Here is a 55,235-nt window from a genome sequence, read left to right on the forward strand (position 1 = left end):
CAGGCCGACGGCCGGGTAGTAGCGCGAGCTGGCGTGCATCAGCTCCGGCCGCCAGCCCACCCAGGCCGGCACCGGCACGCGCGTCATGAATTGCAGCGCGACGAAGAACAGCCTCAGCTCATGCAGCACTGCTGACCTGCGCCGATTCGAAGCTCGCCATCTCGGCCAGGATCAGCTCGGCCGACTTGATCAGCGGCCAGGCCAGCGCCGCGCCCGAGCCTTCACCCAGGCGCAGGCCCAGGTCGACCAGCGGGCGCGCGCCCAGCAGTTGCAGCCAGCGGCCGTGGCCGTTCTCGGCCGAGCCGTGCGAGAACACGCAGGCGCCGAGGATGCGCGGCTCGATCGCCGCGGCCACCGCCACCGCCGAGGTGGTGATGAAGCCGTCGACGACGATCAGGCGGCGCAGCGCCGCGGCCTGCAGCACGGCGCCGACCATGGTCGCGATCTCCGGGCCGCCGAGCGCCGCCAGCGCGGCCATCGGCGTCGTCGCGTCGGGGTGGCGGTCCAGCGCCCGCTGCAGCACCGCCAGCTTGTGGGCGACGCCGGCCGGGTCCAGTCCGGTGCCGCGGCCGGCGCACTGCTCGATCGACAGCCCGGTCAGGCGCGCCATCAGCAGCGCCGCCGGCGAGGTGTTGGCGATGCCCATCTCGCCGAGCAGCAGCACGTTGCCGGGCAGGTCGCGCACGAAGGCCGCGCCGTTGGCGATCGCGGCCTCGCACTGGGCCTCGGTCAGCGCCGGGGCGACGGTGCTGTCGGCGCTGCCGTGGCAGCACTTGGACGCCACGAGGCCGGGCGCCGGCGCGAAGTCCTCCTTCACGCCGCAGTCCAGCACCGTCAGCGCCAGGCCGTGCTGGCGCGCCAGCACCGAGATCGCGGCGCCGCCGGCCAGCATGTTGTGCACCATCTGCACCGTCACTTCCTGCGGGAAGGCAGACACGCCCTGCGCGGCGATGCCGTGGTCACCGGCGAAGATGACCAGCTGCGGCGCGTCCAGGCGCGGGTTCTCGCGGCCCTGCACCAGCGCCATCTGCAGCGCGACGGTCTCGATGCGGCCGAGCGAGCCCTGCGGCTTGGTTTTCTGGTCGAGCCGGTGCTGCACGCGCGCGGCGAGTTCGGAGTCTTGGAAGTCGGGGACGGAGAAGTTCATGGAGCACAGGCCGCCGAGGCGGCACGACGATGGAAGCAGAGGCCGGCGGACATCGGGCCGCCGCCGCGCATGACACAGGACAGGTGGACACGACGCCGGCCGTCCTGCGAGGCCACGGCGCCGCCGATCTCAAGCCAGCAGCAGCCTTTCGAGTGTGCCGGGCGTGAACGCCGCCTCGACGTGGTCGGCCAGGCCTTCGAAGACGCTCTGCAGCGTCGGCACGGTGTCGCCGTACAGCGCCCGCAGCACGTTCGGCGACTCGAACAGGCCATGCGCGTAGACGCCCAGCACGTTGCCGCGCTGCCAGCCGATCGGCTGGCCCGCCGGGTCGTGCAGCACCGGCCGCGCGGCGTCGGACAGCGCCACCGTGCGGCCGCAGTGGATCTCGTAGCCGGCGGCATCGACGCCAGCCAGCGCGCCCCAGGCACCGTCGGCGGCACCGAAACGCACCCGCGCCGGCTGCACGTGCTTGTCGGCGACGAAGCCGGTGGCCAGCGGCAGCAGGCCCAGCCCCGGCGCGGAGAAACCGACGTCGCCGTCGTGGCCCTCGGGGTCGGCCAGCGTCTGGCCCAGCATCTGCAGCCCGCCGCAGACGCCCAGCACCGGCCCGCCGGCGGCGGCGTGGCGGGCGATCGCCGCGTCGAGGCCGTGCCGGCGCAGCCAGGCCAGGTCGCCGCTGACCTGCTTGGAGCCCGGCAGGATGATGCAGTCCACGCCCTCCAGCGCCGCGGCGTCGCGCGCCCACAGCAGGCGCAGACCGTCGATGCGCGCCAGCGGCTGGAACTCGTCGAGGTTGCTGATGTGCGGGTAGGCGACGATGGCGACGCGCCGGCGCGCCGCGCCGCGGCCCTGCGGCGCGTCGTGCAGCATGCCGTCCTCCTCGGGCAGGCCGTGGTCGCGCCACATCGGCACGACGGCCAGCGTCGGCACGCCGGTGCGGTCCTCCAGCTGCTGCGGCGCCGGCGCCAGCAGCGACGGGTCGCCACGGAAGCGGTTGAGCACGAAGCCGGCGAGCTGAGGCTTCAGGTCCTCGGGCAGCAGTGCCCAGGTGCCGAACAGGTGCGCGAAGGCGCCGCCGCGGTCGATGTCGGTGACCAGCAGCGCCTGCGCCTCGGCCCAGCGCGCGGTCTGCAGGTTGACGTAGTCGTGCGGCGCCAGGTTGGTCTCGGCCGGCGAGCCGGCGCCTTCGATGATCAGCAGCTCGTGGCGGCGCTGCAGCCGCTCCAGGCTGTCGCGCGCGGTCGCGGCCAGCAGCTCGCTGCGTTCGCGCCAGCCGGCGCGCGACAGCCCCGGCTCGACACGGCCGTGCAGCAGCACCTGGCTGGCGGTGTCGCGCTCGGGCTTGAGCAGCACCGGGTTGTGCTCGACCGACGGCGCCAGCCCGGCGGCCAGCGCCTGGAAGTACTGCGCCGCGCCGATCTCGCCCCAGCCGCCGTCCAGCGCCGGCACGACACGCGCGTTGTTGCTCATGTTCTGCGCCTTGAACGGCGCGACGTCGACACCGCGGCGGGCGGCCCAGCGGCACAAGGCGGTGGCCAACCAGCTTTTCCCGGCACCGCTGGTCGTGCCCCAGACGATCAGCGCCCTAGCCTTCTTTTCCATCACGAATCGCTTATCCCAGGTCTGGCAGCGCCATGGCCCGGGCGCCGCTGCGGTCGATGCGCACCGCGCCGCCGAAGGCGTCGACGAGTGCAGCGTGCACGACCGGGTCGTCATGGCTGCCGTGGGCGAGCACGCGTCCGCCGCACAGCACCAGCAGCCGATCGGCGTGCAGCGCCAGCGGCAGATCATGCAGCACGCTGACCACCGTGTGGGTGCTTCCGAGCCGGCGGAACAGCTTTGCGAGCGCCACCTGGTGCGGCGCGTCGAGGTGCGTGGTCGGTTCGTCGAGCAGCAGCACCGGCGCCTCGGTGGCCAGCGCACGCGCCAGCAGCACGCGCTGGCGCTCGCCGCCGGAGAGCTGCTGCAGCCGCCGGAACTGCCAGTCGCGGCACTCGGTGGCATCCATCGCCGCGTCGACGGCGGCCTCGTCGCGAGGGCCGGCGGTGCCGAGCAGGCCGAGGTGCGGCAGCCGGCCGAGCATCACGGTGTCGCGCACCGTCAGGTCGCCGCTGGCCTCGCCGGCCTGCGCCAGCCAGGCCAGGCGCAGCGCGCGTTCACGCGGCGCCCAGTCGCCCAGCGGCCGGCCGTCGAGCTCGACGGTGCCACGCTGGTACGGCAGCAGCCCGGCGAGCACGCGCAGCAGCGTCGACTTGCCGGCGCCGTTGGGGCCGACGATCGTCGTCCAGCCGGGCTGCAGCACGCAGCTGACACCGGACAGCACCTCGCGCGCGCCCAGCCGCGCGCCGACGTCGGCCGCGATCAGGTTCACCGCACGCCCCGCTTGTGCAGCAGCCACAGCAGGTAGCCGCCGCCGAGCACCGCGGTCAGCACGCCGACCGGCAGCTCCTGCGGCGCGATCAGCCCGCGGGCGAGCACGTCGGCGCCGAGCATCAGCACGCCGCCGGCCGCGGCGCTGGCCGGCAGCATGAAACGCTGCGGCGCCGGCGCGAAACGGCGCACCAGGTGCGGCGAGACCAGGCCGACGAAACCGACCAGCCCGGCCTGCGACACCGCCAGCGCGGTGCACAGCGCCAGCAGCACGACCAGCAGCAGGCGCAGCCGCGGCAGCGCCAGCCCCAGGCTGGCGGCGCTCTCCTCGCCCAGGCCCAGCGCGTCGAGCGCGCGCGCCAGGCGCCAGGCCGGCGGCAGCGCCAGCGCCAGGCCGACGGCCAGCAGCGCCACGCTCTGCCAGCCGAGGAAGCCGGTCGAGCCGAGCATGAAACTCTGCTTGCCGCGCAGCGCGTCGGGCACCCAGGTCGTGACCAGATCGCTGGCGGCGCCGAGCACGACGCCGACGACGACGCCCGACAGCAGCAGCCGCATCGGCTCCTGTGCGCCGCGCGCGAGCATCAGCGTCAGCGTCACGCCGCCGAGCGCGCCGACGAAGGCGGCACCGACGAGGCCGATGCGCGCCAGCCACTCGACGCTGCCCAGCGCCAGCGCATGGCCGCCGATGGCGCTGGCGGCGAGCACCGCGACCACCGCCAGCGAGGCTCCCGAGCCGGTGCCCAGCAGGTAGGGATCGGCCAGCGGGTTGCGGAACAGCCCTTGCGCGATCGCGCCGGCCAGCCCCAGCAGCGCGCCGACCAGCAGCGCACCGATGGTGCGCGGGGCGCGGATCTGGCCGACGATCAGCTCCATCGGCACCGCCGAGTCGGCGTCGCTCCAGTGCCAGCTCCAGCCTTCGCTGCCGACCGCCAGGCCGAGCAGCGACAGCGCCAGCGCGGCCAGCGCCAGCCCCGCCACCAGCCGGCGGCGGCGCGACAGGTCCAGGGCCAGCGCGGGGTTCATTTCTCGGGCAGGCCGGCCAGGCAGTCGGCGATGGCGAGCGCGGCCTCGCCCATGCGCGGGCCGGGACGGATCAGCAGCAGGTAGCGCTCGCGCTCGAAGCCGCAGGCCTGGCCGTCCTTCAGCGCGCGCAGCGTGTGCCAGCCCGGGCGCTCGGCCATCGTCGCGAGCGCACGATCCTCCGCCATCACGAGGTCCGGCGACTTGCGCACGAGGAACTCGGGGTTCAGGCGCGGGAAGGCGCCGTACTCGGCCGGCACGACGTTGCGCAACCCCAGGCGCTGCAGCGTCTCGCCGATGAACGAGCCGGGGCCGGCGGCGTACGGCGTCGAGTCGACCTCGAAATAGACGCTGCGCCCGCGCAGCCGCGGCGGGATGCGCGCCGCGGCCGCCGCCTCGTCGCGGTGGATCGAGGCCCAGAGCTGCGCCGCGCGCTGCGGCTGGCCGAGCACACGCGCCAGCGCATCGGTCGAGTGGCGCACCTGGGCGTGGGAGTCCGAGTCGAAGACCATCACCTTCAGCCCCAGCGCCTCCAGGCGTTCGGCAACCCGCGCCGAACGCGCGGCGAGCACGAGTTCGGGGCGCAGCGCGACGATGCGCTCGACGCTGGCGTCGTCCAGCCCGCCCAGGCGGGGCAGCGCGTTCACCTGCGCCGGCCAGTCGGAATAGCGGTCGACGCCGACCAGGCGCGCGCAGGCGCCGAGCGCGCAGACGGTCTCGGTCAGCGAAGGCAGCAGGCTGACGATGCGCTGCGGCGGCCCGCCCTGCCAGGCCACGCCGCGGTCGTCGCGCGGCGGCTCGGCGGCCGTCGCGGCGCCGGCGCACAGCGCCAGCAGCAGGAGCAGACGGTGCACCGGCTTCATCGCGGCCCCTTCAGCGGCAGTTCCAGCCCGGCGACCATCAGCGTCACGCGGGTGCTGGCCGCGGCCACGCGCTGGTGCAGCCGGCCGAGTTCGTCGACGAAGCGCCGCGCCTGGCGCGACATCGGCGTCACGCCCAGGCCGATCTCGTTGGACACGAGCACCACCGGGCCGCGCGCGGCGGCCAGCGCGTCGACGAGCGCGTCGACCTCGGCCGCCGGGTCGTCGACCGGCGCGCCGTCCAGCGGCATCAGCAGGCCGGTGAGCCACAGCGTCAGGCAGTCGACGACGACCATGCGCCCGGGCTGCGACTCCTCGCGCAGCACGGCGGCCAGCGCACGCGGCTCCTCGCGCGTGGCCAGCCCCGGCACGCGGGCGGCACGGTCGGCGCGGTGACGCTCGATGCGCGCGCGCATCTCGTCGTCGCCGGCCATCGCGGTGGCGACGAGCACGGCGCCGTGCCCCGGCAGCGCGAGCCAGTGCGCCGCGCGTGTTTCGGCGCAGCGCGACTTGCCGCTCTTGGCGCCGCCGAGGATCAGCTCGTGCATCGTCCGCCCCGGGCGTGCGGCGTCAGACGCCGCCTTCGTAGCGCAGGCCGAGCCAGAACTGCCGGGCCGGGCCGCGGTAGTAGGCCGAGGGCTCGAGGTCCTCGTCGGTCGCGTTCAGCAGCCGGCTCTCCAGCGTCCAGCCCTTGGCGAAGCGCCAGCCGGCCTTCAGGTCCAGCGTGGTCTCGGCGCCGAGTTCGCGGCTGTCGGGCCGGGCGCCGACGTGCAGCACGCTGGCCCCGGCGTTCCAAACGCCGTGGCGCCAGTCGAGGCCCAGCGTCTCCTGGTGCGCCGCACGGCGCGTCAGGCGGGCGCCGGTGTCCTCGTTCTTGGCGTCGAGGAAGTCGACCTGGGCGCGCAGCGACCAGTCGCCCAGCGCCTTGGCGCCCGACAGCGTCGCGCCCTGCAGACGGGCGCGGGAAGTGTTGGCGACGCAGCCCAAAGCGTAGAGGGGGTCGTCAGGACACAGGCTGCCCTTGGCCGGCCCGATCAGGTTCTTCAGCCGGTTGCGGAAGACCGTCAGGGCGGCGCGGTCGCCATCGGCGGCCCACTCGACGCCGAACTCGACGCTGCGCCCGCGTTCCGGCTTGATGCCCGGCACGCCGTAGCCGGGGTACAGCAGGTCGTTGAACGACGGCGCGCGGAAGCTGTTGCCGGCCAGCGCACGCAAGCGCCAGGCGGGCGTCAGCGCGAAGCTGCCGCCCAGGCGGCCGGTGGTTTGGGCGCCATAGTCTGAGCTGTCGTCACGGCGCAGGTCGGCCTGCCACGAGTAACGGCCGGCGCTGCCCGTCCAGGACAGCACGGCACTGTCGGTGTCGCGATCACCGCGGTAGCTGTCGGTCTTGGCGTCTTCTTCCAGACGCTCGACGGCGGCGACGATCTGGCCGGCGACGCCGGTCTCCCAAGCCAACTGCGCGAGCGCGTGGTCACGCGTGGTGCGGTAACGGTAGACCACCGCCTCGCCGCTGCGCGACTCGTCGACCGCGCGGTCGACCCGCAGTGTCGCAACCAGGCCCGGCGCGAGCGTGCCGCGCCAGTCGAGCGCGGTGGCGTCGACGTCGAGCTGGTCGCGGAAGTCCGGCGTGTTGTCGGGGGCGTAGTTCGGCGGCGCGTACTCGGTGCTGTCGATCTGGGTTTCCAGCCGGCTGCGCAGCAGCGACAGGCCGATGCGGTGGCCCGGCGCCGGCGTGAAGCCGATGCGTGCCTGGCCGCTGTCGCGCGTGTAGCCGTCGTCGTCGGCGTTGTAGTTGCCGTACGGATCGCCGGGGCGCAGCGCGCTGTCGCCGTCGTCGTGCTGCCGGGCCAGCGACGCGGCGAAATCCCAGGCGCCGAAGCTGCCGCTGGCACCGGCCGACAGCTCGCGTGCGCCGCGGCCGCCGAACGCGGCGGCGGCGTCGAAACGCAGGCCGGCGTCGGCGCGGCGCGTGACGATGTTGATGACCCCCCCGACGGCGTCGGCGCCGTAGAGGCTGGAGCCGGGGCCGCGCAGCACTTCGACACGCTCGATCTGCGCCAGCGGCAGCGCCTGCACCGACGGGTCGGCCAGCGTCGCCGAGCCGATGCGCACGCCATCGACCAGCACGACGGTCTGGCTGCCCGAGGCGCCGCGGATCATCACCGAGGTGGCGCCGCCGGGGCCGCCGCTGCGCGACAGCTGCACGCCGGCCTGCTCGCGCAGCAGGTCGGCCAGCGACGTGGCGCCCGAGGCACGCAGCGTGTCGCCGTCGATCACGACGACGTCGGCGGCCAGCCGCGAGACGGCCAGCGGCTCGCGCGAGCCGGTGACGACGATGGTTTCGGAGGATTGCGCCGCCGCAGTGGCGGCGACGAACGAACAGGCGACCGCGACGACGGTGCGGCGGTCGAAACAGGACATGGACAAGCGGGCCTCCAGCCGCACACCCCGTGCGGACCAGCGATGAGTCAAGCCGCCGTCCTGGAACGCGGCACGCCCGATGTCACCCGAGCCGGCGGACGTCAAGACGGACTCCGGGCCGCGGGGGTTCGTGCGCGCCGCCCACCGCGACGCCGGCATCCCTGGCATCGGGCCGGTATCCGGGCTCGCGAGTGCCGGTCCGACGGTTTGACCGTGGACCGAAGCCGTCAGCGCCTTCCCAGTCCTCGCTGGACCAGTGGCTGCATTGCTGACCGCACCTCGCCGACCGTTGCGGGGGCAGCGCCGGAATTGCCGCGCGTCATCGTGGACGCGCCGCGCACCGGCTTCCCGTTCAACCCTCCGACACCTGCCGTGCAAGAGGGCACCTGATGCAAGCGGCGCGAAGTCTAGCACCGCCGGGGGGCGCGGCGACACGCCCGAGCGGCGCGCCGGCGCACCGGGGAGCGGCAGGGGGCGCCGCCTATAATCACGCTTTACCACCTGGGCACAGCGACTTGCGCATGTGCCCCACGCGACATGACCAAGTTCGTCTTCGTCACCGGCGGCGTGGTGTCCTCCCTCGGCAAGGGGATCGCGGCAGCCTCGCTGGCGGCGATCCTCGAGTCGCGAGGTCTGAAGGTCACCCTGATCAAGCTGGATCCGTACCTCAACGTCGACCCGGGCACGATGAGCCCGTTCCAGCACGGCGAGGTGTTCGTCACCGATGACGGCGCCGAGACCGACCTCGACCTCGGCCACTACGAGCGTTTCATCACCACGCGGATGAAGCGCACGAACAACTTCACGACCGGCCAGATCTACAAGAGCGTGCTCGAGAAGGAGCGCCGCGGCGACTATCTCGGCAAGACGGTGCAGGTGATCCCGCACGTCACCAACGAGATCCAGGACTACGTGCGCCGCGGGGCCGTCGACGTCGACGTCGCGATTGTCGAGATCGGCGGCACGGTCGGCGACATCGAGTCGCTGCCCTTCCTGGAGGCCGTGCGCCAGCTGAGCCTGAAGCTCGGCCCGGCGAACACCGCCTTCGTGCACCTGACCTACGTGCCGTGGATCGCCGCCGCCGGCGAGCTGAAGACCAAGCCGACGCAGCACACGGTGCAGAAGCTGCGCGAGATCGGCATCCAGCCCGACGCGCTGCTGTGCCGCGCCGACCGCCGCATCCCCGACGACGAGCGCGAGAAGATCAGCCTGTTCACGAACGTGCCTCAGCACGGCGTGATCTCGATGCCCGACGTCGACACGATCTACAAGGTGCCGCGCGTGCTGCACGAGCAGGGCCTGGACGAGCTGATCTGCATGAAGCTGCAGCTGCTGACCAAGCCCGCCGACCTGCGCCGCTGGGACACGCTGGTGCAGGAGGTCGAGCACCCGCAGAACCGCGTGACGATCGCGATGTGCGGCAAGTACACCGACCTGTCGGACTCGTACAAGTCGCTCAACGAGGCGCTGCGCCACGCCGGCATCCACAACCACGCCAAGGTCGACATCGAGTACGTCGACGCCGAGACGCTGGACGAGCACAACGTCGCGCAGCTGGCGCAGTACGACGCGATCCTCGTGCCCGGCGGCTTCGGCCAGCGCGGCGTCGAGGGCAAGATCCTGGCCGCCAAGTTCGCCCGCGAGCACCGCCTGCCCTACCTCGGCATCTGCCTGGGCATGCAGGTCGCGACGATCGAGTACGCGCGCCACGTCGCCGGCCTGGAGAACGCCAACAGCACCGAGTTCGCGCCGCAGACGCCGCACCCGGTGATCGCGCTGATCGAGGAATGGCAGGACCGCGACGGCTCGATCCAGAAGCGCAGCGCCAGCTCCGACCTCGGCGGCACGATGCGCCTGGGCGCGCAGAGCTCGGACGTCAAGCCCGGCACGCTGGCCTACCAGATCTACGGCCCGGTCGTCACCGAGCGCCACCGCCACCGCTACGAGGCCAACGTCAACTACCTCGACCGGCTGCAGGCCGCCGGCCTCGTCATCAGCGCGCTGACGCAGCGCGAGCAGCTGACCGAGATCGTCGAGCTGCCGCAGGACCGCCACCCGTGGTTCATGGGCGTGCAGTTCCACCCCGAGTTCAAGAGCACGCCCTGGGGCGGGCACCCGCTGTTCTCCAGCTACGTCAAGGCGGCGCTGGACCACCAGGCGCGGCGCGGCGAAGGCGTCGCGCAAAAGGCAGTCGCATGAAGCTCTGCGGTTTCGAGGTCGGCATCGACCGGCCCTTCTTCCTGATCTCCGGCCCCTGCGTCGTCGAGAGCGAGCAGCTCCAGATGGACGTCGCCGGGCGCCTGAAGGAGATCACCTCGGCGCTGGGCATCCCGTTCATCTTCAAGTCCAGCTACGACAAGGCCAACCGCTCCAGCGGCAGCTCCTTCCGCGGCCCGGGCATGGAACGCGGGCTGGAGATCCTGGCCAAGGTGCGCCGCGAACTCGGCGTGCCGGTGCTGACCGACGTGCACACCGAAGCCGAGGTGCCGCAGGTCGCCGCCGTCGTCGACATGCTGCAGACGCCGGCCTTCCTCTGCCGCCAGACCGATTTCATCCGCGCCGTCGCCCAGTGCGGCAAGCCGGTGAACATCAAGAAGGGCCAGTTCCTCGCCCCGCACGACATGAAGAACGTCGTCGACAAGGCCCGCGCCGCGGCGCGCGAGAAGGGCCTGGCCGAGGACCTGTTCACGGTCTGCGAACGCGGCGCGAGCTTCGGCTACAACAACCTCGTCTCGGACATGCGCAGCCTGGCGATCATGCGCGAGACCGGCGCGCCGGTGGTCTTCGACGCCACGCACAGCGTGCAGCTGCCCGGCGGCCAGGGCACCAGCTCGGGCGGCCAGCGCGAGTTCGTGCCGGTGCTCTCGCGCGCGGCGGTCGGCGTCGGTGTCGCCGGCCTCTTCATGGAGACGCACCCGGACCCGGCGAACGCGATGTCCGACGGCCCGAACGCGGTGCCGCTCAAGCACATGCAGGCGCTGCTGGAACAGCTCGTCGCCATCGACCGCGTCGTCAAGCAGCAGCCGCTGCTCGAAAACGACTTCAGCTGCTGAGCCCGGCCATGTCCGCCCCCGCCTACCTGCTGGTCGAGATGAAGATCAGCGACCCCGAGCGCTACAAGCAGTACATGGCCGAGGCGCCGGCGGCGGTGAAGGCCGCCGGGGGCGAATACCTCGTGCGCGGCGGCCGCCACGAGTGCCTCGAGGGCGACTGGAACCCGGCGCGCGTGGCGATGCTGCGTTTCCCCAGCTACGAGGCGGCCAAGGCCTTCTACGACGGCCAGATGTATCGTGCCGCGCGCGCCCACCGTCAGGGCGCCACCGACTACTTCAACATGGTGCTCGTCGAAGGCGTGGACGCCCCGGTCTGAGCACAGAGATCCTCCAGAAAAGAAAGGCAGCTCCCATGAGTGCGATCGTCGACATCGTCGGCCGAGAGATCCTCGACAGCCGCGGCAACCCCACCGTCGAGTGCGACGTGCTGCTGGAAAGCGGCACGATGGGCCGTGCGGCCGTGCCCTCGGGCGCGTCCACCGGCAGCCGCGAGGCGATCGAGCTGCGTGACGGCGACAAGGGTCGCTACCTCGGCAAGGGCGTGCTGCGCGCCGTCGAGCACATCAACACCGAGATCAGCGAAGCCGTGCTGGGCCTGGACGCCAGCGAGCAGGCCTTCCTGGACAAGACCCTGGTCGATCTGGACGGCACCGAGAACAAGGGCCGCCTGGGCGCCAACGCGACGCTGGCCGTCAGCATGGCCGTCGCGCGTGCCGCGGCCGAGGAATCGGGCCTGCCGCTGTACCGCTATTTCGGCGGCATGGGCCGCATGAGCCTGCCGGTGCCGATGATGAACGTCATCAACGGCGGCGCCCACGCCAACAACAACCTCGACCTGCAGGAGTTCATGATCCTGCCGGTCGGCGCGCCGACCTTCCGCGAGGCCATCCGCTACGGTGCCGAGGTCTTCCACGCGCTGAAGAAGATCATCGACGCCAAGGGCATGCCGACGTCGGTGGGCGACGAAGGCGGCTTCGCGCCGAACGTCGCCAACCACGAGGCCGCGATCCAGCTGATCCTCGAGGCCATCGACAAGGCCGGCTACACCCCGGGCGAGCAGATCGCGCTGGGCCTGGACTGCGCCGCCAGCGAGTTCTACAAGGACGGCAAGTACCATCTCGACGGCGAAGGCCTGGTGCTGTCGGCCGGCGAGTGGACCGACATGCTCGCCACCTGGGCCGACAAGTACCCGATCATCTCGATCGAGGACGGCATGCACGAAGGCGACTGGGACGGCTGGAAGCTGCTGACCGAGCGTCTGGGCGGCAAGCTGCAGCTCGTCGGCGACGACCTGTTCGTCACCAACACCAAGATCCTCGAGGAAGGCATCCGCAAGGGCATCGCCAACTCCATCCTCATCAAGATCAACCAGATCGGCACGCTGACCGAGACCTTCTCGGCCATCGAGATGGCCAAGCGCGCGGGCTACACCGCCGTCATCAGCCACCGTTCGGGCGAGACCGAGGACTCGACGATCGCCGACATCGCCGTGGGCACCAACGCCGGCCAGATCAAGACCGGCTCGATGTCGCGCAGCGACCGCATCGCCAAGTACAACCAGCTGCTGCGCATCGAGGAAGACCTCGGCGAGATCGCCTCGTACCCGGGCCGCTCGGCGTTCTACAACCTGCGCTGAGCCCTTGCGCTGGCTCAGTTTCGTGCTGGCGGGGCTGCTCGCCGCCGTTCAGGCCGACCTCTGGTTCGGCCGCTCGAGCGTTCCCTACACGATGAGCCTGCGCACCCAGCTGGCCGCCCAGCAGGCGGCCAACGACCAGGCGCGCGAGCGCAACGCGCGCCTGGAAGCCGAGGTCAGTGACCTGAAGGAAGGGCTGGAGATGGTCGAGGAGAAGGCACGCGCCGAACTCGGCATGGTCAAGCCCGACGAGATCCTGGTGCAGGTGGCGCCGCCCCGGCGCTGAGACGGTCCCCGACGTGATCGAAGCGGTCCTCGCGCCCGCGCAGCCGCTGCTGCGCGTGGCCTTCACGCTGCTGGGCAGCCCGGTGACGTGGCTGGAGCTCGTGGCCTTCGCGCTCGGCGTCTGGATGGTGCTGTGCAACCTGCGCGTGAACCCGCTGGCCTGGCCGCTGGCGATCGCCAGCTCGCTGCTGTATGCGTTGCTGTTCGCCGACAGCCGCCTCTACGGCGAAGCCTCGCTGCAGTTCTTCTTCATCGCCGTGGCCTTCTGGGGCTGGTGGCAGTGGCTGCGCGGCCGCGGCGACGACGGCGGCCCGCTGGTCGTGCACCGGCTGACGCCGGCGGCGCGGCGGCGTGCGCTGCTCGCCACCGCGCTGGCCTGGCCGGCGCTGGCGCTGCTGCTGGACCACGCCACCGACAGCGACGTGCCCTGGCTGGACGCCTTGCCCACCGTCGGCAGCGTCGCCGGCCAGCTTCTGCTCGGCCGCAAGCTGGTCGAGAACTGGCCGGTGTGGATCGCGGTCAACGTCGTCAGCGTCGTGCTTTTCGCCGTCAAGGGGCTGTGGCTGACGGTGCTGCTGTACGCGGTGTTCGCGGCGATGGCGGCCTTCGGCTGGCGCGCCTGGCACCGCCTGGCGCAGGAGCACCGTGGCCGCTGACACGCTGATCGTCGCCATCGTCGGCGCCGAGAGCACCGGCAAGACGGTGCTGGCGCAGACGCTGGCCGCACGCATCGAAGCCGAGACCGGCCTGGTCTGCGCCTGGGTGCCCGAGCATCTGCGCAGCTGGTGCGAGACCCGCGGCCGCACGCCGCGCGCCGACGAGCAGGCCGCGATCGCACGCGCCCAGCGCGACACGATCGAGGCCGCCGCGGCCGCAGCCGACGTCGTCGTCGCCGACACGACGCCGCTGATGACCGCGGTCTACAGCCGGCTGCTGTTCGGCGACGACACGCTCGACGCCGAAGCCTGCGCCTGGCAGCGCGAGCGCTGCGGCGCGACGCTGCTGACCGCGCTGGACCTGCCCTGGGTGGCCGACGGCCTGCAGCGCGACGGCCCGCAGGTGCGGATCCCGGTCGACACGACGCTGCGCGAACTGATGGCGCGCCACGGCCTCGCCTGGGCGCTGGTCTGCGGCTACGGCGATGAACGACTGGAGAACGCGCTCGACGCGCTGGCGCCGCTGCTGCGCGAGCGTGCCGCGCCGCGCCGCGGCCTGTTCACGCGCCTGGCCGGCCGCGACGCGGCCGACCGCCCCTGGCGCTGCGAGCTCTGCGACGACCCGGCCTGCGAACACGCCGCACGGCGCGGCTGAGGCCGGCGCCTACTGCATCGTGCCGGTGGACGGCGGCTGGTCGCGCTGCGGCGTGAACATCTCGCCGACGTCGACGGCGTCGAAGCGGTAGTGCTGGCCGCAGAACTGGCAACCGACCTCGACCTCGCCGCGCTCCTCGATCAGCGAGGCGCTCTCCTCGCGGCCCAGGGTCTTCAGCATGTCGCTGACGCGCTCGCGCGAGCAGCTGCAGGCAAAACGCGGGGTCAGCGGCTCGAAGACCCGCAGCGTCTCCTCCCAGAACAGGCGATGCAGGATGCGCTCGGCGGGCAGCGTCAGCAGCTCCTCGCGCGTCAGCGTGGCGGCCAGCGTCGCGATGCGGTCGAAGGCTTCGCTGAGGCCGATGTCGTCCTCGTTGCGGCGGCCGGCGAGATTGCCCTCGCCTTCGACCGGCAGGCGCTGGATCAGCAGGCCGGCGGCGGTCGTGTCGTCGGCGGCGAGCACGAGGCGGGTGTCGAGCTGCTCGGACTGCAGCATGTAGTGCTCCAGCACCTCGGAGACCTTCTGCAGCGGCTCGCGGCGGTCGCCGTGCAGCGGCACGACGCCCTGGTAGGGCTGCTGGCCCGGCAGGCGGTCCTTGGGGTCCAGCGTGATCGCGCAGCGGCCCTGGCCGTGCACGTTGACCAGCGCCTCCAGGCGGGCGTCGTCGGCGACCTCGCCGGTCAGCGTCGCGGTGGCGCGAAAGGCCAGGTCGGGCTGCACCTCGGCCACCGCCAGCTGGACCGGCCCGTCGCCGGAGATCTGCAGCACCAGCGCGCCGTTGAACTTGATGTTGGCCTGCATCAGCACCGCCGCGGCCGACATCTCGCCGAGCAGCTCGCGCACCGGGCGCGGGTAGCCGCCGGCGGCTTCGCGCCGCGCCAGCATCTCGCGCCAGCCTTCGCCCAGACGCACCAGCATGCCGCGCACCGGCAGGCCTTCGAACAGGAATTTGGTCAGGTCGGACATCAGCCGATTCGCTCCAGTTGGTCGCGGTGGCGAGCCGCGTTGTTCACGTAATGTGCGGCGGACAGCGCCAGCCGGGCCGATTGTTCCGGCGTCAGCGTGCGCACCACCCTGGCCGGCGCGCCGACGATCAGCGAGCCGTCCGCAAACTCCTTGCCTTCGGTGACCAGCGCCCCGGCGCCGACGATGCAGCCGGCCCCGATGCGTGCGCCGTTGAGCAGCACCGCGCCCATGCCGACCAGCGAGCCGTCGCCGATCGTGCAGCCGTGCAGCACGACCTTGTGGCCGATCGTCACGCGCTCGCCGATCACCAGCGGGATGCCGGCGTCGGTGTGCAGCACGCTGCCGTCCTGCACGTTGCTGTCGCGGCCGACGGTGATCCAGTCGTTGTCGCCGCGCAGCACGGCGCCGTACCAGACGCTGGCGCCGGGTTCGAGCGCGACGCGGCCGATCACGGTGGCCGTCTCGGCCACCCAGGCCGTCGCATCGATGCGGGGGACGGCGTCCCCAAGGCGGTAGACGGCCAAGGCGGCACTCCAGGCAAAGGGCACAATTTTAAGGATGACGCAGCATCTCGACACCTTGGGGGCCTTGGCAGACCTGACGCTGCGGGCGACGGCCTGATGCGGGTCCTCGTCGCCGGTTTCCAGCACGAGACCAACACCTTCGCGCCGACGAAGGCCGGCTGGCCGGCCTTCCTGGCCGGCGACGCCTTCCCCGAGTTCACACGCGGCGAGGCGATGCTCGAGCGCCTGGCGCCGACCTCGCTGCCGATGGCCGGCTTCATCGCCGACGCGCGCGAGCGCGGCTGGACGCTGCTGCCGTCGATCTGGGCCGGCGCGTCGCCGTCGGCCCAGGTCACGCACGACGCCTTCGAGCGTCTGGCCGCCATGCTGCTCGACGACGCGCGCAGCGGCGGCTTCGACGCCGTCTACCTCGACCTGCACGGCGCCGCCGTCGCCGAGCACGTCGACGACTGCGAAGGCGAACTGCTCGAACGCCTGCGCGCCGTCGTCGGCCCGGCAGTGCCGATCGTCGCCAGCCTGGACCTGCACGCCAACGTCGGCGCGCGACTGCTGCGCCACGCCGACGCGCTGACCGTGTTCCGCACCTATCCGCACGTCGACATGGCCGAGACCGGCGCGCGCGCCGCGGGGCTGCTGGCCGAACGCGTCTCGGGCGGAGCCTTCGTCACGCGGTCCCGCCGCCTGCCGTTCCTGCTGCCGATCAACGCCCAGTGCACGCGGGTCGACCCGGCGGCCGGCGTGATGGCCGACCTGGCGACGCTGGAGGCGCAGAGCGGCGTGCACCTCGGCCTGGCCTTCGGCTTCCCGGCGGCCGACGTGCCGCACTGCGGGCCGGTGGTCTTCGGTCACGGCCGCGACGCCGAGACCGTCGAGGCCAGCGTGATGGCGCTGGCCGAGAACCTGATCGACGCGCGCGAGGACTTCGCCGTCGAGCTGCCCGATGCCCGCGAGGCCGTCGCCGAGGCGCTGCGCGCCGCGCGCCACGCCGAGCGGCCGGTGGTCATCGCCGACACCCAGGACAACCCCGGCGCCGGCGCCGACGCCAACACCACCGGGCTGCTGCACGCGCTGCTCGACGCCGGTGCCGGCCGGCGCTATCCCGGTGCGGTGGCGCTCGGGCTGATGCACGACCCCGAGGCGGCGCGTGCCGCGCACGCCGCCGGCGTCGGCGCGGGGCTGGAGCTGACGCTCGGCCGCAGCGTGCGCTGCGCCGACGGGCGCGACAGCGAGCCGCCGGTGCAGGTCCGCACCACCGTGCTCGCGCTGCACGACGGCGAGGTCGCGCTGCACGGCCCGATGACCGCCGGCAACACCGTGCACCTGGGCCCCAGCGCCTGCCTGGACGTCGACGGCGTGCGCGTGCTCGTCACCAGCGGCAAGGGCCAGTTGATCGACGAGGCGCTGTGCCGTTTCCTCGGTGTCGAGCCGCGGGCACTGAAACTGCTTGTCGTGAAGAGCTCGGTGCACTTCCGGGCCGCGTTCACGACGATCGCCTCGCGCATCGTCGTCGCTCGTGCGCCCGGGCCCATGCCCGCCGATCCGACCGAGCTCGACTGGACCCGTCTGCCGCAGGACATCGCGCGCCGCCCTTGATTTGGCACGCGCCTCGTGCTGAAAAAAGCAGCGGACCCACGAGTACACTTCGCGGGCCTCAACCCTTCCTGTCCCAACCCCATGACCCAGATTACGACCCGTCGCTTCCTGCAGACGGCCGCGGTTCTCGCGGCCGGCATCGTGCTCGCCGCCTGCGGCAAGAAGGAGGAGCCGGCTGCCGTCGAACCGGCAGCTTCGGCGCCCGCCCCGGCCCCCGCGCCCACCGTCTACGCGGTCGGCACCGACGCCGCCTACGCTCCGTTCGAGAGCCAGGACGAGAAGGGCGAGATCGTCGGCTTCGACATCGACGTGCTGAAGGCCATCGCCGCCAAGGCCGGCTTCGAGGTCAAGTTCATCAACACCCCCTGGGAAGGCATCTTCAATTCCCTGGGCCAGGGTGACCGCGACATCGTCATCTCGGCGGTGACGATCACCGACGAGCGCAAGCAGACGCTGGACTTCAGCGACGCCTACTTCGACGCCGCCCAGCTGATCGCCGTGCGCGACAACAGCAAGGTCACCAAGTTCGCCGACCTGAAGAAGCTGAAGGTCGGCGTGCAGACCGGCACCACCGGCGACGAAGCCGTCACCAAGCTGCAGGGCAAGACCAGCACGAACATCAAGCGCTTCGAGTCGACGCCGCTGGCGCTGAAGGAGCTCGAGTCGGGCGGTGTCGACGCGGTCGTCGCCGACAACGGCGTCGTGATCCACCACGTCGCCAACAACCCGGGCGCCAAGTTCAAGACCATCAGCGACACCGAGTTCGCGCCGGAGCAGTACGGCATCGCCGTCAAGAAGGGCAACACCGCGGTGCTCGAGAAGATCAACCAGGGTCTCGCCGGCATCAAGGCCGACGGCACCTACGACCAGATCTACACCAAGTACTTCGGCGCGCCGCCGGCCAAGGCTGAAGCGCCGGCGTCGGCTGCGTCGAACTGATCCGGGACGGCGATGGATCTTCGCTGGGAGATCCTCGCCGGCTACGGGCCGCTGTTCGCCAGCGGCCTGCTGATGACGATCAAGCTCACGCTGGTCGCCATCGGCGCCGGGTTGATCCTGGGGGTGCTGTTCGGGCTGGTGAGCAGCTCGGCCGACGCGCCCCAACCGACATCACGTCCGCTGGCCCTGCTGTTGCGCGCGGCCCGCGGCATCACGCTCGCCTACGTCACGTTCTTCCGCGGCACGCCGCTGTTCGTGCAGATCCTGCTGGTGCACTTCGCGCTGATGCCGGCGCTGGTGCATCCCGACCACGGCCTGCTGATCTCGGGCGAGACGGCACGCATGTTCCGCCAGGAACACGGCGCCTTCCTGTCCGGCTGCGTCGCGCTGAGCCTCAACGCCGGTGCGTACATCAGCGAGATCTTCCGCGCGGGGATCCTGTCGATCCACCGCGGGCAGACGCAGGCCGCCTACAGCGTCGGGCTGACGCACGCGCAGGCGATGCGCTACGTCGTCCTGCCGCAGGCCTTCCGGCGCATGGTGCCGGCGCTGGTGAACGAGGGCGTCACGCTGATCAAGGACTCGTCGCTGGTGTCCGCCATCGGCCTGGCCGAGCTCGCGCTGGCGGCACGCACCGTGGCCGGGGCGTACTCGCGCTACTGGGAGCCCTACCTCGCGATCTCCGCGATGTACCTGGTGCTGACGCTGACGCTGTCGCTGCTGGCCAAGCGCCTGGAAGCCCCTGCGCATCTGCGCGGACGCTGACGCGCCGTCACGGCATGCAGGCCGGCCGCCCTTCGGGGCCGCCGGCCTTTTTCCTGCCCGCGTTCAGGTCTCGAAGAAGTAGCGCTTGAGGCCGGCGAGGATCATCTCGATCGCCACCGCGGTCAGCACCAGGCCCATCAGCTTCTCGATCGCCGCGACCATCGACGAGCCGAGCAGGTTGCGGATGCGGTCGGCAGCCAGCAGCACGACGCCCGAGACCAGCATCGCCGCGGTCAGCGCGCCGAACCACTGCGCCATGTTGTCCGGCTGGCGCGAGGCCAGCAGCAGCACGGTGGCCATCGCCGACGGCCCGGCCAGCAGCGGCACCGCCAGCGGGAAGATGAACGGCTCGCGCCCGCGGCCGTCGGCCGCGTAGACCTCGCCGCCGGTGGCGAAGATCATGCGCACCGCGATGATCAGCAGGATGACGCCGCCGGCGACCTCCAGCGAACGCTCGGACAGCCGCATCAGCGACAGGAAGGCCTGGCCGCCGACCATGAAGGCCGCGAGCACCAGGAAGGCGATCGTCGCTTCGCGGATGGCGACGAGACGGCGGCGTGCCGGGTCCACGCCACGCAACACCGAGATGAAGATCGGCAGGCTGCCGAAGGGGTCGAGCACCAGCAGCAGCAGAACGAAAGCCGAGAGAAAGTCGTGATCCATGGCGCCATTGTCGCCGCCGCCGAAGACGGTCACGCCGCGCTCCGCTGTTGCGCGAAAGCCGCAATCGGGCGTCACGAAGCCGCCATATGACAGGGGTGCAGCGGGTTTGCCCGAGGCGGGGTCGTAGACTTGCGGCGAACCCCGGAGACAGACTTCATGAAGAGCTTCGGGGTCTAACGTAAAGGACGAAACGACTATGAAGCGCACCCTGATCGCTCTCGCGTGCCTGGCCTCGACGGCCGCGTTCGCGCAAAGCAACGTCACGATCTACGGCCGCCTGAACACGACGGTCGAGAACCAGAAGAACATCGACTCGGCTGACTCGAAGACGGTTCTGAACAACGTCGCCTCGCGCCTGGGCTTCAAGGGCACGGAAGATCTGGGCGGCGGCCTGAAGGCCCTGTTCCTGATCGAGCACCGCTTCGCCAGCGACACCGGTGTCGCCGCCGACGAGTTCTGGTCCGGCGACGCGTTCGTGGGCCTGGAAACGCCGTACGGTACCGTCCGCGCCGGCCGCATCACCAGCCCGGCGTACTACGCCACGGCCGACTACGTCAGCCTGCACAACCACGACACCGGCACCTCGGCCGATGCGTTCTACGCCGCTGCCAGCCAGCCGAAGAACACGGTCGCCTACCTGACCCCGTCGTTCGGTGGCCTGACCGCCGAGTTCGCCTACTCGGCCGACGAAGGCGTCGACAAGCCCTTCACCAAGACCTGGCAAGCCGCCGTCAACTACGACGCCGGCCCGCTGCACCTGGGTGCCGGCTACGACGAGAACGACTACGGCGACAAGCAAGTCGCGCTGCGTGGCCTGTACGAACTGGGCGCCATCACCCTGGGCGGCTACTACCAGCTGGCCGACAGCAAGGACATCGGCAAGCGCAACTCGATCCGTGGCGCGGTCCAGTACACGCTGGGTGCCAGCGAGTTCCACGTGAACGTCGGCTGGGCCGACGACTGGGATGACGTCAGCAAGAGCGGCGCCGTCCAGTACACGCTGGGCTACAACTACAACCTGTCGAAGCGCACCAAGGTCTACGCCTTCTACACCGCCATCAACAACGACAGCGGCGCCGCCTACGGCACGGAAGTCGACTTCGGCAAGGATCCGCGCTCGTTCGGCGTCGGCATCCGCCACAACTTCTGATCGGTTTCCAACCGTCAGTCAAAAGCCGGTCGCAAGACCGGCTTTTTTCTTGCCCGCTCGCGGCGTGACGGCCGCGGCAGGCCAGACCCCCGACTCAGCCGCCGCAGGCCTTCAGCGCGCGGGCGAAAGCCGCGACGGCGAAGTCGATCTGCGGCACATCGATGACCAGCGGTGGCGCCAGCCGCACGACGGTGCCGTGCGTGTCCTTGGTCAGCACGCCCTGGGCCATCAGCGCTTCGCAGACGGCACGCGCCGAGGCGAAACCGGGCGCGAGTTCGACGCCGACGAGCAGGCCGCGGCCACGCACTTCCCGCACCGCCGGGTGCGCCAGGGCCTGCAGCGCGCCGATCAGGCGTTCACCCATCGCCGCCGCACGTTCGGCCAGCCGTTCGCGTTCCAGCAGATCCAGCGCCGCCAGCCCGACCGCCGCAGCCAGCGGGTTGCCGCCGAAGGTGCTGCCGTGGTCGCCCGGCGTGAACTGCGCCATCACGTCCTCGCGCGCGAGGAAGGCGCTGACCGGCAGCAGGCCGCCGCCGAGCGCCTTGCCCAGCGTCAGACCGTCGGGCACGACGTCCTCGTGGTCGACCGCCAGGCGCCGGCCGGTGCGGCCGAGCCCGGTCTGGATCTCGTCGCAGATCAGCAGCACGTCGCGGCGCGTGCAGAGCTCGCGTGCGGCGCGCAGGTAGCCCGGTGGCGGCACGACGATGCCGGCCTCGCCCTGGATCGGCTCGAGCAGCACGGCGCAAGTGTGTTCTCCGATCGCCGCCTCCAGCGCCGCGAGGTCGCCGAACGGCACCGTGTCGAAACCCGGCGCGAACGGGCCGAAGCCGTCGCGGTACTGGGCTTCGCTGGAGAAGCCGACGATGGTCGTCGTGCGACCGGCAAAGTTGCCGGCGGCGACGACGATGCGCGCCCGGCCGTCCGGGATGCCCTTGACCTTGTAGCCCCACTTGCGCGCCGCCTTCAGCGCCGTCTCGACGGCCTCGGCGCCGCTGTTCATCGGCAGCGCACGGTCCATGCCGGTCAGCGTGCACAGGCGTTCCAGGAAGGGCCCGAGCCGGTCGCTGTGAAACGCGCGCGAGGTCACGGCCAGCCGCGCCGCCTGTTCGGTGAGCGCCGCCACCAGCACCGGATGGCCGTGACCGAAGCTGACGGCCGAGTACGCGCTCATCATGTCCAGATAGCGCCGGCCCTCGGTGTCGCGCAGCCAGACGCCCTCGCCGCGCGTCAGCACGACCGGCAGCGGGTGGTAGTTGTGCGCGCCGAAACGCGCCTCGAGTTCGATCGGCGACGGCCGGATCGCGGTGGGGTGCAGACGGTCGTTCATGCACCACACTGTGCCCAGGCAGCGAGGAAATGTGCTTTCCAGATGCTGCGTGGCAAAGCCATTTCGATGCAAGATTCTTTCTCCAGATCGACTGAAAGGATGCACCGTGACCGATCTTGATGCCATCGACCGCAAGATCGTCGCCGCGCTACAGCGCGACGGCCGCGTCTCCAACGTCGAGCTCGCCACCCGCGTGCACCTGTCGGCGCCGCAATGCCTGCGGCGCACGCGCGCGCTGGAGGAACGCGGCGTGCTGCGCGGCTACGGTGCGCGTGTCGACGCCGCCGCGCTGGGCTACGGCGTCACCGCCTTCGTCAGCCTGAACATCCACGGCGGCGCCTTCGATCGCGTGCGCGACATCGAGGCGCGCATCCGCGACTTCCCGCAGATCCTCGAGTGCCACACCGTCAGCGGCGACTGCGACTACCTGCTGAAGGTCGTCGCACACGACCTGAAGGCGCTGTCGCAGTTCCTGACCGACCGGCTGATGCAGATCCCCGGCGTCGACGACGTGCGCTCGATGATCTGCCTGGAGGAGATCAAGCCGCAGGCGCCGCTGCCGACCGACGGCTGAACGTCAACCGCGCGGATGGTGTCGTGCGTGCAGCTGGCGCAGCCGCTCGCGCGCGACGTGGGTGTAGATCGTCGTCGTGCCGATGTCGGCGTGGCCCAGCAGCATCTGCACCGCGCGCAGGTCGGCGCCGTGGTTCAGCAGATGGGTCGCGAAGGCGTGGCGCAGCGTGTGCGGCGACAGCGGCACGAGGATGCCGGCCGCGCGCGCGTACTTCTTGACCAGCAGCCAGAAGGCCTGGCGCGTCATCGCGCCGCCGCGCGCGGTGACGAAGAGCGCGTCGCTGGCCTGGCCGCCGAGGATCGCCGCGCGGGCCTCGCCGAGATAGCGTTGGAGCCAGCCGTGCGCCTCCTCGCCGAACGGCACGATGCGTTCCTTGGAGCCCTTGCCGACGACACGCAGCACGCCTTCGGCCAGCCCCAGGTGCACGCTCTTCAGGCCGACGAGCTCGCTGACACGCAGCCCGCTGCCGTACATCAGCTCGAGCATCGCGCGGTCGCGCAGGCCGAGCGCGGTGTCGGTCTCGGGCGCGGCCAGCAGCGCCTCGACCTGGCGCTCGCTCAGGCTCTTGGGCACCCGCAGCGGCTGGCGCGCCGACTGCAGGCGCAGCGTCGGGTCGGCGGCGACGAGGTGCTCGCGCAGCGCCCAGCGGAAGTAACGCTTGAAGACGGTGAGCCGGCGGTTGGCCGTCGTCGCGCGCGTCGCCGTGTGTCGTTCGGCGATGTAGGCCAGCAGGTCGGCCTCGCGGCTGTCGTCCAGGCGCTTGGCGTGGCGGCGTGCCAGCCAGCCGGCGTACAGCGTCAGGTCGCGGCGGTAGGCGGCCAGCGTCAGCGGCGCCAGCCCGTCCTCGATCCACAGCGCGTCGACGAAACGGTCGATCGAGGCGGCACTGGCGGCCGCCTCGGCACCGGCCGGCGCGTCGACGGGCTCGGCGCTCACTCCAGCGTCAGCTTGGCCGACTGCACGACCTTCTTGTAGACCTCGTACTCGGCCTTGATCTGATCGCCGAACTCCTTCGGGCTGTTGGCGACGATCAGCGAGCCGGTGTCCTCGATGCGCTTCTTCACCTCGGGCAGCATGACCGTCGTCTTGACCGCGGCGTGGATCTTGTCGACGACCTCCTTGGGCAGGTTCTTCGGCCCGTAGACGCCGTAGAAGGCCATGCGGTTCACCGGCTCCAGGCCGACTTCCTTGAAGGTCGGCACGTTGGGCAGCACCGCCAGGCGCTGCGGCGCGGCGACGACGATCGCGATCAGCCGGCCGTCCTTGATGAACGGCAGCGCCGACGGCAGGTTGTCGAACATGATCTGCACCTGCCCGGCCACCGTATCGTTGAGCGCCGGGCCGGCGCCGCGGTACGGGATGTGGGTGATGAAGACGCCGGCAAGGCTCTTGAACAGTTCGGTCTGCAGGTGGCCGATGCCGCCGGTGCCCGAGCTCGAGTAGCTGTACTTGCCCGGGTTCTTCTTCAGCTCGGCGAGAAATCCCTTGTAGTCACGCGCCGGGAAGCTCGGGTGCACGACGATGACGTTGGGCGTGGCCGCGATGTTGATGATCGGCGTGAAGTCGGTCAGCGGGTTGTACGGCACCTTCGGGTTGATCGCCGGATTCGAGGCCACCGAGGACACGGTGGCGACGCCCAGCGCGTAGCCGTCGGGCTGGGCCTTCGCGGTGTCGTTGGCGCCGATGATGCCGCCGCCACCGGCCTTGTTCTCGACGACCATGGTCTGGCCCAGCGCCGGCGTGATCTTGTCGGCCACGGTGCGCGCGATGATGTCCGTCGTGCCGCCGGGCGCGAACGGCACGACCAGCTTGACCGGCTTGGCCGGATAGCCCTGGGCCCAGGCAGCCAGCGGTGCGGCCAGGCAGGCCAGGAACAGCGCGGACAGCGTTCTTCTCTTCATGCGGGCAGTCTCCATTCGTCGGTTGGGTGGGAACGGGGTCTGCGGCCGATTGTGGGTGATCAACGCGGCGGCTGTCCGAGCAATCCGGCCTTCAGCCGCTCGTCCACGGGGCGAACACCGAGAAAGATCCGCAACACCGCGGCGTACAGGTCCTCGCCGGGCAGGTCGGCCCCCCCGGCTCTGCCGTTCATCGAGAACACGAGGCCACGCCCGGGCAGGTAGTCCAGGTTCACGACGTCGCCCTTCTTGACCTGGCCGGTGGCCAGCACCTGGGCGTTGAAGTCCGCCTGGCGCTGGGCCAGCGCCGGCTGCTCGGCCGGCGGCGTGTTGCGCCGGAAGCCCTTGTCGATGGCCTTGACGAACTCCTTGGCCGGCGCGGTCTGCAGCATGCGCAGCTGGATGCGCTTGGCGCCGGGCGCGGCCAGCACCTCGGGCACGGTGCTCGCGCGGCGGCTCAGGTAGAGCCCCGCGGCATAGCCGTCGATCCAGGCCACCGAACGCGTGCCGACGCCGTTGAGCACGAGGTCGGCCCCGCCGACGTGCATCGTCGCCGGGAAGGTCTGGCCGGCGATCGTCAGCTGCGCAGCCGCCGGTCGCACGAGCAGCAGGCCGCCAGCGGCGGCGGCGGCGAGCAGAAGGCGGCGTTGTTCGTTCATCGTCGTCCGGGGAATCATCGGCCCTTTGTACAACGCCGCGGCAAGTCCCGCCGCCGACCGGGGCGCTGGCACACTGCGCCTCCGATGCCCGACCTGCTGCTGCTCGCCCCCGATTTCCTGCTGATCGTCGCCGGCTACCTGATCTGCCGCCACACGCCGCTGGGGCGCGGCGTCTGGGACGGTGCCGAGCGCCTCGTCTACTACGTGCTGTTCCCGGCGCTGCTGTTCGGCAGCATCGTGCGCGAGCCGCTGTCGCTGGGCGCGATGCTGCCGCTGGCCGGCAGCGGGCTGGCCATCGTCGCCGCCGGCGTCGTGCTGGCCTACGCGCTGGCGCATGCGCCGGGCGTGGACGCGCGGCTGCACGCCTCGGGCGCGCAGACGGCGTTCCGCTTCAACTCCTACGTCGGCCTGGCGGTCGCGGCACGCATCGCCGGCGCCGACGGCGTGGCCTGGACGGCGCTGCTGATCTCGCTGTGCGTGCCGCTGTGCAACATCGCCGCGGTCTGGCCGCTGGCGCGCCACGGCGGCCACGGCTACGCCCGCGAGCTGCTGCGCAACCCGCTGATCCTGGCCACCGCCTCGGGGCTGGTGTTCAACCTGCTGGGATTGCGGCTGCCCGAGCTGCTGACCGGCGCGCTGGGGCGTGTCGGTTCGGCGGCGGTGCCGATCGGCCTGATGGCCGTCGGCGCCGGGCTGCAGTTCGGCGCCCTGCGCGAAGGGCCGAAGCTCGCCGCCGCGCTGCTGGCGATCCGCCACCTGGCGCTGCCGGCGCTGGCGCTGGCGATCGTCATCGGGCTGGACCTGCCGCCGGGCCAGCAGGCGACGGTGGTCGCCTTCGCCGCGCTGCCCACCGCGTCCAGCGCCTACGTGCTGGCCACGCGCATGGGCGGGCACGGCGGCTACGTCGCCGGCCTGGTGACGCTGTCGACGCTGGTCGCGATGGCCGGGCTGCCGCTGGCGCTGGCGGCGCTGGCCGCGCTGCGCTGAGCCAGCGCCCAGTCGACGTGTTCGGCGACGAGTTCGCCGGCGGCGTCGCGCCCGGTGGCCAGCGCCGCGGCCAGCACCGGGTCGTCGGCCACACGCAGGCTGTTGCCGGCGGCCACCGCCAGGTTGCGCCGCCAGCGTCGCCAGCCGATGCGGCGGATCGGGCTGCCTTCGGTGCGCTTCAGGAACTCGGCCTCGCCCCAGGACCACAGCGACAGCAGCGTCGGCGCCGCGAGGTCGGCGCGCCAGTCGAAGTCGGGCAAGGACGCGCGGCGCGCGTACTTGTTCCACGGGCAGGCGGTCTGGCAGTCGTCGCAGCCGTAGATGCGCTGGCCGAGCGCCGGCCGCAGCTCGACGGGAACGGGGTCGTCGGTCTCGATCGTCAGGTAGCTGATGCAGCGCCGTGCGTCGACGCGCCATGGCGCGACGATGGCCCGCGTCGGGCAGGCGTCCAGGCAGGCCGTGCAGCGGCCGCAGTGCGGCGCTTCGGCCGCCGTGACCGGCAGCGCGAGGTCGACGTAGATCTCGCCGAGGAAGAAGGTGGAGCCGGCTTCGCGCGACAGCGTCAGCGTGTGCTTGCCGCGCCAGCCGATGCCGCTGCGCGAGGCGAGCTCGACCTCCAGCACCGGCGCCGAATCGACGAAGACGCGGTGGCCGAAAGGCCCGATCTCGGCTGCCAGCCGGTCGGCCAGGCGCTGCAGCCGCGTGCGCAGCACCTTGTGATAGTCGCGGCCGCGGGCGTAGACCGAGATCACCGCCTCGCCGGGCGCCGCCAGCCGGCGCTGCTCGGCCTCGCGCCAGTCCTGGGCCAGGTCGCGCGGCAGGTAGTCCATGCGCGCGGTGATCACGCGCACCGTGCCCGGCACCAGCTCGGCCGGGCGCGCACGCTTCAGGCCGTGGGCGGCCATGTAGGCCATCGAACCGTGGAAGCCGGCCTCCAGCCAGGCGAGCAGGCCCGGCTCGGCCGAGGCCAGGTCGATGTCGGCCACGCCGATCTGGGAGAATCCCGCCTCATGCGCCCAGATCCGCAGTCGTGCGAGCACGGAGGGCCCGTCGACGTGTCGTTCGGTTCGCATCCGACGATTCTAGAGAGCCGCCTCGTCACCTGGCCCGACGAGGCCGCTTGTGCCGCCTGGGCCGCCGCGCTCGCCGCGCGGCCCGAACTCCGCGACGCCTACCTCGAACTCGACGGCCCGCTCGGCGCCGGCAAGACCACCTTCGTGCGCCAGCTGCTGCGTGCGCTGGGCGTCGCCGGGCGCATCAAGAGCCCCACCTACGCCGTCGTCGAGCCCTACGTCCTGCCGGACGGGCTGGCGGTCTCGCACTTCGACTTCTACCGCTTCGACGACCCGCGCGAGTGGGAGGACGCCGGGTTCCGCGACGTCTTCGCCCGCCCCGGGCTGAAGATCGCCGAGTGGCCCGAGAAGGCGCGTGCGGTGCTGCCGCCGCCCGACCTGCGGCTGGCGATCGCGCCGCAGGACGACGAACGCCGCCTCGTCACCGTCGAGGCCTGCACCGCGCGCGGGCGCGCGCTGCTCGCATGAGGCGCCGCCGCCTGGTCGCCGGCGCCGGGCAGCTCGTGCTGCTGCTGACGGCCCCCGGCATCGCCTGGGGCGCCGGCATCGTCGCGGTGCGCGTCTGGCCGGCGGCCGACTACACCCGGCTGACGATCGAGTCCGACGGCCCGCTGGTGGCGCGCCACTTCGTCACCGAGGCGCCCGAGCGCCTGGTCATCGACCTCGAGGGCCTGGAGCTCAGCCCGCTGCTGCGCGACATCGTCGGCAAGATCCGCCCCGACGACCCGTACATCGCCGGCGTGCGTGTCGGCCAGTTCCAGGCGCGGGTGGTGCGTCTGGTGCTCGACCTGAAGCAGACGGTGGCGCCGCAGCAGTTCACGCTCGCCCCGGTGGCGGCCTACCAGCACCGGCTGGTCTTCGACCTCTACCCGAAGGCCGAGACCGACCCGCTGCTGGCGCTGATCCGCGAGAAGGAGTCCGCCGAGCGCGACGCGGCCAAGGCGGTGGAAGACGCGTTGGGCGAACTGATCGCCCGCGTCGACAAACCCGGCCTGCCGCAGCCGACGCCGAGCCGGCCGCCGGCGCCGGTGCCGCCGCTGCAGACCCCCGCCCCCGAGAAGGAGGCGCCGCCGACCGACGCCGAACGCCGCCGCGTCGACCGCCTGATCATCGTCGCGCTGGACCCCGGCCACGGCGGCGAGGACCCGGGCGCGATCGGCCCGACCGGGCTGCGCGAGAAGGACGTCGTGCTCGCCGTCGGCCTGGCGCTGCGCGACAAGCTCAACGCCGTGCCCGGCATGCGCGTGATGATGACGCGCGACGCCGACTTCTTCGTGCCGCTGCACGAGCGCGTGCGCAAGGCGCGGCGCGTGCAGGCGGACCTGTTCGTCTCGATCCATGCCGACGCCTTCATGCGCCCGGAGGCGCGCGGCGCGAGCGTCTTCGCGCTGTCGACCAAGGGCGCGTCCAGCACCGCGGCACGCTGGATGGCGCAGCGCGAGAACGCGGCCGACCGCGTCGGCGGCGTCAACGTCGCCTCCGTGCGCGACGCCCAGGTGCGTCAGGCGCTGCTGGACATGAGCACGACGGCGCAGATCAAGGACAGCCTGAAGCTCGGCCGCGAGGTGCTGTCGCGGCTGGACCGCGTCGGCCGCCTGCACAAGAAGGACGTCGAGCAGGCCGGCTTCGCGGTGCTGAAGGCCCCCGACATCCCGTCGATCCTGGTCGAGACGGCGTTCATCTCGAACCCGGAGGAGGAAGGTCTGCTGCGCGACGCCGGCTACCGCGCGCGCCTCGTCGACGCGCTGGCCACCGGCATCCGCCGCTACTTCGCGAAGAACCCGCCGCTGGCGCGGCAGCGTTCGCTCTGATTCAGGCCGCGCCGGGCGCGGCGCGCCGCGACTTCCAGGCGCCGTAGAGCACGAACAGGCCGGGCACGAGGATCATCGCCCAGATGATGGTGCTGAGGTTGTCCTTCACCCAGGGCAGGTTGCCGAACAGGTAGCCGGCCGTCGTCAGCCCGCCGACCCACAGCAGCGCGCCGCTGACGTCGAACAGCGTGAACTTGCTGCGCGACATCTGCGCCACGCCGGCGACGAAGGGCGCGAAGGTCCGCACGAAGGGCATGAAGCGGCCGGCGATCAGCGTGAAGCCGCCGTAACGTTCGTAAAACGCATGCGTGCGGTCGAACGCGCTGCGGTTGAAGAAGCGCGACTCGTTCCAGCCGAAGACCCGCGGCCCGACGAAGCGGCCGATCGTGTAGTTGCACTGGTTGCCCAGCACCGCCGCGGCGATCAGCAGCCCCATCGCCAGCGGCAGGTTCATGACCCCGGCGCCGCAGAGGGCGCCGACGACGAACAGCAGCGAGTCACCGGGCAGGAACGGCATCACGACGACGCCGGTCTCCACGAAGATGATCGCGAACAGCAGCGCGTACACCCACGCTCCGTAGGCCTGCACGAACGCCGCCAGGTGCACGTCGACGTGAAGGATGAAGTCGACCAACCATTGCACAACTTCCATGGCACCGGATTATCAACGGCTGGTTATGCTCGCTGCCGGATGGGTAACGAGGATCAGCCGTCGACGGACATCGACAGCGCCGTTCGTCGCAGGCTGCTGCACACGGCGCTGCGCAACGCCACCCGCAGCATCTGGATGCTGCTGGCGGCGATGGCGCTCGTCGTGCTGCTCGGCTGGCTGGGCGGGAGGCCGCTGGCCGGTGGCGTGGCGGCGGCCGTCGGCGGCGTCGCGGCGCTGATGCGCCTGCAGCTGGCGCGGCGCCACGCCAGCGAGCCGCCGCGCAGCGACGCCGAGACGGCCCGCGTCGTGCAATGGCTCGACGTCTCGGCGGCCGCCGTCGGGCTGATGTGGGCGCTCTGCACCTTCACCGTCTATCCGGCGCTCGACGAGACCGCACGCACGCTGTACCTGGTGATGGTCTGCGGCTCGATCGCCTACTCGGCGCAGTTCATGGCCATGGCCGGGCGTTCGTTCACCTGGCTGACGCTGCTGCAGGTCGGCTCGATCGTCGTCGTCAGCCTGGTGCTGGACCCGGTGCGCTCGGCGGCGCTGGCGGCGATCGCGCCGCTGTACGGCCTGGCCATGCTCAACGCCTCGCGCGAGCTGCGCACCACGGTCACCGAGTCGCTGCGCCGCGGCCTCGAGGCCGAGGCCGTCAACACCACGCTGCAGCGGGCCAAGCAGGCGGCCGACGCCGCGAGCATCGCCAAGTCGCAGTTCCTGGCGACGATGAGCCACGAGATGCGCACGCCGATGAACGGCATCCTCGGCGCGCTCGACCTGATGCGCGACACGCCGCTGGACAAGCGCCAGCGCGCCCTGGTGCGCACCGCGGTGGCCTCCGGCGAGTCGCTGCTGTGCATCATCGACGACGTGCTCGACCATTCGACGATCGAGTCGGGCAAGCTCAAGCTCGACCCGACGCCGATGTCGATGCACGCCGTCGCGGCCTCGGCCGCGGCGCTGCTGCGCTCCACCGCCGAGCAGCGCGGGCTGAAGGTCGACCTGCAGATCGAGGCCGACGTGCCCGACGCCGTCGTCGGCGACGCCTCGCGGCTCAAGCAGGTGCTGCTGAACCTGGTCGGCAACGGCATCAAGTTCACCGAACGCGGCGGCGTGACGCTGCGGCTGTCGCGCGCGCCGGCGCCGCCGGGGATGTGCGGCGTGCGCTTCGAGGTCGCGGACACCGGCATCGGCATCCCGGCCCAGGCCGTGCCCAAGCTGTTCCAGCCCTTCTCGCAGGTCGACGCGACGCGCAGCCGCAGCCACGGCGGCACCGGGCTGGGGCTGTCGATCAGCCAGCGCATCGTCGCCGCGATGGGCGGACGCATCACGGTCGACAGCGTCGAAGGCCGGGGCTCGCGCTTCTCGTTCACGCTGGCGCTGCCGCCGGGGCCGGACCCGGGTTTCGTGAACGCGGCCGCCCCGGACTCCGGCCTGATGCCGCTGGACGCCGCCCCGACGCTGCAGGGCCGCGTGCTGCTGGTCGAGGACAACCCGGTGAATCGCCTGATCGCCGCCGAGATGCTCAAGAGCTGCGGCCTGGACGTCGTCGAGGCCGAGGACGGCCAGCAGGCGCTGGAGACCATCGACCGCGAGCACTTCGACCTGGTGCTGATGGACATCCAGATGCCGGTGCTCGACGGCTACGAGGCCACGCAGCGCATCCGCGAGCGTGAGGCGCGGCTGCGGCTGGCGCGTGTGCCGATCGTCGCGCTGACGGCCAACGCCTTCGACGAGGACGCCGCGCTGTCGTTGGCCGCCGGCATGGACGCGCACCTGTCCAAGCCCTACACGCGCGAGCAGCTGCGCGCGCTGCTCAAACAATGGCTGTGAGCCGCATGCCGCTGGTCCGGCGGCTGCTCGCGCTGCTGCTGGTGCTGACGCTGGCCTGGGCCGGGGTCTCGACGCAGGGCGACGCCGTCGCGGCCGGCGGGCCGGGCGGCGACACCCAGGCGGCGCCGGCCGCGCTGCCCGACGAAGGCACGGTCGCCGAACACCACCTGGACGACACCCCGGCCCAGTCGGCCTGGAGCGGCGAACTGCCGCCGGCCGACAGGCTGCCCGACGCCGCGCCGCTGCCGGCGCCGCCGGCCACGGGCGCCCGGCGCAGCCCGCCGCCACCGGACCGGCGCCATCCCGACGCGCCGCAGGACAGCCGCTTCAAACCGCCGCGCGCCTGAGACGCGGCGAGCGGGGCCGCCGGGTCCGGCTCGCCAGCCCCAGGCTCGAGCGCGGACACGCGCACGAGCCTGGCGCTGCACCGACGCCGCCGCCCCGCCTTCGCGGGGCCGTCCGAACGCCCTGCCCTGCCGCTTGCCCGGCAGCTCCCGATGCGCACTCGTTTCCTGGCCGCCGCCGCGCTGGCCCTGGCCCTCGCCGCCTGCACCGACGGCTATCCGAACACCGACGCCCCGACCCCCGACCTGATCCGCCTCGACCAGCCCGGCCGGCTGCAGGCCCTCAACGAAGCCGCCGCCGCGGCCGCGTCGGAGGTCGACTGGCGCTTCCGGCTGCGGCCGGACTGCACGCTGCACGCCGAACGCCGCCGCCTGTTCGGTGTCGACGAGCTCTTCGTGCTGCCGCTGTCCGGCGCCGACCCCCAGCTGCGCGCCAGCGACGGCGCCCGGCGCTTCGAGCTCGTCGCCACCGCGGCCGACGGCCGCGAGCTGAGCGTGTTCGCCACCCGCAGCCGCGTCGACGCGCTGCGCGCCGAACTGGCACTCAAGCTGCTGCGCCGCGACTGCCGCCCCGAAGGCCGCGCCGGGGCCGCTGCCTACAATCCGCGCGGATGACCGCCCCACCCGCCCGCCGTCCGATCCGCGAACTGCCCGACGAACTCGTCAGCCAGATCGCCGCCGGCGAGGTCGTCGAGCGCCCGGCCTCGGTGGTGCGCGAGCTGGTCGACAACGCGCTGGACGCCGGCGCACGCGCCATCGTCGTGCGCCTGGCCGCCGGCGGCGTGCGCAGCATCGTCGTCGAGGACGACGGCTGCGGCATCCCGATGGAGGAGCTGCCGCTGGCGCTGAAGCGCCACGCGACGAGCAAGATCGGCTCGCTGGGCGAGCTGGAGTCGGTGCGCACGATGGGTTTCCGCGGCGAGGCGCTGGCCGCGATCGCGTCGGTATCCGAGATGGCGATCACCAGCCGGAGCGCCGACGCCGCGCACGGCTGGCGTGTCGACGCACGCAGCGGCGAGCTGCAACCGGCGGCACGCGCCCAGGGCACGACGGTCGAGGTGCACGAGCTGTTCTTCTCGACGCCGGCGCGGCGCAAGTTCCTGAAGAGCGAGGCCACCGAACTCGCCCACGCCCTGGATGCCGTGCGCCGCCACGCGCTGGCGCGGCCCGACGTCGGTTTCGCCGTCTGGCACGAAGGCCGCGCCGTCGCGCAGTGGCGCGCCGCCGGTGCCGAGCAGCGCCTGGGCGACGTGCTGGGGCGCGACTTCATCACCGCCAGCCGGCCGCTGGAGGCCGCCGCCGGGCCGCTGCAGCTGTGGGGCCGCGCCGGCCAGCCCGAGGCGGCGCGCAGCCGCACCGACCTGCAGTACCTGTTCGTCAACGGCCGCTACGTGCGCGACCGCCTCGTCTCGCACGCCGTGCGCGCCGCCTACGAGGACCAGCTGCACGGCAGCAAGCAGCCGGCCTACGCGCTGTTCCTGCAGATCGAGCCCGAACTCGTCGACGTCAACGTGCACCCGACGAAGATCGAGGTGCGTTTCCGCGACGGGCGTGCGGTGCACCAGGCGGTGCAGCGTGCGCTGGTGGACACGCTGGCCGGCACCCGCGCGGCGGCGGTGCCGGAGCCCAGCCCAGAGCCCGCGGCCGCGGGGCCCGACATCGCCGACACACCCGCGGCGGCCGTGGCGCCGCCGACCGCACCACCGCGCCCGAGCTGGCAGCCGCCGCTGCCGCTGGTGGCGCGCGACGTGGCGCCGCCGTCGCCCGCACCGGCCGCCTGGCGCGACCCCGGCCCGCGCACGACGCCGGTCGGCAGCGGCGGGCTGCAGGCCTGGGCGGCGCTGCGGCCGCCGGCCGCGGCCGAGACCGTGACGACCGAACGCCCGGCCCCGGCGCCCTCGCTGCCCGAGGCAGCCCCGGCCGCGCACCCGCTGGGCGAGGCGATCGGCCAGGTCGGCGGCGTCTACGTGCTGGCGCGCAACGCCCACGGGCTGGTCGTCGTCGACATGCACGCCGCGCACGAACGCATCGTCTACGAACGCCTGAAGCAGGCCGCGTCGTCGGCGGCGGCGCTGCCGGCGCAGCCGCTGCTGCTGCCGGTGAGCTTCGCCGCCACGGCCGCCGAGGTCGCCACCGCCGAGGCCGAACGCGATTCACTGCTGGCGCTGGGCCTGGACGTCGCGCCGCTGTCGGCCTCGACGCTGGTCGTGCGCAGCCGCCCGGCGGCGCTGCCGGACGCCGACGTCGCCGAACTCGCGCGCTCGGTGCTCGCCGAGTTCGAGCAGACCGGCGCCAGCCGCGCCGTCGAACGTTCGCGCGACGAGCTGCTGGCGACGATGGCCTGCCACGGCGCGGTGCGCGCCAACCGCCGGCTGACGCTGCCCGAGATGGACGCGCTGCTGCGCCAGATGGAGGCCACCGAACGCGCCGACACCTGCAACCACGGCCGGCCGACCTGGCGCCAGCTGACGATGAAGGAGCTGGACGCCCTCTTCCTGCGCGGCCGGTAACGACTTGTGCCGGTCACGGCGCCGCCATGCACGGCCCCTAGCGTCGCGCCGGCCGGCCCTGGAGCCGGCGACAACGACCACCCCAGGAGAGAGTCCGATGCAAACGCCGATCCGCGCGCTGGCCGCCGCCACGCTGGCCCTCACCACGCTGGCCGCCCAGGCCGCACCGTCCACCGTCGTCCCGCCGACGGTGCAACTGGGGCCGCGGCCCTTCTTCCTCGTCGACGACATGGCCGACGGCGCGCTGAAGACCGCGCTGCAGGCCTGCGCCGCCAGCCGCAAGGCCTACACGCGCCACGACTTCGCGATCGGCCACCGCGGCGCCGCGCTGCAGTTCCCCGAGCACACGCGCGAGAGCTACATCGCCGCCGCGCGCAGCGGCGCCGGCATCGTCGAGTGCGACGTCGTGTTCACCCGGGACAAGCAGCTCGTCTGCCGCCACGCCCAGGACGACCTGCACACGACGACCAACATCCTGGCCACGCCGCTGGCCGCCAAGTGCGTCAAGCCGTTCACGCCGGCGACCTTCGACGGCGCCGGCAACCTGCTGACGCCGGCCAGCGCGAGCTGCCGCACCAGCGAGCTGACGCTCGCCGAGTTCAAGACGCTGCGCGGCAAGATGGACGGCTACAACCCGAAGGCGCGCAACGTCGCCGAATACATGGCCGGCACCGCCGGCTGGCGCACCGACCTGTACTCCGGGCCGACCAGCGGCACGCTGATGACGCACGCCGAGAGCATCGAGCTCTTCAAGCAGCTCGGCGTGAAGATGACGCCGGAGCTGAAATACCCGGCGGTGGCGATGCCCTTCGACGGCTTCACGCAGGAAGCCTACGCGCAGAAGCTGGTCGACGAGTACAAGGCCGCCAAGGTGCCGCCGGCGCGCGTGTTCCCGCAGTCCTTCTACCTGCCCGACGTGCAGTACTGGGTGAAGAACACCGCCTACGGCCGCCAGGCGGTCTACCTGGACGACGCCGAGACCGTGGCCGACCTGCCGAGCGCGGCCGAACTGGCCGGCTACAAGGCCCAGGGCATCAACATCGTCGCGCCGCCGACCTTCGCGCTGCTCACCACCGACGCCGCCGGCAACATCGTGCCCTCGCAGTACGCCCGGGACGCCAAGGCCGCCGGGCTGGACATCATCACCTGGACGCTGGAGCGCTCGGGGATCCTGGCCGACGGCGGCAACGGCTTCTACTACCAGAGCTTCGACAGCGCCATCAAACGCGAAGGCGACATGTTGCTCGTGCTCGACGTGCTGGCGCGTGAGGTCGGCATCCGCGGCATCTTCAGCGACTGGCCGGCGACGCCGGCCTTCTACGCCAACTGCATGAAGTGAGGCCCGCGGGCGCCGGCGCGGCCGGCGCCCGTGGCCATCTTCAGGCCAGGTAAGGCTTCATCCAGCCCAGGCCGTCCGAGGTGCCGCCCGGCACCGCGCCGCGGCGCGGGCGGTACTCGCAGCCGATCCAGCCGTCCCAGCCGAGTTCGTCGATCAGCGCGAACAGGTAGGGATGGTGGATCTCGCCGACGTCCGGCTCGTGGCGCGTCGGCACGCCGGCGATCTGGAAGTGGCCGACCTGGCCGGTGGGCAGCCACTGGCGGATCTTGGCCGCCAGGTCGCCTTCGACGATCTGGCAGTGGTACAGGTCCATCTGCACCTTCAGGTTGGCCGCGCCGACCTCGGCGACGATGGCGTGGGCCTGGTCCTGGCGGTTCAGGAAGAAGCCCGGCATGTCGCGTTCGTTGATCGGCTCGATCAGCACGTTGATGCCCAGCTTGGCCGCCTCGGCGGCGGCGTAGGCGACGTTGGCGACGTAGGTCGCCCGCAGCGCCTCGCGAGTCTGGCCGGCCGGCACCAGGCCGGCCATCACGTGGATGCGCGGGCAGCCGAGCGCCACCGCGTAGGCCAGCGCCTGGGCGATACCGTCGCGGAACTCGGCTTCGCGCCCGGGCAGGCAGGCGATGCCGCGCTCGCCGGCGTCCCAGTCGCCGGGAGGCGCGTTGAACAGCACCTGCTGCAGGCCGTGGGCCTTCAGCTGAGCGGCGAGCTGTTCGGTCGTGTACGCGTAGGGGAAGAGGTACTCGACACCCTTGAAGCCGTCGCGGGCGGCGGCGGCGAAGCGGTCGAGGAAGTCGTGCTCGTTGTAGAGCATCGACAGGTTGGCGGCGAAACGGGGCATGGTGGGCTCGTGGGGTTCAGGAGGGAAGACGCCTCACCAGGAGGCGCCGAAGGTCTCGCGCAGGGTCTGGATGCGGGCCTCGTCCAGCGGGCGGGCCAGGGCCTCGGGCACCAGCAGCGCCAGGCGCGCGGTCTCCTCGAGTTCCTCGAGCACCGCCATCGCCGCGGCCGGGCTGTCGTGCCAGACGTTGGGGCCCAGCCGGGCCAGCATCACGGCGCGGATCGGCCGGCCGGCGGCGGCGTAGCGCGTGATCGCCTCGGCCACCGCGTCGGCGGCCTCGGGTGCGCCGGGGCGCTGGTAGTCGATGTGCGGCACGCGGCCCACCTTCATGACGAAGTACGGCGTGATCGGCGGCAGCAGCTCGGCTTCCCCCTCGGCCTGCAGCGAGCGCGCGACGAGGTGCGTGCCGTGGGTGTGGATGATGCAGCGCGCCGGCTGCGCCGTCGCCTCGCTGGCGGCGTAGATGCGCCGGTGCAGCACGATGGTCTTGCTGCCGCGGTCGCCGCCGGTCTGCCGGCCCTCGGCGTCCAGCCGCGCCAGCCGCGCCGGCTCCAGCGTGCCCAGGCAGGCGTCGGTCGGCGTGATCAGGTAGCCGTCGGCCAGGCGCACGCTGATGTTGCCGGCCGTGGCGTGCACGTAGCCACGCTCGAACAGGCTGCGGCCGACGCGGCAGATCTCGGCACGTGCGAAGTCTTCGTCGAGGAAGGGCGTGGCCATCGTGCTCAGCCTTGCAATCGCGCGAAGGCCTTGGTGAAGAAGTCGTCGGTGCCGAAGTTGCCCGACTTCAGCGCCAGGTGCAGGCCGCCGGGCGCCGCCGGGCTGAGCGCGTGGCACCAGGGCACGCCGGGGTCGATCTGGCCACCGATGCGCAGCTGGGCGATGCCCAGCGCCTGCACGCAGGCGCCCGAGGTCTCGCCGCCGGCGACGACGAGCTGGCGCACGCCGGCCTCGACCAGGCCCCGTGCGATGCGCGCGATCGTCTGCTCGACCAGGCCACCGGCCTGCTCGACGCCGAGCCGGGCCTGGATGGCGCGCACCGCGCCTGGTTCGGCGGTCGAATAGACCAGCACCGGGCCGCTGGCGAGGTGTTCGCCGGCCCAGGCCAGGGCCTTGGTGGCGACGTCCTCGCCGGCGGCGATGCGCAGCGGGTCGATCGCCAGCGCCGGCCGGCCCGAACGGATGAAGTCCAGCACCTGGCGGTTGGTCGCCAGCGAGCAGCTGCCCGAGACCACGGCCTGCAGCCCTTCGGCCGGCGGCAGCTCGGCCGCCTGCGACGACGGCGCCAGGCCGTGGTTGCCCGGCAGACCGATCGCGACGCCGGAGCCCGCGGTCAGCAGCGGCAGCTCGGCCAGCGCCGGCGCCAAACGCAGCAGGTCGGCGTTGGAGACGGCGTCGACGATGGCGATCGCCACGCCCTGGGCCTTCAGCTCGGCGATGCGCGCCCGCACCGCGTCGGCGCCCTGCCCCACCACCTGGTAGTCGATCAGCCCGACCTTGCGCTTGCACTGCGCCTGCAGCACACGCACGAGGTTGGCGTCGGTCATCGGCGTCAGCGGGTGGTCCTTCATGCCGCTGTCGCTGAGCAGCAGGTCGCCGACGAACAGGTGGCCCTTGAAGACCGTGCGCTGGTTCTCCGGGAAGGCCGGCGTGGCGATCGTGAACGGCACGTCCAGCGCGTCCATCAGCGCCTCGGTGACCGGGCCGATGTTGCCGCGCGCCGTGCTGTCGAAGGTCGAGCAGTACTTGAAATAGAACTGCGTCGCGCCCTGCGCCTGCAGCCAGGTGAGCGCGGCGACCGACTGCGCCACCGCGTCCTCGGGCGCGATGGTGCGCGACTTCAGCGCCACGACGACGGCGTCGACGTCGGCGTCCAGCGGCCCGGGCGGCACGCCGATCGTCTGCACCACGCGCATGCCGGCGCGCACGAGGTTGTTCGCCAGGTCGGTGGCGCCGGTCGAGTCGTCGGCGATGCAGCCGAGCTTGAGGCGGGTGCTCACGGCGCCTCCTTCTTCGCCGGCAGCGTGATGCCCGGGAAGATCTTGATCACCGCGCTGTCGTCTTCGTTGGCGAAGCCGGCGGTCGAGGCCTGCATGAACATCTGGTGCGCGGTGGCCGCCAGCGGCAGCGGGAACTTGCTCGCACGCGCCGTGTCGAGCACCAGGCCCAGGTCCTTGACGAAGATGTCGACCGCCGACAGCGGCGTGAAGTCGCCGGCCAGCACGTGCGCCATGCGGTTCTCGAACATCCAGCTGTTGCCGGCGCTGTGCGTGATGACCTCGTAGATCGCGGCGGCGTCGACGCCTTCGCGCAGGCCCAGCGCCATCGCCTCGGCGGCGGCGGCGATGTGCACGCCGGCCAGCAACTGGTTGATGATCTTCACCTTGGAGCCGGCGCCGGCCTTGTCGCCCAGGCGGTAGACCTTGCCGGCCATGCCGTCGAGCACGGCGCCGGCGGCGGCGTAGGCCGCGGGCTTGGCCGAGGTCATCATCGTCATCTGGCCGGCGGCGGCCTTGGCGGCACCGCCGGAGATCGGCGCGTCGATGTAGTGGATGCCGGCGGCCTCGAGCTTGGCCTCGAGCGCGATCGACCAGTTGGGGTCGACCGTCGAGCACATGATGAAGGTCGAGCCCGGGCGCATCGCCGCGGCGGCGCCGCCTTCGCCGAAGAGCACGGCCTCGGTCTGCGCGGCGTTGACGACCACCGACACCAGCGTGTCGCAGGCCGCGGCCAGCGCCGCCGGGTCGGCGCCGGCGACGCCGCCTTCACGGGCGAAGGCGTCGGCGACGCCGGGACGCACGTCGCAGACGTGCACGTTGAAACCGTTGCGGCGTAGCGTCCGGGCGATGCCCACGCCCATGGCGCCGAGGCCGATCACGCCGACATTGCGAGTCGTCATGGCAGTCAGATCCGTTCAGGAGGTCCGTGAGGACGAAACGCGGCGGATGGCGTGCCGGCTCAGGCCAGCACCGCCCACAGGCCGCAGGTGAGCAGGAAGCCGGCGACGCCGAGCACGGTGGTCAGCACCGTCCAGCTGCGCAGGCCGTCGGCGACCGAGAGGCCCAGGTAGCGCGTGACGATCCAGAAGCCGGAGTCGTTGACGTGCGACAGGCCCAGGCCGCCGAAGCCGATGGCCACCGTCAGCAGCGCCACCTGCAGCGGGCTGTAGCCGCCGCCGGTGATCGCCTCGGCCAGCAGGCCGCAGGTGGTGAGGATGGCCACCGTCGCCGAGCCCTGCGCGGCGCGCAGCACCAGCGAGATGACGAAGCCGGCGAGGATCAGCGGCAGGTGCGCCGCGGCGATGCTCGACGACAGCGCGGCGCCGATGCCGCTGGCCGTCAGCACCTTGGCGAACACGCCGCCGGCGCCGGTGACCAGGATCACGGTCGCCGCCGGCGGCAGCGCGGACTCCATGACCTCGTTGGTGCGCGCCATGCTCCAGCCGAGGCGGCGCGCGACCAGCCAGAACGACAGGCCGATGGCGACCATCAGCGCGAAGATCGGCGCGCCGATGAAGGCCAGCACGTTGCGCACCGGGTCGCCCTTGGGCAGCAGCGTCGCGCCGGTGGTGCCGATCATGATCAGCGCCAGCGGCACCAGGATCAGCGTCAGCACGACACCGACGCCCGGGGCATGCAGCTTGGCGGTGCCGGGTTCGGCTTCGGCGCCGAACCTGGCAAACTGTTCGGCGGTGGTCGGCAGCATCTCGTAGCGGCGGCGGTTGAGCCACTTGGCGACGACCTGCGCCAGCACGCCCAGCGGCAGGCAGATCAGCAGACCGAAGATCGTGACCCAGCCGACGTCGGCACTCAGCACCGCGGAGCCGCCGACGATGCCCGGATGCGGCGGCACGACGACGTGCACCGCCAGCATGATGCCGGCCACCGGCAGGCCGAACTTCACCGGGTCCACCTTCGCGGCCTTGCAGAAGCCGTAGACGATGGGCACCAGGATGATGAAGCCGACGTCGAAGAAGACGGGGATGGCCAGCACCAGCGCCGCCGCGGTCAGCGCCGCCGGCACGCGCTTCGGGCCGAGGATCTGCGTGAAGCGGCCGGCGAGGTTCGCGGCGCCGCCGGAGACCTCGATCATGCGGCCGAGCATCGCGCCCAGCGCGACGAGGATCGCGACGCTGCCCAGCGTGCCGCCCATGCCGGCGATCAGCGTGCTGATGATGTCGCCGATCGGCATGCCGACGGCCAGGGCGACGAGCAGGCTGACCAGCATCATCGCGACGAATGCGTGGACCTGCCAGCGGATGATCATCAGCAGCAGCAGGGCGATGCCGGCCGCGCCGATGCCGAGCAGGATGGGGGTGGACATGCGGTTTGTCTCCTCGGGCGCTTGGAGTGTGGGGAAGGTGCGACCGCGTCTGCGACGTCTGGGCCGGCGCCATGAACCAATCAGTTCATATGGTCATCCTACAAATTTCAGACAAGTTTCAACCTGGGGTTAACCCGGAAGCACAGGCTTGAAGCCGCCGCGGCGGCTTCCGCCCTCATCGGGCGCAAAAAGCCGTCTTCGGCCGGCGCCACCAGGGCCCTGCGCCCTCCTGCGGGGCCGTCGGGAACCACGCAGGTACAGCGCGCCGGACGGCGTTCGAGGCGGCCACCGGCGCCGCGGCGCGCGGCTCAGGCCGGCATCGTCGTCGGCACCAGCGCCGCTGCCAGGCGCGCGCCGTCCTGCCGCCAGAAGCTGGCATCGGCGTGCTGCAGTCGCAGCATCGCGTTGTTCATGTGCTGCGCGGCGGCGTGGCGTGCCGCCGGCGCGTCGCCGGCTTCGATGGCCTGCACGACCGCCTCGTGCTCCTGCTTGACCTGCTCGGCGAACTCGCGGTGGCGCGATTCGTTGGCACGTGTCACGCGCGTCACGCCCTGCAGGAACTGGGCAAGGTAGTCCAGCGTGCGGATCAGGAACGGGTTGCCGGCGGCCTCGCCGATCGCGCGGTGGAAACGCACGTCCTCGACGGCGCCGTCACCGCCGCTGGCCACCGCATCGGCAATGGCCTGCAGCGCCACGCGGATCGCCCGAGCCTGCGCCGGCGTGCGCCGCAGCGCGGCGAGTTCGGCGACCTCGGCCTCGAGCGCGCGGCGCAGCTCGATGATCTGCAGCACCGCCTCGCGCGACGCCGCTTCGGTCGGGTCGAAGCTCAGCGGCTCGCAGCCGGCGGCCAGCACGTAGACACCGCTGCCCTGGCGCGAATCGACGAGGCCACGCGACTTCAGCCGCTGCACGGCCTCGCGCACGACGGTGCGGCTGACGCCGAACTGCTGCACCAGCGCCTGCTCGGTCGGCAGCTTCTGGCCCGCGGCCAGGCCGCCGGAGCGGATCTCGGCCTCAAGCGCGCTGGCGACCTGGTCGGCCAGCCTCAAGCCGGGTCTGATCGTGGAAAAGGAAACCGACATGGAGGGAATGCCTCGGTGGGCCACAGCGGCCGGCCACGACGCAGCCTGCGAACTGAACCTCACTGTACCGCAGCGTCTGCGGCGCAGCCGGCGCCGCCCGGCGCTGGATCAGGCGCTTTCGACGCGGTTGCGCCCGGCGGCCTTGGCCGCGTAGAGCGCCTGGTCGGCACGGTTGATGGTGGCCGAGAAGTCCTCGCCGTCACGGTGCTCGGCCAGCCCGAAGCTGGCCGTCAGCGAGACGCGCACCTCGCCGACGTGGTCGATGTCGGCGATCGCCTGGCGGATGCGCTCGACGATGGCGCGCGCCGCCTCCAGCGGCGTCTCGGGCAGCAGCATCAGGAACTCCTCGCCGCCCCAGCGTCCGCAGTGGTCGTAGCGGCGCACGCCCGACTCCACCGCCTGGGCGATGACCTGCAGCACGCTGTCGCCGGTCTCGTGGCCGTGCGCATCGTTGACCGCCTTGAAGTGGTCGACATCCATGATGGCCACGGCGAAGCCGCGGCCCAGGCGCTGGGTGCGCTCGCCTTCCTCGCGCAGCCGCTCCATCAGGAAACGCCGGTTGCCCAGGCCGGTCAGCGGGTCGCGCATCGCGGCGTCGCGCAGCGCCAGGCTCAGATCGCGCAGGCTGTTCTGGTAGCGGTCGGAGATGCGCACCAGCTTCTCCAGCCGGCGCACCTGCTTGTCGTACTGCTCGACCAGGCTCAGGCGCTGCTCGCGCGCGACGTGGTGGTAGCTGTCGGAGATGCGCACCAGGCGCTCCAGCCGTTCGCGCTGGGTCTGGAAATGGCCCAGCAGCTGCGCCAGCGGCTCGCGCAGCGGGTCGTGCTCGAGCGCCGGGTCGGCCAGCAGGGCCTCGATGCGCGAGACCAGGACGACGTCGTCCGGCAGGGACTTAGGCGCCGCCATCGGCCAGGATCTCGAAGGGGAAGCTGCAGTCCTCCCGGAACTCCTCGGCGAGGTCGAAGACGCGGTCGTTGCGCGGGTCGTAGTACCAGCTCACGCGCACCTCGCGGCCCTTGCCGAAGGCGTCCTCGCACAGGTCGAAGATGTCCATCATCGCCTTGACCGAGCTGGTGTTCATGTAGACCAGGCGCAGCTCCAGCTGCAGCGGCCGGCCGTCCTGGCCGAGATAGTCCTCGAGCCACTGGATCACCTCGCCGAAGAACTCGAAGGAGTTCTCGGGATAGGAATCCCCGCGCATCGCCAGGACGCCCCGCTCCCAGTCGCCCTGGATTTCGGGGGTCGAGTTGCCCCCCTGGATGTGCAGCTCTTTCATCGTCGTCTCGTCTGCTTCAGATCACCGCCCGCAGGCTGAAGAATGCCTTGCCGTCGCCGGCCGGCGACAGCGACGCCGCCAGCGGCGCCGCCGACTTGCGCGCGACGTCGATCAGCCCGAGGCCGGCGCCGGACACCGCGTCGGCAGCACGCGGCCGGCGCAGCTGTTCCTTGTACGCGGCCTTCAGCTGGGCCTTGTCCATCGCCGCCAGCGCCGTCACGCGCTCGAGCAGCGCCTCGCCGTCGGCCTGCTCGACCAGGTTGCCGGCCTGCACGGCGTAGCCGCCATTCTCGTCGCGCGCGACGACGACGGTGGCCGCCCCCGCCAGTTCGTCGTACTGGCGGCTGGCGGCGTAGTGGCGGATGTTCTGCGTCAGCTCGATGTAGACCGCGAACACGTCCATCGCCGACGACGGGTGCGCCTGGTCGGCCTGCAGGTAGTTCTTCAGCGCGTTGCCGATCTCCTCGATCAAGCTGCGCGAGATCGGGCCGTTGAAGCACAGCAGGATGCGGCTGCGGTTGAAGTGCTCTCTGAGGCCGAACAGGTCGATGGATTCCATGGGGGTGCGGCTCAATCGAAACGGAAGGACAGGAGGGTGATGTCGTCGCGCTGGGCGTGCGGGCCCTGGTAGGCGGCCAGCGCCTGCTCCAGGGCCTCGGCCTGCTCGCGCAGCGGCCGGCCGGCGACCTCGCGCAGCAGCTGCGCGAAACGCGCATTGCCGAAGCCGAAGCCGTGGTCGCCGCCGGCCTGGTCGAGGTAGCCGTCGGTGACCAGCGTGTAGGTGGTGCCGGGCAGCAGCGGCACCTCGACGTCGTCGTACTCGCCCTGGCGGCGGTCGCCGATCGCGCGGCGCCCGCCCGGCACGCTGGAGACGCTCTCGCCATCGCTCCAGTACAGCGGGATCTTGGCTCCGGCATAGACCATGCGGCGGTTCTCCAGGTCGACGAAGACCAGGCCGGCGTCCATGTTGGTGGCAATGGCGCGCGGCAGCGGGCAGTCCTGGAGCATCGCACGCATCGCCGCGTCGGTGTGGCGCAGCACCCGGGCCGGCGAGGCGATGCCGGTCTGGTTCATCGCGTGGTCCAGCGCCGCACGCGCCAGCATCGTCATCAGCGCGCCGGGCACGCCGTGGCCGGCGCAGTCGACGACGCCCACCAGATAGCGCGGGCCCTCGCTGCGGAAGACGTAGAAGTCGCCGCCGACGACGTCGCGCGGGCGCCAGAGCACGAAGTGGTGCTCGCCGAGCTGCTGCGTCAGCTGGCGCGCCGGCAGGATGGCGCGCTGGATCAGGCTGGCGTAGTCGATCGAGTCGCTGATCTTCTGGTGCGCCGCGCGCATGTCGCGGTTGGCGGCCTCCAGCGCCTCGGTGCGCTGGCGGACCTCGGCCTCCAGGTTGCCGGTGTAGGCGCGCAGCTTCTCGGCCATCGTCGCGAAGGCGCGGCCGAGGTCGGCGATCTCGTCGTGGCCGTCGGCCGGCACGCTGACCTGGAAGTTGCCGTGCGAGATCGCGGTGGCCGACTTGTGCAGCCGGCGCAGCGGCCGGATGACGAGCCGGTTGACCGCCAGCACGAAGGCCGCCAGCAGCAGCGCCAGCGTGCCGGCGGCCACCGCCGCGGCGGTGTTCAGCCAGTCGCCGTCGATGACACGCGCCGCGTCCAGGTCGACCGCGGTGACGACGTGCCACTTGAGCTCGGGCACGTAGGACAGCGCGAGCAGCTGGCGGCGCCCGTCCAGCGTCGCCCACAGCGTGGACACCTGGCCCGGACGCGCGACGGCGGCGTCCATCGCGGCGGCCAGCGCGGCACGTTCGCCCTCGGGTAGCTGGCCGGCCAGCGTCTGCTCGGCGCGCGCGGTGCTGCCGGCCTGGTTGGTCGAGATCAGCCGCGTGTCGCGGTGCGCCTGGATGGCGCCGCTGCCCGACAGGATGATCGGCGTGACGCCGGCCTCGGCGGTGTTGATGAACTCGGCGAGGAACTGCCGCAGGTCCAGCGCCGCGCCGGCCACGCCCAGCGTGCGCGCGCGGTCGCGGATCGCGACGTTGAACCAGACCATCGTGACCTGCAGCGGCACGTCGACGTTGACGTTGATGTTGTAGTCCTCGGGCCGGCGCAGCGTGGCGTAGAACCAGGAGTCGTCCTCCTTGGCCGGGTCCAGCGTGTAGCGCGGCTCGGCGCTGAAGGGCTTGCTCGGGTCGTTGAAGTAGAAATGGCCGCTGAGCCCGCTGGCGATGAAGTAGGCGTGGTCGCGCAGGTCCAGGCGGAAGGCCTCGGCCTCGCGCAGCGCCAGCGTCTTCTTCGCCGGGTCGGTCTCGTCGAGCAGCCACTGGCGCGTGAGCTGCGAGCTCGCCAGGCGGCGCGCCAGCGCCAGCTCCCGGTTGAGCAGCCCCAGGATCTGCTCGCGCTTCAACTGCGTGTAGTTGCGTGCGAACGCCTCGCCGAAGTGGTCGCGCACGCCCTCGACGAGCTGCCAGCCCAGCAGCCCGGCCGGCAGCAGCGCCAGCAGGCAGGCCGCCACGAGGGCGAGGATCGACTTGGCGCGCAGGCCCATGCCCCAGGTGGCCATCAGCGCGTCCTCATTCCCGTCAGTTCTTCTTGCGTTCTCACATGCCACCCGGTGCCCGTGCCGGCGAGCATACCTGCGGCGCGTGACCGCGCCGCGGGGAGATTGTCCGCGCCATCGGGAACCGACCGGAACGCCGGGGCTTGGCCGCCGACGTCGCACCCGGCATCCGGGCGCTCGGGCAGGAAAAAGCCCGGGGAGCGTCGCCCCCCCCGGGAAAGGGGTCGTCCGGGCGCGGCGGCGACCGGACGTCCCGTGCCTTCGGTCAGAAGCGCGTTTCCAGCGTCGCGAAGACGTTGCGGCCCTTGCCCACGCGGGTCGTCGTCTCGACGTCGCGTGCATTCAGGTAGGAGGCGTCGAACACGTTGTTGACACCGACCCGCACGCTCAGGTCGCGGCCGAAGAAGCCGCTGCCCTGGGCGTTGGGGCGCCAGCGCGCGTAGACGTTGGCCACGGTGTAGTCGTCACGCACGTACCAGTAGGTCTTGCCGCCGCTGACCAAGGAGGCGGGGTTCGGCGACGGCTTGAACCAGTGGGTGACGCTGCCGCCCAGACGCAGGCCCGGGGTGGCGTTGAAGAAGGCACCGATGTTCAGCTTGTCGGCAAAGGCCTGCGGCGTGTCCTGGTCGTTGGCCTCGTTCTTCTGGCTCAGCGTCGAATAGGCCAGCGAGATGCCCCCGAGCGCGTGCTCGTAGCTGGCCTGCCATTCGACACCATGGCGCTTCACGCGGTCGACGTTGCGGTACATGCCATAGGGCGAGCCCTCGGGGGAGGTCTCGTCCGGGCGCACCAGCGCCAGCGCGATCATGTCCTGGATGCGGCCGTCGAAATACATCAGCTTGGTCTCGAAGCTGTCGGCCGCGGCGAACACGCCCTTCTTCTCGTACGAGAAGCCCAGCTCGTACTCGCGGATGGTCTCGGGCTTCAGGTTGGGATTGGGCAGGTACCAGTAGTGCGGGTTCAGCGGACCTTCGGACGAGGTCTCGTGCGGTGTCGGCGCGCGGAAGGCCTCGGACCAGTTGGCCAGGAGCTGCAGGCCCGGCACGACACGCAGGCTGGCACCCAGGCGCGGCGAGAAGTGATCGCCGTCATAGCTGCCTTCGTTGGCGTCGACACGGCGGTCGAAGCGGTCGTAGCGGCCACTGAGCTGGGTCACCAGCCTGCCGTCCCAGAAGGTCGATTCCAGGTGGCCGTAGGCGCCGGAGTCCTTGTAGGTGTTGGGCAGCGAGCCGAAGTCGCTGTAGACGCCGTTGAGCAGGTAGGTCGCGTCTTCCTTGCGCTTTTCGTAGTCCACGCCGGCGACAAGACGGTGCAGAACCGAGCCGGTCTCGAAGTGGGCCTCGTTGCTCAGGCGCAGGCCGTAGCGCTTGTCGGCGTTCTCGTAGTCCAGGGCGTTCGTGGCGCCGTTACGGATGTCGACGTAGGTGTAGCCGCGGTCGTAGCTGGAGCGCGAGTGATAGACGGTGCCGGTGACGTTCAGCCAGGCCCGCGTCGGGTCGATGTAGCGGTACTTGGCGACGGTGTCGCGCTGCTGCAACTCGCCGATCACCGGCCCCGTCGTCGTCGAGTAGTTGGTGTGGTAGAGCGTCTGCCAGGTGGTCTCGTTGTCCAGCTTGTAGTCGTAGTGCGACAGCGAGAGCCTGTGACCGGCGGCCGGCCGGATCGCCCCTTGCAGGTACAGCACACGAAGGTCTTCGTCGTTGTCGACGGTGTCGATGCCCTTGCCGTTGGCGTCGACGCTGAACTGGCGCGACATCTTCATGTCGCCGGCCCGGCCCTTCTTGGCGTAGGCCAGGAGCTCGTACGGCTTGTCATCCGGCGCGTAGGCCGCCGCCACGTAGCCCTCGCGGTAGTCGTTCGACTCGTAGCGTGTCTTGACGGCAAAGCCGGCGTGCTGGCCGGTCGGCACGAAGTCCTTGGCGTCCTTGGTCGTCATCGCGACGACGCCGCCGATCGCGCCGCCGCCGTTCTGGACCGACGATGCGCCCTTGACCACCTCGACCTGCTTGAGCAGGTCGTTGTCGGAACGGAAGCTGGAGATGTGGTTCGAGTACAGCGACACCGAACGCCGGACCCCGTCCTGCAGCACGATGACGCGGTCCTCGGACTGATAGCCGAAGCCGCGAATGTTGAACTGTTCGCCCGTCATGCGGCCGCTGTCGCCGCCGGTGGTGACGCCCGGCAGTTCGCTCATCGCCGAGATGACCGTGCCGTGCTGCTCGAGCGCCTCGCGGCCAATCACCGCAACCGAACCCGGGTAGATCCTGGCGTCGGTCTCCAGGCTGGTGCCGACGACGGTGATCGCCGGCAGGCTGCCGGCCTGGCGCGGCGCGGCGCCCGCGTGCAGCGTCCACCGTCCGTCGGCAGCGCGCCCTGCGGACAGCCCCGTGCCCTGCAGCAGACGGCTCAGCGCCATCTCGGCACCGTACTCGCCGCTCAGCCCGGGCGAGCGGCGGCCCTCGGTCAGCGCTGCCGGCGCTTCGATCACGATGCCGCTGAGCGCCTTGAACTGCTCGAGCGCGGCGGCCAGCGGCCCGGGTTCGATCCGGTACTGGCGGACCGTGTCGACCGCGGCCGGGGCCCCGTCCTTGGCGCTGGCCGCAGCGGTCATCGTCATCGCCGACAGCGCGGCGAAGACCGCGCGCGCCACCACCCGCTGGGCCGGCTGACGGGCCTTCTGGAGTCTGTTCATCTCATTTCCTCGAGTTGTTGAAGTCGTCTACGGGAACGTGCCGGTTCCGCCGGCACAGCGGTCATGCAAGCGGGACCGCCCCGACACGCCGGCCCGCGGCGGCATGGCCGCGCGGACACGACAGCGGAGGGCGATGGCAGGACTGCCGCACACGAACGCGCCGGCGAGGCGCTGGCGCTCGGGGCAGGCGGCTCAGCCGCAGCGCGATGGGGCTGCAGGCGAGGAACGCCTGACAGGGCAGGAACCAATGAAACCGCGAACGACGCCGACTCAGCGCCGTCTCTGCATTTGAATACGAATGATTCGCATTCTAGACACAAAACGAAGCACAACGCCGTTGGCGCGCCGCAGGCCGCGCTGCGGGCACAGGTTGCTCGAGGATCTGGAGGCCACGGCACGAATGGCCGAGGCAGGAACGGGAACAGAGGGCCGGCGCGGGGAGCCGGCCCGCCAGGGGCGCCGCGCGCAAGCCGCGCGGCCGGAAATAGCCGCCGGCCTCCCGGCCGCGGCCGCCCGCTGCCCTCGCGCAGGAGGGCATGCGCCGCGTGCGGCAGCACGCGGCGCTGTCGCTCAGATCACTTCAGGTGCTTGCCGAAGAACCTCTCCATCGCCCCGTAGAACTCGAACTTGTTCTCCTCGTTGGCGAAGCCGTGGCCCTCGTTGTCCTTGACGAGGTACTCGACCTCGACGCCGCGCTTCTTCAGCGCCTCGACGATCTGGTCGCTCTCGGCCTTGTTGACGCGCGGGTCGCGTGCGCCCTGGGCGACGAGCAGCGGCGTCTTGATGCGCTCGACGTGGAACACCGGCGAGGTCGCGGTCAGGCGCTCCCTGTCCTTCGGATCGTCCGGGTTGCCGACCATCGCGTACATCTGCTGGCGCCACGGCTCCCAGTACGGCGGGATGGTCTTCATGAACGTGAACAGGTTGCTGACGCCGACGTAGTCGACCGCCGCGGCGTACAGGTCGGGCGTGAAGGCCACGCCGGCCAGCGTCGCATAGCCGCCGTAGCTGCCGCCGTACAGGCCGATGCGCTTCGGGTCGGCGATGCCCTGCTCGACCAGCCACTTCACGCCGTCGCTGATGTCGTCCTGCATCTTCAGCCCCCACTGGCCGAAGCTCGCCTCCCAGAACTGGCGGCCGTAGCCGGTGGAGCCGCGGAAGTTCATCTGCAGCACGCAGTAGCCGCGGTTGGCGAGGAACTGCACCTCGGGGTTGAAGCCCCAGCTGTCGCGCGCCCAGGGGCCGCCGTGCGGGTTGACGACGCAGGCCAGGTTCTTCGGCTCGCGGCCGGCCGGCAGCGTCAGGTAGCCGGGGATCGACAGCCCGTCGCGCGCCGTGTAGCGCACCGGCTTCATCTCGGCCATCTGCTCGGGCTTGATCCACGGCGCGGCATCGGCGAGCTTGGTCACCTGGCCGCTGCGCACGTCGTACAGGTGGCGCGCGCCCAGCGTGCGGTCGCTCCAGTTGACGACGATGTAGCGCGTTTCGTCCAGCGTCCAGGCCGACAGGTCGACCTGCTCGCCGGGGAAGCGCTGCTGCAGCTTCTCGAACGCGGCCTGCATCGCCGGGTCGAAGAAGTGCTTGCCGTGTTTGTCGGTCTCGTAGCTGGCCCACAGCAGCTTCTTCTGCACGCGCGACCAGTGCGCGCCCTCGACGTCGACCTCGGGGTGGGCGTAGACCACCTGTTCGGCGTCGGGCTTGGCCGGGTCGATCAGCACCAGCGCGCTCTTGTCGCGGCCGCGGTTGCTGACGGCGTAGAACAGGCGGTTGTCGCCGTCGAAGAACAGCGGCTGCACGCCAGTGCGGAAGTCGGTGGTCAGCAGCGGCTTGAACTCGCCGCTGTCGCCGTCGCGGTAGAGCACGGTGTTGTTGACGCCGTCGCTGGCGATCGCCACGCGGATGCGGCCGCGGTGGTCGGTGACCCAGTTGACGATGTTGCCGGGGTTGGTCGCGACGACGGTCTCGGCACCGCTGCGCACGTTCAGGCGCACGACGTCGAAGACCTTGCGGTCGCGGCGGTTGTGGGCCACGAGGATGTGCTGCGGGTCCTCGGGCAGGCCGTCGACGAGCTCGGCGCGCACGCCCTCCCAGGGCGTCAGGTCGCGCACCTTGCCGGTGGCGGCGTTGGCGGCGACGACGTGGAAGTTCTCGTCACCGCCGAAGTCCTTCATGAAGAGCACGGTGTCGTCGCCCTTCCACGCGTACATGCGGATGTCGCGGGCGGTCTCGCGCGTGAGCTGGCGCGGCTCGCCGACGGCGCGGCCGTTGACGAGCTTCTGCACGAAGACGTTGCGGCGCGGCGCGGCGCCGGCCTCGCCAGCGGCCGGCTGCAGGAACGAGACCCAGCGGCCGCCGTCGCTGAGGTTGTAGCCCGAACGCGCCGGGCTGCGGAAGAAGTCGCGCAGCGGCAGCTCGGGCGGCACGGCACGCGCGGCGGCCGGCGCCACGGCGGCGGACTGCGCCGCGGCGGGCGCGGCGACGAAGGGCAGCACGAACGCGGCCGCGGCCAGCGGGGCGAGAAGAGGCTTGGTCATGCAGGCGATTCCTCAGGTTGGGACACCGGCGAGCATGCACCGCCGCCGTCAAGGGGGCATCCGCGTTGCGACGAAACCGCCGCCGCGGGCGACGAACCGCCGGACGGTGGCTGCGGCGGGGCGGCACGACCCGCACCCCGCCAGGCCGTCTGCGCTCAGGACTGGATGTAGTGCTCCAGCTCGGCGATCGTGCGCTCCTGCTCGGCGATCAGCTCGTCGAGCAGGTCACGCATCGAGATCATGCCCAGCACCGTGCTGCCGTCGACCACCGGCAGGTGGCGGATGCGGTGCTCGCTCATCAGCGCCATGCACTCGTGCATCGGCGCCGCGGGCGGCACGCGCACCACGTCGCGCGTCATGATCTCGGCGACCCGCGTCTCGCGCGAGTTGCGGCCCTGCAGCGCCACCTTGCGCGTGTAGTCGCGCTCGGAGACGACGCCGACCAGGCGCCCGCCGTCCATCACCAGCAGCGCGCCGATCTCGTGCGCGGCGAGCAGCTCCAGCGCGGCGAAGACGCTGTCGTCGGGATGCACATGCCAGAGCGTGCCCTGGCGGCGGTGCAGCACTTCGGAAACCGGTTTCATCATCGAGCTCCCGACAGCCGTGAGTGCCCCAGCCTAGCCCATGCGCCGGCTGCCGCGTAGGGGCCGGGCCTCGGTGCTTGCCCGGGGCGCGGCGGGCACGGCGGCGGCCGGCCGTGGTCCAATCCGGGCATGTCCGAGCCGATTTCCGGCGCCGCCGAGGGCGTGCGCGTCTCCAAGCTGATCACCGAACGGGGCCTGGCCTCGCGCCGCGAGGCCGATGCCTGGATCGAGGCCGGCTGGGTCAAGGTCGACGGCAAGATGGCCGTGCTGGGCCAGCGTGCCGCCGCCGACTGCCGCATCGAGATCGACCCGCGCGCCCGCAACGAGCAGGCACGCCGCGTCACGGTGCTGCTGCACAAGCCGATGGGCTTCGTCAGCGGCCAGGCCGAAGACGGCTACAAGCCGGCGGCGACGCTGGTCATCCCGGCCAACCGCTGGAAGGACGACCCGACGCGCCTGGCCTTCCACCCCGGCCAGCTGCGCGGCCTGGCGCCGGCCGGGCGGCTGGACATCGACTCCACCGGCCTGCTCGTGCTGACCCAGGACGGGCGCATCGCCAAGACGCTGATCGGCGACGAGACCAAGGTCGAGAAGGAATACCTGGTGCGGGTGCAGTACACGAAACCCGGCCGCCTGCCCGACGCCGACCTGGAACGCCTGCGCCACGGCCTGGAGCTCGACGGCCGGCCGCTGCGCCCCGCGCGCGTGAGCTGGCAGAACGAGGACCAGCTGCGTTTCGTGCTGCGCGAAGGCCGCAAGCGCCAGATCCGCCGCATGTGCGAGCTGGTCGGGCTGAAGGTCGTCGGCCTGAAGCGCGTGCGCATCGGCAGCGTCTCGCTGGGCCAGCTGCCGCCGGGCCAGTGGCGCTACCTCGGCGAGAACGAGCGCTTCATCTGATGGCCTGCGCCACGCGATGAACGCTGCCGCGTCCGTGCCGGCGGCCCGGGCGCCGGTCTCGCACGCGCTGGCGGCGGTCGCGCTGGCGCTGCTGCTGGGGCTGCAGCCGGTGTCCACCGACGTCATGCTGCCGGCGCTGCCGCTGCTGGCGCGCGAGCTCGCCGCGCCGATGAGCGCGGTGCAGCTGACGATGGCGGCGCTGATCCTGGCCTTCGGTATCGCCCAGCTCGTCTGGGGGCCGGTGGCCGACCGCGTCGGCCGGCGGCCGGTGCTGCTCGCCGGGCTGGCGCTGTACACCGCGGCCAGCGCCGGCGCGGCACTCGCCGCCGACGTCGGCACGCTGGTCGCGTGGCGCGCGCTGCAGGGCGTGGCGCTGGCCGCAGCGGTGGTCGTCGCGCGGGCCATGCTGCGCGACCTCTACGAGCCGCACGAAGGCGCGCGCGTGATGGCGCTGGCGCTGTCGGGCCTGGGGCTGATCGCGATCGCCTCGCCGACGCTGGGCGGCTGGGTCGCCGGCGCAGCCGGCTGGCGCGCGACGCTGGCCGTCGTCGGCCTGGCCGGTGCGGCGACGCTGGCCTTCGTCGTGCTGCGCCTGCCCGAGACCATCGTCCAGAAGAACCCGCAGGCCACCGCACCCGGCCCGCTGCTGGCGGCCTGGGCCGGCATCGCGCGCCACCGGGTCTTCGTCGCCTGGGCGCTGCTGACGTCCTGCACCTACGGCGGGCTGTTCACGATCCTCGCCGGCTCGTCCTTCGTCTACATGGACCGCTTCGGGCTCGGAGCCGGCCACTACGGGCTGGCGATGGCCACCGGCTCGCTGGCCTACCTGGGCGGCACGGTGGTCTGCCGGCGCTGGATCCTGCGCCACGGCCTGTCGCGCTCGGTGCGCCGGGCGGCGCTGTTCACGCTGGCCGGCGGCCTGGGCACCGCGGCCGCGGCGCTGGCCGGTGTCGAGAGCGTCTGGGCCTACCTGCTGCCGCAGTGGCTGTTCTGCTTCGGCCACGGCATCCACCAGCCCTGCGGCCAGGCCGGCGCCGTCGGGCCGTTCCCGCGCAGCGCCGGCGCGGCCTCGGCGCTGGCCGGCTTCGTGCTCGCGTTCACCGCCTTCTGCATCGGCCAGTGGCTGGGCGTGGTGCTGGGCGCCGACGTGCGGCCGTACGCGCTGACTGTCGCCTTCTGGGCCGCCGCCACCACGCTGGTCGCCTGGACGCTGGTGCGGCGACTGCCGGAGGTGCCGCACCGATGAACGTGCACGCCGTCTGCCTCGCCGGCCCCACCGCCAGCGGCAAGACCGCCGCGGCGCTGGCGCTGGCCGCGCGCCGGCCGGTGGAGATCGTCAGCGTCGACTCGGCGCTGGTCTACCGCGGCCTGGACATCGGCACCGCCAAACCCAGCGCCGCGGAGCGCGCCGCCGCGCCGCACCACCTGATCGACATCGTCGACCCGGCCGACAGCTATTCGGCGGCCCGCTTCGTCGCCGACGCGACGCGGCTGGTCGACGAGATCCGCTCGCGCGGCCGGCTGCCGCTCTTGGTCGGCGGCACGATGCTGTACTTCAAGGCACTGCGCGACGGGCTGGACACGATGCCCGAGACCGACCCGGCGATCCGCGCCGCGCTCGACGCGCGCGCCGCCGCCGAAGGCTGGCCGGCGCTGCACGCCGAACTCGCGCGTGTCGACCCGGTGACGGCCGCCCGGCTGGCGCCGAACGACGCCCAGCGCATCCAGCGCGCGCTCGAGGTCTATCTCGGCAGCGGCCGGCCGATCTCGGCCTGGCAGCAAGGCGCGCGCGCCGAAAGACCCGCCGCCGCGGCCTGGCCGCTGGTATCGCTGGAGCCGGCCTCGCGCGCCTGGCTGCACGAGCGCATCGCGCAGCGTTTCGACGCCATGCTGGCGGCCGGATTCGTCGACGAGGTGCGGCACTTGCGCGCCCGCGGCGACCTGCACCCGGGCCTGCCGTCGATGCGCTGCGTCGGCTACCGCCAGGCCTGGGAGGCGCTGGACGCCGGTGATCTGGCGCCGCTGCGCGAGCGCGGCATCGCCGCCACGCGCCAGCTCGCCAAGCGCCAGATCACCTGGCTGCGTTCGATGCCGGAACGCATCGTCGTGCCCTGCGACGCGCCCGATGCGCTGGCGCAGGCGCTCGCGGCGCTGGAAGCCGCCGCCGGCTGACCCCTGGCACGCGAGGCCACGGGGGCCTCGGGCATCATCGCCGCCCATGCTGATGCTCGAGGGTCTGTCCAAGTCCTACGGGGAGACCCGTGTCTTCCACGATGTCACGCTCGAACTGGGCGCCGGCGAGTTCGTCGCGCTGCTCGGCGAATCGGGCGTCGGCAAGTCGACGCTGCTGAACTGCATCGCCGGGCTCGACGCCGCCGACGCCGGCCGCATCACCGTCGCCGGCCTGGATCTGGCGACGCTGGACGAAGCCGGCCGCGCCCGGCTGCGCCGCGCCCGCCTCGGGTTCGTCTTCCAGGCCTTCCATGTGCTGCCGCACCTGACGGTGGCCGAGAACGTCGCGCTGCCGCTGCTGCTGCTGAACCGCCCCGACGAGCGCCGCGTCGCCGCGCTGCTCGACGCCGTCGGCCTCGGCGGCCTGGGCGCGCGCTACCCGGCACAGCTTTCGGGCGGTCAGTTGCAGCGGGTGGCGATCGCGCGCGCCGTCGTGCACTCGCCAGGGCTGATCCTGGCCGACGAGCCGACCGGCAACCTCGACCCCGAGACCGCCGAACGGGTGCTC

General features: G+C 72.0%; 54 protein-coding genes and 1 riboswitch (2 of these 55 only partly in view). Of the genes, 24 read left to right on the forward strand and 30 right to left on the reverse strand.

Annotation, left to right across the window (positions count from 1 at the left end; genetic code table 11):
- From G5B56_RS06995 to G5B56_RS07030, 8 genes are all read right to left on the reverse strand, one after another.
- Positions 1–129, reverse strand: partial view of an adenosylcobinamide-GDP ribazoletransferase gene (locus tag G5B56_RS06995; protein WP_009857700.1) — the 5' portion only. 657 nt of this gene lie to the left of the window's left edge; the window shows 129 of its 786 coding nt (coding positions 1–129); it begins with the start codon at positions 127–129; its stop codon lies beyond the left edge, outside the window.
- The gene (cobT, locus tag G5B56_RS07000) at positions 119–1,147 is read right to left on the reverse strand and encodes a nicotinate-nucleotide--dimethylbenzimidazole phosphoribosyltransferase (protein WP_009857699.1); all 1,029 of its coding nucleotides are present in this window, start codon (positions 1,145–1,147) and stop codon (positions 119–121) included. Before cobT ends, G5B56_RS06995 begins: the two co-directional genes overlap by 11 nt.
- A gap of 129 nt (positions 1,148–1,276) precedes the next feature.
- Positions 1,277–2,749, reverse strand: coding sequence for a cobyric acid synthase (locus tag G5B56_RS07005; RefSeq protein WP_164962744.1), 1,473 nt, complete (start codon positions 2,747–2,749; stop codon positions 1,277–1,279).
- Between the two features lie 10 nt (positions 2,750–2,759).
- Positions 2,760–3,518 carry an ABC transporter ATP-binding protein gene (locus tag G5B56_RS07010; RefSeq protein WP_009857697.1) on the reverse strand — a complete coding sequence of 253 codons (759 nt, stop codon included), beginning with the start codon at positions 3,516–3,518 and terminating at the stop codon, positions 2,760–2,762.
- Positions 3,515–4,540: an iron ABC transporter permease gene (locus G5B56_RS07015; protein WP_009857696.1), complete on the reverse strand. Its 1,026-nt coding sequence runs from the start codon at positions 4,538–4,540 to the stop codon at positions 3,515–3,517. The genes G5B56_RS07010 and G5B56_RS07015 overlap by 4 nt, the downstream gene beginning before the upstream one ends.
- Entirely contained in the window at positions 4,537–5,400 is an 864-nt protein-coding gene (locus G5B56_RS07020) for an ABC transporter substrate-binding protein (RefSeq protein WP_164962745.1), read from the reverse strand. Before G5B56_RS07020 ends, G5B56_RS07015 begins: the two co-directional genes overlap by 4 nt.
- Positions 5,397–5,945: a bifunctional adenosylcobinamide kinase/adenosylcobinamide-phosphate guanylyltransferase gene (locus G5B56_RS07025; protein WP_164962746.1), complete on the reverse strand. Its 549-nt coding sequence runs from the start codon at positions 5,943–5,945 to the stop codon at positions 5,397–5,399. Before G5B56_RS07025 ends, G5B56_RS07020 begins: the two co-directional genes overlap by 4 nt.
- 22 nt (positions 5,946–5,967) lie before the next feature.
- Positions 5,968–7,818, reverse strand: a complete 1,851-nt coding sequence (locus tag G5B56_RS07030; protein ID WP_164962747.1) for a TonB-dependent siderophore receptor — start codon at positions 7,816–7,818, stop codon at positions 5,968–5,970.
- A 152-nt stretch (positions 7,819–7,970) separates the two neighbouring features.
- A riboswitch (cobalamin riboswitch) is annotated at positions 7,971–8,223 on the reverse strand.
- 132 nt (positions 8,224–8,355) lie between these two features.
- Here G5B56_RS07030 and G5B56_RS07035 point away from each other — a divergent pair.
- Genes G5B56_RS07035 through G5B56_RS07065 form a run of 7 tightly spaced genes read left to right on the forward strand, consistent with a single transcriptional unit; the run spans position 8,356 to position 14,100 of the window.
- Positions 8,356–10,017 carry a CTP synthase gene (locus G5B56_RS07035; protein WP_164962748.1) on the forward strand — a complete coding sequence of 554 codons (1,662 nt, stop codon included), beginning with the start codon at positions 8,356–8,358 and terminating at the stop codon, positions 10,015–10,017.
- Complete coding sequence (kdsA, locus tag G5B56_RS07040) at positions 10,014–10,871, forward strand: 3-deoxy-8-phosphooctulonate synthase (protein WP_164962749.1); 858 nt, start codon at positions 10,014–10,016, stop codon at positions 10,869–10,871. The genes G5B56_RS07035 and kdsA overlap by 4 nt, the downstream gene beginning before the upstream one ends.
- An 8-nt stretch (positions 10,872–10,879) precedes the next feature.
- The gene (locus tag G5B56_RS07045) at positions 10,880–11,188 is read left to right on the forward strand and encodes a DUF1330 domain-containing protein (RefSeq protein ID WP_164962750.1); all 309 of its coding nucleotides are present in this window, start codon (positions 10,880–10,882) and stop codon (positions 11,186–11,188) included.
- A 35-nt stretch (positions 11,189–11,223) separates the two neighbouring features.
- On the forward strand, positions 11,224–12,507 hold the full coding sequence (gene eno / locus G5B56_RS07050; protein ID WP_164962751.1) for a phosphopyruvate hydratase: 1,284 nt from the start codon (positions 11,224–11,226) through the stop codon (positions 12,505–12,507).
- A gap of 4 nt (positions 12,508–12,511) precedes the next feature.
- Positions 12,512–12,790, forward strand: coding sequence for a cell division protein FtsB (ftsB, locus tag G5B56_RS07055; RefSeq protein WP_009857688.1), 279 nt, complete (start codon positions 12,512–12,514; stop codon positions 12,788–12,790).
- 13 nt (positions 12,791–12,803) lie between these two features.
- Positions 12,804–13,445, forward strand: coding sequence for a nicotinamide riboside transporter PnuC (gene pnuC, locus G5B56_RS07060; protein WP_164962752.1), 642 nt, complete (start codon positions 12,804–12,806; stop codon positions 13,443–13,445).
- Entirely contained in the window at positions 13,435–14,100 is a 666-nt protein-coding gene (locus G5B56_RS07065) for an AAA family ATPase (protein ID WP_164962753.1), read from the forward strand. The genes pnuC and G5B56_RS07065 overlap by 11 nt, the downstream gene beginning before the upstream one ends.
- Positions 14,101–14,109: 9 nt before the next feature.
- On the opposite strand, the gene G5B56_RS07070 is transcribed toward G5B56_RS07065, so the two are convergent.
- Both G5B56_RS07070 and G5B56_RS07075 read right to left on the reverse strand, forming a co-directional pair.
- Positions 14,110–15,066, reverse strand: a complete 957-nt coding sequence (locus tag G5B56_RS07070) for an Hsp33 family molecular chaperone HslO (RefSeq protein ID WP_164962754.1) — start codon at positions 15,064–15,066, stop codon at positions 14,110–14,112.
- Positions 15,066–15,590: a gamma carbonic anhydrase family protein gene (locus tag G5B56_RS07075; protein ID WP_009857684.1), complete on the reverse strand. Its 525-nt coding sequence runs from the start codon at positions 15,588–15,590 to the stop codon at positions 15,066–15,068. The genes G5B56_RS07070 and G5B56_RS07075 overlap by 1 nt, the downstream gene beginning before the upstream one ends.
- Positions 15,591–15,686: 96 nt before the next feature.
- Between G5B56_RS07075 and G5B56_RS07080 the strand changes: the two genes are divergently transcribed.
- The 3 genes from G5B56_RS07080 to G5B56_RS07090 all read left to right on the forward strand — a co-directional run bounded on the left by G5B56_RS07080 (position 15,687) and on the right by G5B56_RS07090 (position 18,887).
- The gene (locus tag G5B56_RS07080; protein WP_164962755.1) at positions 15,687–17,183 is read left to right on the forward strand and encodes a M81 family metallopeptidase; all 1,497 of its coding nucleotides are present in this window, start codon (positions 15,687–15,689) and stop codon (positions 17,181–17,183) included.
- A gap of 81 nt (positions 17,184–17,264) precedes the next feature.
- Complete coding sequence (locus G5B56_RS07085) at positions 17,265–18,122, forward strand: basic amino acid ABC transporter substrate-binding protein (RefSeq protein ID WP_009857682.1); 858 nt, start codon at positions 17,265–17,267, stop codon at positions 18,120–18,122.
- Between the two features lie 12 nt (positions 18,123–18,134).
- Positions 18,135–18,887 (forward strand): amino acid ABC transporter permease, encoded by a 753-nt coding sequence (locus G5B56_RS07090; RefSeq protein WP_009857681.1) that lies wholly within the window; start codon positions 18,135–18,137, stop codon positions 18,885–18,887.
- Between the two features lie 63 nt (positions 18,888–18,950).
- Here the strand turns inward: G5B56_RS07090 and G5B56_RS07095 are convergent, their stop codons facing one another.
- Entirely contained in the window at positions 18,951–19,550 is a 600-nt protein-coding gene (locus G5B56_RS07095; RefSeq protein ID WP_029718905.1) for a MarC family protein, read from the reverse strand.
- Between the two features lie 196 nt (positions 19,551–19,746).
- Here G5B56_RS07095 and G5B56_RS07100 point away from each other — a divergent pair, with 196 nt between their 5' ends.
- Positions 19,747–20,700, forward strand: a complete 954-nt coding sequence (locus G5B56_RS07100) for a porin (protein WP_164962756.1) — start codon at positions 19,747–19,749, stop codon at positions 20,698–20,700.
- Between the two features lie 94 nt (positions 20,701–20,794).
- Here the strand turns inward: G5B56_RS07100 and rocD are convergent, their stop codons facing one another.
- Positions 20,795–22,027, reverse strand: a complete 1,233-nt coding sequence (gene rocD / locus G5B56_RS07105; protein ID WP_164962757.1) for an ornithine--oxo-acid transaminase — start codon at positions 22,025–22,027, stop codon at positions 20,795–20,797.
- A gap of 106 nt (positions 22,028–22,133) precedes the next feature.
- Here rocD and G5B56_RS07110 point away from each other — a divergent pair, with 106 nt between their 5' ends.
- Positions 22,134–22,601, forward strand: a complete 468-nt coding sequence (locus G5B56_RS07110; protein WP_164962758.1) for an Lrp/AsnC family transcriptional regulator — start codon at positions 22,134–22,136, stop codon at positions 22,599–22,601.
- Positions 22,602–22,604: 3 nt separating this feature from the next.
- Here the strand turns inward: G5B56_RS07110 and xerD are convergent, their stop codons facing one another.
- Genes xerD through G5B56_RS07125 form a run of 3 tightly spaced genes read right to left on the reverse strand, consistent with a single transcriptional unit; the run spans position 22,605 to position 25,158 of the window.
- On the reverse strand, positions 22,605–23,537 hold the full coding sequence (xerD, locus tag G5B56_RS07115) for a site-specific tyrosine recombinase XerD (protein ID WP_009857676.1): 933 nt from the start codon (positions 23,535–23,537) through the stop codon (positions 22,605–22,607).
- Complete coding sequence (locus tag G5B56_RS07120; RefSeq protein WP_009857675.1) at positions 23,534–24,502, reverse strand: tripartite tricarboxylate transporter substrate binding protein BugE; 969 nt, start codon at positions 24,500–24,502, stop codon at positions 23,534–23,536. Before G5B56_RS07120 ends, xerD begins: the two co-directional genes overlap by 4 nt.
- Before the next feature lie 59 nt (positions 24,503–24,561).
- Positions 24,562–25,158 carry a chalcone isomerase family protein gene (locus tag G5B56_RS07125; RefSeq protein ID WP_009857674.1) on the reverse strand — a complete coding sequence of 199 codons (597 nt, stop codon included), beginning with the start codon at positions 25,156–25,158 and terminating at the stop codon, positions 24,562–24,564.
- 84 nt (positions 25,159–25,242) lie between these two features.
- On the opposite strand from G5B56_RS07125, the gene G5B56_RS07130 reads away from it, so the two are divergent.
- Positions 25,243–26,145, forward strand: a complete 903-nt coding sequence (locus G5B56_RS07130) for an AEC family transporter (protein WP_164962759.1) — start codon at positions 25,243–25,245, stop codon at positions 26,143–26,145.
- Here G5B56_RS07130 and queG read toward each other — a convergent pair.
- On the reverse strand, positions 26,058–27,218 hold the full coding sequence (gene queG, locus G5B56_RS07135) for a tRNA epoxyqueuosine(34) reductase QueG (protein WP_164962760.1): 1,161 nt from the start codon (positions 27,216–27,218) through the stop codon (positions 26,058–26,060). The genes G5B56_RS07130 and queG overlap by 88 nt on opposite strands.
- Between queG and tsaE the strand changes: the two genes are divergently transcribed.
- Together tsaE and G5B56_RS07145 are read left to right on the forward strand one after the other, a co-directional pair.
- Positions 27,156–27,686, forward strand: a complete 531-nt coding sequence (gene tsaE / locus G5B56_RS07140; protein WP_009857671.1) for a tRNA (adenosine(37)-N6)-threonylcarbamoyltransferase complex ATPase subunit type 1 TsaE — start codon at positions 27,156–27,158, stop codon at positions 27,684–27,686. The genes queG and tsaE overlap by 63 nt on opposite strands.
- On the forward strand, positions 27,683–29,029 hold the full coding sequence (locus tag G5B56_RS07145; RefSeq protein ID WP_009857670.1) for an N-acetylmuramoyl-L-alanine amidase: 1,347 nt from the start codon (positions 27,683–27,685) through the stop codon (positions 29,027–29,029). Before tsaE ends, G5B56_RS07145 begins: the two co-directional genes overlap by 4 nt.
- A 1-nt stretch (position 29,030) precedes the next feature.
- Here the strand turns inward: G5B56_RS07145 and G5B56_RS07150 are convergent, their stop codons facing one another.
- Positions 29,031–29,681, reverse strand: a complete 651-nt coding sequence (locus G5B56_RS07150) for a DedA family protein (RefSeq protein WP_009857669.1) — start codon at positions 29,679–29,681, stop codon at positions 29,031–29,033.
- A gap of 39 nt (positions 29,682–29,720) precedes the next feature.
- Here G5B56_RS07150 and G5B56_RS07155 point away from each other — a divergent pair, with 39 nt between their 5' ends.
- The 5 genes from G5B56_RS07155 to G5B56_RS07175 all read left to right on the forward strand — a co-directional run bounded on the left by G5B56_RS07155 (position 29,721) and on the right by G5B56_RS07175 (position 35,710).
- Entirely contained in the window at positions 29,721–31,517 is a 1,797-nt protein-coding gene (locus G5B56_RS07155) for an ATP-binding protein (RefSeq protein ID WP_164962761.1), read from the forward strand.
- Complete coding sequence (locus G5B56_RS07160) at positions 31,508–31,864, forward strand: hypothetical protein (RefSeq protein WP_240920673.1); 357 nt, start codon at positions 31,508–31,510, stop codon at positions 31,862–31,864. Before G5B56_RS07155 ends, G5B56_RS07160 begins: the two co-directional genes overlap by 10 nt.
- 150 nt (positions 31,865–32,014) lie before the next feature.
- Positions 32,015–32,476, forward strand: a complete 462-nt coding sequence (locus tag G5B56_RS07165) for a hypothetical protein (RefSeq protein ID WP_009857666.1) — start codon at positions 32,015–32,017, stop codon at positions 32,474–32,476.
- Positions 32,473–34,371 (forward strand): DNA mismatch repair endonuclease MutL, encoded by a 1,899-nt coding sequence (gene mutL / locus G5B56_RS07170; protein ID WP_029718908.1) that lies wholly within the window; start codon positions 32,473–32,475, stop codon positions 34,369–34,371. The genes G5B56_RS07165 and mutL overlap by 4 nt, the downstream gene beginning before the upstream one ends.
- Before the next feature lie 97 nt (positions 34,372–34,468).
- A complete protein-coding gene (locus G5B56_RS07175) occupies positions 34,469–35,710 on the forward strand; it encodes a glycerophosphodiester phosphodiesterase family protein (RefSeq protein WP_164962762.1) in 1,242 nt (413 codons plus the stop codon).
- Between the two features lie 40 nt (positions 35,711–35,750).
- Here G5B56_RS07175 and otnI read toward each other — a convergent pair whose 3' ends face one another.
- The 13 genes from otnI to G5B56_RS07240 form a co-directional block, all read right to left on the reverse strand.
- On the reverse strand, positions 35,751–36,551 hold the full coding sequence (gene otnI / locus G5B56_RS07180; protein ID WP_009858038.1) for a 2-oxo-tetronate isomerase: 801 nt from the start codon (positions 36,549–36,551) through the stop codon (positions 35,751–35,753).
- 33 nt (positions 36,552–36,584) lie between these two features.
- Positions 36,585–37,268, reverse strand: a complete 684-nt coding sequence (locus tag G5B56_RS07185) for an aldolase (protein WP_164962763.1) — start codon at positions 37,266–37,268, stop codon at positions 36,585–36,587.
- Between the two features lie 5 nt (positions 37,269–37,273).
- Entirely contained in the window at positions 37,274–38,548 is a 1,275-nt protein-coding gene (gene otnK / locus G5B56_RS07190) for a 3-oxo-tetronate kinase (RefSeq protein ID WP_009858040.1), read from the reverse strand.
- A complete protein-coding gene (gene ltnD, locus G5B56_RS07195; protein WP_164962764.1) occupies positions 38,545–39,447 on the reverse strand; it encodes an L-threonate dehydrogenase in 903 nt (300 codons plus the stop codon). Before ltnD ends, otnK begins: the two co-directional genes overlap by 4 nt.
- A 59-nt stretch (positions 39,448–39,506) precedes the next feature.
- On the reverse strand, positions 39,507–40,871 hold the full coding sequence (locus G5B56_RS07200) for a GntP family transporter (RefSeq protein WP_164962765.1): 1,365 nt from the start codon (positions 40,869–40,871) through the stop codon (positions 39,507–39,509).
- Between the two features lie 308 nt (positions 40,872–41,179).
- Positions 41,180–41,953: a FadR/GntR family transcriptional regulator gene (locus G5B56_RS07205; protein ID WP_164962766.1), complete on the reverse strand. Its 774-nt coding sequence runs from the start codon at positions 41,951–41,953 to the stop codon at positions 41,180–41,182.
- A gap of 108 nt (positions 41,954–42,061) precedes the next feature.
- Positions 42,062–42,859, reverse strand: coding sequence for a biofilm regulation diguanylate cyclase SiaD (gene siaD, locus G5B56_RS07210; RefSeq protein ID WP_009858044.1), 798 nt, complete (start codon positions 42,857–42,859; stop codon positions 42,062–42,064).
- Complete coding sequence (siaC, locus tag G5B56_RS07215) at positions 42,846–43,229, reverse strand: biofilm regulation phosphoprotein SiaC (protein WP_009858045.1); 384 nt, start codon at positions 43,227–43,229, stop codon at positions 42,846–42,848. Before siaC ends, siaD begins: the two co-directional genes overlap by 14 nt.
- A 16-nt stretch (positions 43,230–43,245) precedes the next feature.
- Positions 43,246–43,788 carry a biofilm regulation protein kinase SiaB gene (gene siaB / locus G5B56_RS07220; protein WP_009858046.1) on the reverse strand — a complete coding sequence of 181 codons (543 nt, stop codon included), beginning with the start codon at positions 43,786–43,788 and terminating at the stop codon, positions 43,246–43,248.
- A gap of 11 nt (positions 43,789–43,799) precedes the next feature.
- Positions 43,800–45,791: a biofilm regulation protein phosphatase SiaA gene (gene siaA, locus G5B56_RS07225; protein ID WP_009858047.1), complete on the reverse strand. Its 1,992-nt coding sequence runs from the start codon at positions 45,789–45,791 to the stop codon at positions 43,800–43,802.
- A 262-nt stretch (positions 45,792–46,053) separates the two neighbouring features.
- Positions 46,054–48,480, reverse strand: a complete 2,427-nt coding sequence (locus G5B56_RS07230) for a TonB-dependent receptor (RefSeq protein WP_164962767.1) — start codon at positions 48,478–48,480, stop codon at positions 46,054–46,056.
- A 575-nt stretch (positions 48,481–49,055) separates the two neighbouring features.
- On the reverse strand, positions 49,056–51,014 hold the full coding sequence (locus tag G5B56_RS07235) for a S9 family peptidase (protein WP_164962768.1): 1,959 nt from the start codon (positions 51,012–51,014) through the stop codon (positions 49,056–49,058).
- 155 nt (positions 51,015–51,169) lie between these two features.
- Positions 51,170–51,598: a CBS domain-containing protein gene (locus G5B56_RS07240; RefSeq protein WP_029718913.1), complete on the reverse strand. Its 429-nt coding sequence runs from the start codon at positions 51,596–51,598 to the stop codon at positions 51,170–51,172.
- A gap of 129 nt (positions 51,599–51,727) precedes the next feature.
- On the opposite strand from G5B56_RS07240, the gene G5B56_RS07245 reads away from it, so the two are divergent.
- The 4 genes in view from G5B56_RS07245 to G5B56_RS07260 are tightly spaced (at most 46 nt apart) and all read left to right on the forward strand, a layout consistent with a single transcriptional unit that may run on beyond the window.
- A complete protein-coding gene (locus tag G5B56_RS07245; RefSeq protein ID WP_009858051.1) occupies positions 51,728–52,495 on the forward strand; it encodes a pseudouridine synthase in 768 nt (255 codons plus the stop codon).
- A 16-nt stretch (positions 52,496–52,511) separates the two neighbouring features.
- The gene (locus tag G5B56_RS07250) at positions 52,512–53,741 is read left to right on the forward strand and encodes a Bcr/CflA family efflux MFS transporter (RefSeq protein WP_009858052.1); all 1,230 of its coding nucleotides are present in this window, start codon (positions 52,512–52,514) and stop codon (positions 53,739–53,741) included.
- Positions 53,738–54,667 (forward strand): tRNA (adenosine(37)-N6)-dimethylallyltransferase MiaA, encoded by a 930-nt coding sequence (miaA, locus tag G5B56_RS07255; RefSeq protein ID WP_164962769.1) that lies wholly within the window; start codon positions 53,738–53,740, stop codon positions 54,665–54,667. The genes G5B56_RS07250 and miaA overlap by 4 nt, the downstream gene beginning before the upstream one ends.
- Positions 54,668–54,713: 46 nt before the next feature.
- On the forward strand, positions 54,714–55,235 hold the 5' portion of the coding sequence (locus tag G5B56_RS07260; RefSeq protein ID WP_164962770.1) for an ABC transporter ATP-binding protein. 126 nt of this gene lie beyond the right edge of the window; the window shows 522 of its 648 coding nt (coding positions 1–522); it begins with the start codon at positions 54,714–54,716; its stop codon lies beyond the right edge, outside the window.

Origin of the sequence: Rubrivivax sp. JA1026, from assembly GCF_011065555.1 — a bacterium.
GTDB lineage: Bacteria > Pseudomonadota > Gammaproteobacteria > Burkholderiales > Burkholderiaceae_C > Rubrivivax > Rubrivivax benzoatilyticus.

Excerpts from the sequence above, each read along its gene's own strand:
- cobT (WP_009857699.1), bottom strand. The coding sequence starts at position 1,147 with ATGAACTTCTCCGTCCCCGACTTCCAAGACTCCGAACTCGCCGCGCGC.
- G5B56_RS07005 (WP_164962744.1), bottom strand. The coding sequence starts at position 2,749 with ATGGAAAAGAAGGCTAGGGCGCTGATCGTCTGGGGCACGACCAGCGGT.
- G5B56_RS07015 (WP_009857696.1), bottom strand. The coding sequence starts at position 4,540 with ATGAACCCCGCGCTGGCCCTGGACCTGTCGCGCCGCCGCCGGCTGGTG.
- G5B56_RS07020 (WP_164962745.1), bottom strand. The coding sequence starts at position 5,400 with ATGAAGCCGGTGCACCGTCTGCTCCTGCTGCTGGCGCTGTGCGCCGGC.
- G5B56_RS07025 (WP_164962746.1), bottom strand. The coding sequence starts at position 5,945 with ATGCACGAGCTGATCCTCGGCGGCGCCAAGAGCGGCAAGTCGCGCTGC.
- G5B56_RS07030 (WP_164962747.1), bottom strand. The coding sequence starts at position 7,818 with ATGTCCTGTTTCGACCGCCGCACCGTCGTCGCGGTCGCCTGTTCGTTC.
- G5B56_RS07035 (WP_164962748.1), top strand. The coding sequence starts at position 8,356 with ATGACCAAGTTCGTCTTCGTCACCGGCGGCGTGGTGTCCTCCCTCGGC.
- kdsA (WP_164962749.1), top strand. The coding sequence starts at position 10,014 with ATGAAGCTCTGCGGTTTCGAGGTCGGCATCGACCGGCCCTTCTTCCTG.
- G5B56_RS07045 (WP_164962750.1), top strand. The coding sequence starts at position 10,880 with ATGTCCGCCCCCGCCTACCTGCTGGTCGAGATGAAGATCAGCGACCCC.
- eno (WP_164962751.1), top strand. The coding sequence starts at position 11,224 with ATGAGTGCGATCGTCGACATCGTCGGCCGAGAGATCCTCGACAGCCGC.
- G5B56_RS07070 (WP_164962754.1), bottom strand. The coding sequence starts at position 15,066 with ATGTCCGACCTGACCAAATTCCTGTTCGAAGGCCTGCCGGTGCGCGGC.
- G5B56_RS07080 (WP_164962755.1), top strand. The coding sequence starts at position 15,687 with ATGCGGGTCCTCGTCGCCGGTTTCCAGCACGAGACCAACACCTTCGCG.
- G5B56_RS07085 (WP_009857682.1), top strand. The coding sequence starts at position 17,265 with ATGACCCAGATTACGACCCGTCGCTTCCTGCAGACGGCCGCGGTTCTC.
- G5B56_RS07090 (WP_009857681.1), top strand. The coding sequence starts at position 18,135 with ATGGATCTTCGCTGGGAGATCCTCGCCGGCTACGGGCCGCTGTTCGCC.
- G5B56_RS07095 (WP_029718905.1), bottom strand. The coding sequence starts at position 19,550 with ATGGATCACGACTTTCTCTCGGCTTTCGTTCTGCTGCTGCTGGTGCTC.
- G5B56_RS07100 (WP_164962756.1), top strand. The coding sequence starts at position 19,747 with ATGAAGCGCACCCTGATCGCTCTCGCGTGCCTGGCCTCGACGGCCGCG.
- rocD (WP_164962757.1), bottom strand. The coding sequence starts at position 22,027 with ATGAACGACCGTCTGCACCCCACCGCGATCCGGCCGTCGCCGATCGAA.
- G5B56_RS07120 (WP_009857675.1), bottom strand. The coding sequence starts at position 24,502 with ATGAAGAGAAGAACGCTGTCCGCGCTGTTCCTGGCCTGCCTGGCCGCA.
- G5B56_RS07125 (WP_009857674.1), bottom strand. The coding sequence starts at position 25,158 with ATGAACGAACAACGCCGCCTTCTGCTCGCCGCCGCCGCCGCTGGCGGC.
- G5B56_RS07130 (WP_164962759.1), top strand. The coding sequence starts at position 25,243 with ATGCCCGACCTGCTGCTGCTCGCCCCCGATTTCCTGCTGATCGTCGCC.
- tsaE (WP_009857671.1), top strand. The coding sequence starts at position 27,156 with ATGCGCCCAGATCCGCAGTCGTGCGAGCACGGAGGGCCCGTCGACGTG.
- queG (WP_164962760.1), bottom strand. The coding sequence starts at position 27,218 with ATGCGAACCGAACGACACGTCGACGGGCCCTCCGTGCTCGCACGACTG.
- G5B56_RS07145 (WP_009857670.1), top strand. The coding sequence starts at position 27,683 with ATGAGGCGCCGCCGCCTGGTCGCCGGCGCCGGGCAGCTCGTGCTGCTG.
- G5B56_RS07150 (WP_009857669.1), bottom strand. The coding sequence starts at position 29,681 with ATGGAAGTTGTGCAATGGTTGGTCGACTTCATCCTTCACGTCGACGTG.
- G5B56_RS07155 (WP_164962761.1), top strand. The coding sequence starts at position 29,721 with ATGGGTAACGAGGATCAGCCGTCGACGGACATCGACAGCGCCGTTCGT.
- G5B56_RS07160 (WP_240920673.1), top strand. The coding sequence starts at position 31,508 with ATGGCTGTGAGCCGCATGCCGCTGGTCCGGCGGCTGCTCGCGCTGCTG.
- G5B56_RS07165 (WP_009857666.1), top strand. The coding sequence starts at position 32,015 with ATGCGCACTCGTTTCCTGGCCGCCGCCGCGCTGGCCCTGGCCCTCGCC.
- mutL (WP_029718908.1), top strand. The coding sequence starts at position 32,473 with ATGACCGCCCCACCCGCCCGCCGTCCGATCCGCGAACTGCCCGACGAA.
- G5B56_RS07175 (WP_164962762.1), top strand. The coding sequence starts at position 34,469 with ATGCAAACGCCGATCCGCGCGCTGGCCGCCGCCACGCTGGCCCTCACC.
- otnI (WP_009858038.1), bottom strand. The coding sequence starts at position 36,551 with ATGCCCCGTTTCGCCGCCAACCTGTCGATGCTCTACAACGAGCACGAC.
- G5B56_RS07185 (WP_164962763.1), bottom strand. The coding sequence starts at position 37,268 with ATGGCCACGCCCTTCCTCGACGAAGACTTCGCACGTGCCGAGATCTGC.
- ltnD (WP_164962764.1), bottom strand. The coding sequence starts at position 39,447 with ATGACGACTCGCAATGTCGGCGTGATCGGCCTCGGCGCCATGGGCGTG.
- G5B56_RS07200 (WP_164962765.1), bottom strand. The coding sequence starts at position 40,871 with ATGTCCACCCCCATCCTGCTCGGCATCGGCGCGGCCGGCATCGCCCTG.
- G5B56_RS07205 (WP_164962766.1), bottom strand. The coding sequence starts at position 41,953 with ATGTCGGTTTCCTTTTCCACGATCAGACCCGGCTTGAGGCTGGCCGAC.
- siaD (WP_009858044.1), bottom strand. The coding sequence starts at position 42,859 with ATGGCGGCGCCTAAGTCCCTGCCGGACGACGTCGTCCTGGTCTCGCGC.
- siaC (WP_009858045.1), bottom strand. The coding sequence starts at position 43,229 with ATGAAAGAGCTGCACATCCAGGGGGGCAACTCGACCCCCGAAATCCAG.
- siaB (WP_009858046.1), bottom strand. The coding sequence starts at position 43,788 with ATGGAATCCATCGACCTGTTCGGCCTCAGAGAGCACTTCAACCGCAGC.
- siaA (WP_009858047.1), bottom strand. The coding sequence starts at position 45,791 with ATGGCCACCTGGGGCATGGGCCTGCGCGCCAAGTCGATCCTCGCCCTC.
- G5B56_RS07230 (WP_164962767.1), bottom strand. The coding sequence starts at position 48,480 with ATGAACAGACTCCAGAAGGCCCGTCAGCCGGCCCAGCGGGTGGTGGCG.
- G5B56_RS07235 (WP_164962768.1), bottom strand. The coding sequence starts at position 51,014 with ATGACCAAGCCTCTTCTCGCCCCGCTGGCCGCGGCCGCGTTCGTGCTG.
- G5B56_RS07240 (WP_029718913.1), bottom strand. The coding sequence starts at position 51,598 with ATGAAACCGGTTTCCGAAGTGCTGCACCGCCGCCAGGGCACGCTCTGG.
- G5B56_RS07245 (WP_009858051.1), top strand. The coding sequence starts at position 51,728 with ATGTCCGAGCCGATTTCCGGCGCCGCCGAGGGCGTGCGCGTCTCCAAG.
- G5B56_RS07250 (WP_009858052.1), top strand. The coding sequence starts at position 52,512 with ATGAACGCTGCCGCGTCCGTGCCGGCGGCCCGGGCGCCGGTCTCGCAC.
- miaA (WP_164962769.1), top strand. The coding sequence starts at position 53,738 with ATGAACGTGCACGCCGTCTGCCTCGCCGGCCCCACCGCCAGCGGCAAG.